55 protein-coding genes, 1 tRNA gene and 1 rRNA gene (1 of these 57 running past the window's edge) are annotated in these 56,663 nt (G+C 61.4%); 39 read left to right on the top strand and 18 right to left on the bottom strand.

Annotated elements, in window-relative coordinates:
- From P3T20_RS04645 to P3T20_RS04620, 6 genes are all read right to left on the bottom strand, one after another.
- Positions 1-924, bottom strand: partial view of a glycosyltransferase family 4 protein gene (locus P3T20_RS04645; protein ID WP_074265327.1) — the 5' portion only. It extends 108 nt beyond the left edge of the window; only the first 924 of its 1,032 coding nucleotides appear in the window; its start codon is at positions 922-924; its stop codon lies beyond the left edge, outside the window.
- Positions 925-980: 56 nt separating this feature from the next.
- On the bottom strand, positions 981-1,925 hold the full coding sequence (locus P3T20_RS04640; protein WP_429286222.1) for a UDP-2,3-diacylglucosamine diphosphatase: 945 nt from the start codon (positions 1,923-1,925) through the stop codon (positions 981-983).
- Between the two features lie 78 nt (positions 1,926-2,003).
- Positions 2,004-2,534, bottom strand: coding sequence for an RDD family protein (locus P3T20_RS04635; RefSeq protein WP_429286661.1), 531 nt, complete (start codon positions 2,532-2,534; stop codon positions 2,004-2,006).
- A gap of 66 nt (positions 2,535-2,600) precedes the next feature.
- On the bottom strand, positions 2,601-3,371 hold the full coding sequence (locus tag P3T20_RS04630; RefSeq protein ID WP_074265325.1) for a DUF3106 domain-containing protein: 771 nt from the start codon (positions 3,369-3,371) through the stop codon (positions 2,601-2,603).
- A gap of 16 nt (positions 3,372-3,387) precedes the next feature.
- Positions 3,388-3,822: a DUF3619 family protein gene (locus P3T20_RS04625; RefSeq protein WP_074265324.1), complete on the bottom strand. Its 435-nt coding sequence runs from the start codon at positions 3,820-3,822 to the stop codon at positions 3,388-3,390.
- The gene (locus P3T20_RS04620) at positions 3,819-4,382 is read right to left on the bottom strand and encodes an RNA polymerase sigma factor (protein WP_074265323.1); all 564 of its coding nucleotides are present in this window, start codon (positions 4,380-4,382) and stop codon (positions 3,819-3,821) included. The genes P3T20_RS04625 and P3T20_RS04620 overlap by 4 nt, the downstream gene beginning before the upstream one ends.
- Positions 4,383-4,735: 353 nt before the next feature.
- On the opposite strand from P3T20_RS04620, the gene P3T20_RS04615 reads away from it, so the two are divergent.
- From P3T20_RS04615 to P3T20_RS04590, 6 genes are all read left to right on the top strand, one after another.
- Positions 4,736-6,502: an acetolactate synthase 3 catalytic subunit gene (locus P3T20_RS04615; RefSeq protein WP_074265322.1), complete on the top strand. Its 1,767-nt coding sequence runs from the start codon at positions 4,736-4,738 to the stop codon at positions 6,500-6,502.
- A 114-nt stretch (positions 6,503-6,616) separates the two neighbouring features.
- Positions 6,617-7,108 (top strand): acetolactate synthase small subunit, encoded by a 492-nt coding sequence (ilvN, locus tag P3T20_RS04610; RefSeq protein ID WP_074265321.1) that lies wholly within the window; start codon positions 6,617-6,619, stop codon positions 7,106-7,108.
- A gap of 111 nt (positions 7,109-7,219) precedes the next feature.
- The gene (gene ilvC / locus P3T20_RS04605) at positions 7,220-8,236 is read left to right on the top strand and encodes a ketol-acid reductoisomerase (protein WP_074265320.1); all 1,017 of its coding nucleotides are present in this window, start codon (positions 7,220-7,222) and stop codon (positions 8,234-8,236) included.
- 131 nt (positions 8,237-8,367) lie between these two features.
- On the top strand, positions 8,368-9,012 hold the full coding sequence (locus P3T20_RS04600) for a phosphatidylserine decarboxylase (protein ID WP_074265319.1): 645 nt from the start codon (positions 8,368-8,370) through the stop codon (positions 9,010-9,012).
- 24 nt (positions 9,013-9,036) lie between these two features.
- The gene (pssA, locus tag P3T20_RS04595; protein WP_074265318.1) at positions 9,037-9,906 is read left to right on the top strand and encodes a CDP-diacylglycerol--serine O-phosphatidyltransferase; all 870 of its coding nucleotides are present in this window, start codon (positions 9,037-9,039) and stop codon (positions 9,904-9,906) included.
- A 434-nt stretch (positions 9,907-10,340) separates the two neighbouring features.
- Positions 10,341-11,894, top strand: coding sequence for a 2-isopropylmalate synthase (locus tag P3T20_RS04590; RefSeq protein ID WP_074265317.1), 1,554 nt, complete (start codon positions 10,341-10,343; stop codon positions 11,892-11,894).
- Between the two features lie 119 nt (positions 11,895-12,013).
- Here the strand turns inward: P3T20_RS04590 and P3T20_RS04585 are convergent, their stop codons facing one another.
- Complete coding sequence (locus P3T20_RS04585) at positions 12,014-12,574, bottom strand: hypothetical protein (protein ID WP_174567516.1); 561 nt, start codon at positions 12,572-12,574, stop codon at positions 12,014-12,016.
- A 204-nt stretch (positions 12,575-12,778) separates the two neighbouring features.
- Between P3T20_RS04585 and P3T20_RS04580 the strand changes: the two genes are divergently transcribed.
- The 28 genes from P3T20_RS04580 to P3T20_RS04445 all read left to right on the top strand — a co-directional run bounded on the left by P3T20_RS04580 (position 12,779) and on the right by P3T20_RS04445 (position 40,003).
- Positions 12,779-14,086, top strand: coding sequence for a branched-chain amino acid ABC transporter substrate-binding protein (locus tag P3T20_RS04580; protein WP_429286221.1), 1,308 nt, complete (start codon positions 12,779-12,781; stop codon positions 14,084-14,086).
- A gap of 215 nt (positions 14,087-14,301) precedes the next feature.
- The gene (gene rpsO / locus P3T20_RS04575; RefSeq protein WP_074265315.1) at positions 14,302-14,574 is read left to right on the top strand and encodes a 30S ribosomal protein S15; all 273 of its coding nucleotides are present in this window, start codon (positions 14,302-14,304) and stop codon (positions 14,572-14,574) included.
- A gap of 320 nt (positions 14,575-14,894) precedes the next feature.
- On the top strand, positions 14,895-17,042 hold the full coding sequence (pnp, locus tag P3T20_RS04570) for a polyribonucleotide nucleotidyltransferase (protein WP_429286220.1): 2,148 nt from the start codon (positions 14,895-14,897) through the stop codon (positions 17,040-17,042).
- 127 nt (positions 17,043-17,169) lie between these two features.
- The gene (locus tag P3T20_RS04565) at positions 17,170-18,180 is read left to right on the top strand and encodes an NAD(P)H-quinone oxidoreductase (protein ID WP_429286219.1); all 1,011 of its coding nucleotides are present in this window, start codon (positions 17,170-17,172) and stop codon (positions 18,178-18,180) included.
- A gap of 182 nt (positions 18,181-18,362) precedes the next feature.
- On the top strand, positions 18,363-19,142 hold the full coding sequence (tpiA, locus tag P3T20_RS04560; protein WP_074265313.1) for a triose-phosphate isomerase: 780 nt from the start codon (positions 18,363-18,365) through the stop codon (positions 19,140-19,142).
- An 81-nt stretch (positions 19,143-19,223) separates the two neighbouring features.
- A complete protein-coding gene (gene secG / locus P3T20_RS04555) occupies positions 19,224-19,601 on the top strand; it encodes a preprotein translocase subunit SecG (protein WP_074265312.1) in 378 nt (125 codons plus the stop codon).
- Positions 19,602-19,714: 113 nt separating this feature from the next.
- Positions 19,715-19,799: transfer RNA gene (locus P3T20_RS04550), tRNA-Leu, on the top strand.
- 160 nt (positions 19,800-19,959) lie between these two features.
- Positions 19,960-20,319, top strand: coding sequence for an NADH-quinone oxidoreductase subunit A (locus P3T20_RS04545; RefSeq protein ID WP_074265311.1), 360 nt, complete (start codon positions 19,960-19,962; stop codon positions 20,317-20,319).
- Between the two features lie 63 nt (positions 20,320-20,382).
- Entirely contained in the window at positions 20,383-20,862 is a 480-nt protein-coding gene (locus P3T20_RS04540; RefSeq protein ID WP_006052903.1) for a NuoB/complex I 20 kDa subunit family protein, read from the top strand.
- 19 nt (positions 20,863-20,881) lie between these two features.
- On the top strand, positions 20,882-21,484 hold the full coding sequence (locus P3T20_RS04535) for an NADH-quinone oxidoreductase subunit C (RefSeq protein ID WP_429286218.1): 603 nt from the start codon (positions 20,882-20,884) through the stop codon (positions 21,482-21,484).
- A gap of 9 nt (positions 21,485-21,493) precedes the next feature.
- The gene (locus P3T20_RS04530) at positions 21,494-22,747 is read left to right on the top strand and encodes an NADH-quinone oxidoreductase subunit D (RefSeq protein WP_074265309.1); all 1,254 of its coding nucleotides are present in this window, start codon (positions 21,494-21,496) and stop codon (positions 22,745-22,747) included.
- A 134-nt stretch (positions 22,748-22,881) separates the two neighbouring features.
- The gene (nuoE, locus tag P3T20_RS04525; RefSeq protein ID WP_429286217.1) at positions 22,882-23,367 is read left to right on the top strand and encodes an NADH-quinone oxidoreductase subunit NuoE; all 486 of its coding nucleotides are present in this window, start codon (positions 22,882-22,884) and stop codon (positions 23,365-23,367) included.
- A complete protein-coding gene (nuoF, locus tag P3T20_RS04520) occupies positions 23,364-24,692 on the top strand; it encodes an NADH-quinone oxidoreductase subunit NuoF (RefSeq protein WP_074265307.1) in 1,329 nt (442 codons plus the stop codon). Before nuoE ends, nuoF begins: the two co-directional genes overlap by 4 nt.
- A 97-nt stretch (positions 24,693-24,789) precedes the next feature.
- Complete coding sequence (gene nuoG / locus P3T20_RS04515) at positions 24,790-27,123, top strand: NADH-quinone oxidoreductase subunit NuoG (RefSeq protein WP_429286216.1); 2,334 nt, start codon at positions 24,790-24,792, stop codon at positions 27,121-27,123.
- On the top strand, positions 27,124-28,182 hold the full coding sequence (gene nuoH / locus P3T20_RS04510) for an NADH-quinone oxidoreductase subunit NuoH (protein ID WP_074265305.1): 1,059 nt from the start codon (positions 27,124-27,126) through the stop codon (positions 28,180-28,182).
- A gap of 15 nt (positions 28,183-28,197) precedes the next feature.
- The gene (gene nuoI / locus P3T20_RS04505; protein WP_012401389.1) at positions 28,198-28,686 is read left to right on the top strand and encodes an NADH-quinone oxidoreductase subunit NuoI; all 489 of its coding nucleotides are present in this window, start codon (positions 28,198-28,200) and stop codon (positions 28,684-28,686) included.
- A gap of 140 nt (positions 28,687-28,826) precedes the next feature.
- Positions 28,827-29,534, top strand: coding sequence for an NADH-quinone oxidoreductase subunit J (locus tag P3T20_RS04500; RefSeq protein ID WP_429286215.1), 708 nt, complete (start codon positions 28,827-28,829; stop codon positions 29,532-29,534).
- 20 nt (positions 29,535-29,554) lie between these two features.
- On the top strand, positions 29,555-29,860 hold the full coding sequence (nuoK, locus tag P3T20_RS04495) for an NADH-quinone oxidoreductase subunit NuoK (RefSeq protein WP_013339863.1): 306 nt from the start codon (positions 29,555-29,557) through the stop codon (positions 29,858-29,860).
- An 18-nt stretch (positions 29,861-29,878) separates the two neighbouring features.
- Positions 29,879-31,966, top strand: a complete 2,088-nt coding sequence (gene nuoL, locus P3T20_RS04490; RefSeq protein WP_429286214.1) for an NADH-quinone oxidoreductase subunit L — start codon at positions 29,879-29,881, stop codon at positions 31,964-31,966.
- Positions 31,967-31,990: 24 nt separating this feature from the next.
- Positions 31,991-33,481, top strand: a complete 1,491-nt coding sequence (locus P3T20_RS04485) for an NADH-quinone oxidoreductase subunit M (RefSeq protein WP_429286213.1) — start codon at positions 31,991-31,993, stop codon at positions 33,479-33,481.
- 25 nt (positions 33,482-33,506) lie between these two features.
- Positions 33,507-34,979 (top strand): NADH-quinone oxidoreductase subunit NuoN, encoded by a 1,473-nt coding sequence (gene nuoN / locus P3T20_RS04480; protein ID WP_074265301.1) that lies wholly within the window; start codon positions 33,507-33,509, stop codon positions 34,977-34,979.
- Positions 34,979-35,275 (top strand): DUF2818 family protein, encoded by a 297-nt coding sequence (locus P3T20_RS04475; protein WP_074265300.1) that lies wholly within the window; start codon positions 34,979-34,981, stop codon positions 35,273-35,275. The genes nuoN and P3T20_RS04475 overlap by 1 nt, the downstream gene beginning before the upstream one ends.
- A gap of 41 nt (positions 35,276-35,316) precedes the next feature.
- Positions 35,317-35,907, top strand: a complete 591-nt coding sequence (locus tag P3T20_RS04470; protein WP_429286212.1) for an NUDIX domain-containing protein — start codon at positions 35,317-35,319, stop codon at positions 35,905-35,907.
- 328 nt (positions 35,908-36,235) lie between these two features.
- The gene (locus P3T20_RS04465; protein WP_074265298.1) at positions 36,236-36,664 is read left to right on the top strand and encodes a DUF1178 family protein; all 429 of its coding nucleotides are present in this window, start codon (positions 36,236-36,238) and stop codon (positions 36,662-36,664) included.
- Positions 36,665-36,713: 49 nt separating this feature from the next.
- The gene (locus P3T20_RS04460; protein WP_429286211.1) at positions 36,714-37,910 is read left to right on the top strand and encodes an acyl-CoA dehydrogenase family protein; all 1,197 of its coding nucleotides are present in this window, start codon (positions 36,714-36,716) and stop codon (positions 37,908-37,910) included.
- A gap of 10 nt (positions 37,911-37,920) precedes the next feature.
- Positions 37,921-39,048, top strand: a complete 1,128-nt coding sequence (locus tag P3T20_RS04455) for an acyl-CoA dehydrogenase family protein (protein ID WP_429286210.1) — start codon at positions 37,921-37,923, stop codon at positions 39,046-39,048.
- Positions 39,049-39,083: 35 nt separating this feature from the next.
- Positions 39,084-39,542 carry a MaoC family dehydratase gene (locus P3T20_RS04450; protein WP_429286209.1) on the top strand — a complete coding sequence of 153 codons (459 nt, stop codon included), beginning with the start codon at positions 39,084-39,086 and terminating at the stop codon, positions 39,540-39,542.
- Positions 39,539-40,003: a MaoC family dehydratase gene (locus P3T20_RS04445; protein WP_429286208.1), complete on the top strand. Its 465-nt coding sequence runs from the start codon at positions 39,539-39,541 to the stop codon at positions 40,001-40,003. Before P3T20_RS04450 ends, P3T20_RS04445 begins: the two co-directional genes overlap by 4 nt.
- A 159-nt stretch (positions 40,004-40,162) precedes the next feature.
- On the opposite strand, the gene P3T20_RS04440 is transcribed toward P3T20_RS04445, so the two are convergent.
- Genes P3T20_RS04440 through P3T20_RS04420 form a run of 5 tightly spaced genes read right to left on the bottom strand, consistent with a single transcriptional unit; the run spans position 40,163 to position 45,709 of the window.
- Positions 40,163-41,422 (bottom strand): acyl-CoA dehydrogenase family protein, encoded by a 1,260-nt coding sequence (locus P3T20_RS04440; RefSeq protein WP_074265293.1) that lies wholly within the window; start codon positions 41,420-41,422, stop codon positions 40,163-40,165.
- Positions 41,423-41,452: 30 nt separating this feature from the next.
- Complete coding sequence (locus P3T20_RS04435) at positions 41,453-42,559, bottom strand: phosphotransferase (RefSeq protein ID WP_429286207.1); 1,107 nt, start codon at positions 42,557-42,559, stop codon at positions 41,453-41,455.
- 23 nt (positions 42,560-42,582) lie between these two features.
- Positions 42,583-43,302, bottom strand: a complete 720-nt coding sequence (locus P3T20_RS04430) for a histidine phosphatase family protein (RefSeq protein ID WP_074265291.1) — start codon at positions 43,300-43,302, stop codon at positions 42,583-42,585.
- A 44-nt stretch (positions 43,303-43,346) separates the two neighbouring features.
- Positions 43,347-44,135, bottom strand: coding sequence for an oxepin-CoA hydrolase, alternative type (locus P3T20_RS04425; protein WP_429286206.1), 789 nt, complete (start codon positions 44,133-44,135; stop codon positions 43,347-43,349).
- Positions 44,132-45,709, bottom strand: a complete 1,578-nt coding sequence (locus P3T20_RS04420; protein WP_429286205.1) for a 3-hydroxyacyl-CoA dehydrogenase — start codon at positions 45,707-45,709, stop codon at positions 44,132-44,134. The genes P3T20_RS04425 and P3T20_RS04420 overlap by 4 nt, the downstream gene beginning before the upstream one ends.
- A 126-nt stretch (positions 45,710-45,835) precedes the next feature.
- Here P3T20_RS04420 and P3T20_RS04415 point away from each other — a divergent pair, with 126 nt between their 5' ends.
- Positions 45,836-46,483 carry a glutathione S-transferase gene (locus tag P3T20_RS04415; protein ID WP_429286204.1) on the top strand — a complete coding sequence of 216 codons (648 nt, stop codon included), beginning with the start codon at positions 45,836-45,838 and terminating at the stop codon, positions 46,481-46,483.
- Positions 46,484-46,595: 112 nt separating this feature from the next.
- Here P3T20_RS04415 and P3T20_RS04410 read toward each other — a convergent pair whose 3' ends face one another.
- On the bottom strand, positions 46,596-47,768 hold the full coding sequence (locus P3T20_RS04410) for a pyridoxal phosphate-dependent aminotransferase (protein WP_429286203.1): 1,173 nt from the start codon (positions 47,766-47,768) through the stop codon (positions 46,596-46,598).
- 77 nt (positions 47,769-47,845) lie between these two features.
- Positions 47,846-48,358 (bottom strand): putative toxin-antitoxin system toxin component, PIN family, encoded by a 513-nt coding sequence (locus P3T20_RS04405; protein ID WP_429286202.1) that lies wholly within the window; start codon positions 48,356-48,358, stop codon positions 47,846-47,848.
- Between the two features lie 56 nt (positions 48,359-48,414).
- Here P3T20_RS04405 and yaaA point away from each other — a divergent pair, with 56 nt between their 5' ends.
- Together yaaA and P3T20_RS04395 are read left to right on the top strand one after the other, a co-directional pair.
- Positions 48,415-49,197 (top strand): peroxide stress protein YaaA, encoded by a 783-nt coding sequence (gene yaaA, locus P3T20_RS04400; protein WP_074265285.1) that lies wholly within the window; start codon positions 48,415-48,417, stop codon positions 49,195-49,197.
- 101 nt (positions 49,198-49,298) lie between these two features.
- Complete coding sequence (locus P3T20_RS04395) at positions 49,299-50,453, top strand: M14 family metallopeptidase (protein WP_429286201.1); 1,155 nt, start codon at positions 49,299-49,301, stop codon at positions 50,451-50,453.
- An 82-nt stretch (positions 50,454-50,535) separates the two neighbouring features.
- Here P3T20_RS04395 and P3T20_RS04390 read toward each other — a convergent pair whose 3' ends face one another.
- From P3T20_RS04390 to P3T20_RS04375, 4 genes are all read right to left on the bottom strand, one after another.
- Positions 50,536-51,108 carry a BspC domain-containing protein gene (locus tag P3T20_RS04390; RefSeq protein WP_074265283.1) on the bottom strand — a complete coding sequence of 191 codons (573 nt, stop codon included), beginning with the start codon at positions 51,106-51,108 and terminating at the stop codon, positions 50,536-50,538.
- 230 nt (positions 51,109-51,338) lie between these two features.
- The gene (locus tag P3T20_RS04385) at positions 51,339-52,013 is read right to left on the bottom strand and encodes an energy-coupling factor ABC transporter permease (RefSeq protein ID WP_074265282.1); all 675 of its coding nucleotides are present in this window, start codon (positions 52,011-52,013) and stop codon (positions 51,339-51,341) included.
- Between the two features lie 115 nt (positions 52,014-52,128).
- Entirely contained in the window at positions 52,129-52,986 is an 858-nt protein-coding gene (locus tag P3T20_RS04380) for a LuxR C-terminal-related transcriptional regulator (RefSeq protein ID WP_074266144.1), read from the bottom strand.
- A 273-nt stretch (positions 52,987-53,259) separates the two neighbouring features.
- Complete coding sequence (locus P3T20_RS04375; RefSeq protein ID WP_074265281.1) at positions 53,260-54,474, bottom strand: DUF2863 family protein; 1,215 nt, start codon at positions 54,472-54,474, stop codon at positions 53,260-53,262.
- A gap of 288 nt (positions 54,475-54,762) precedes the next feature.
- On the opposite strand from P3T20_RS04375, the gene P3T20_RS04370 reads away from it, so the two are divergent.
- Positions 54,763-55,878 (top strand): AI-2E family transporter, encoded by a 1,116-nt coding sequence (locus tag P3T20_RS04370; protein WP_074265280.1) that lies wholly within the window; start codon positions 54,763-54,765, stop codon positions 55,876-55,878.
- A gap of 485 nt (positions 55,879-56,363) precedes the next feature.
- Positions 56,364-56,663: ribosomal RNA gene (locus P3T20_RS04365) — 16S ribosomal RNA — on the top strand; the annotation flags it as partial.

Genomic DNA, 56,663 nt, shown 5'->3' with positions numbered 1-56,663 from the left:
AGCATGATTGCGGTCGATTTTCAGCGCTTCGAGGCAGGCCTCGCGCAGATCTTCGTTCATCGCGCCGGCGCCGCCGTCGCCAAGCACGTCGATCGGGCCGGTGACCGGGTAAGCGGCGACCGGCGTGCCGCAGGCGAGCGCTTCGAGCAGCACGAGGCCGAACGTATCGGTGCGGCTCGGGAACACGAACACGTCAGCCGCGGCGTACACCTTGGCGAGTTCCGCCTGGGTCAGCACGCCCAGATAGTTCACCGTCGGATAGCGCGACTTCAGTTCGGCGAGCGCCGGGCCTTCGCCGGCCACCCACTTCGAACCCGGCAGATCGAGCTTGAGAAACGCTTCGACGTTCTTCTCGACGGCTACGCGGCCGACGTACAGAAAGATCGGCCGTGCCGTATTGAGCACCTTCGAATCCATCTGATGAAAGATGTCGAGGTCGACACCGCGCGTCCACAGCACCACGTTCGTGAAGCCGAATTTTTCGAGGTCGGTCTTGACGACCGGCGTCGGCGCCATCACGGCCAGCGACGCCTTGTGGAACCAGTGCAGGAACTTGTAGGTTGCGGCGAGCGGAATGCCGAAACGGGCCTGCACGTATTCGGGAAAGCGCGTGTGATACGCCGTCGTGAAGGGCAGCTTATGCTTGATCGCGTAAGCTCGCGCGGCCATGCCGAGCGGGCCTTCGGTGGCGATGTGCAGTGCGTCCGGGGCGAAACCGTCGATGCGTTCGTGGAGCTTGCGCTTCGGGAACAGCGAGAGGCGGATTTCAGGGTAAGTCGGACACGGGATCGTCTTGAATTCGAGCGGCGTCAACAGGTCGACACGGTGGCCAAGCGCGGTGAGTTCGCGGGTCGTGTTCTTCAGCGTGCGTACCACGCCGTTGACCTGCGGCTCCCATGCATCGGTGACGATCATGATCTTCATCGGTTTTGGCCCAGTAGAAGTTAAAAGTGATGACGCGAGGGACTGCTAATTGGCCACTAGGCGGTCGCGCGGGCCTTTTGCGGACGCACTTCCGGCGCACGCATCACGGTCCAGTAGATCACCTTGAGTTCACCTTCGAAGGTCTCGACGAGCGCCGACAGGCTTTCGACCCAGTCACCGTCGTTGCAATACAGCACGCCGTCGATATCGCGAATCTCCGCCTTGTGGATGTGTCCGCAGACCACGCCGTCGCAACCGCGGCGACGCGCTTCATCGGTCATCACACGTTCGAACGAGGAGATGAAATTCACCGCGTTCTTCACCTGATGCTTGAGGTACTGCGACAGCGACCAGTACTGGAAGCCGAGACGGCTGCGGATCCGGTTGAACCAGCGGTTCAGCACGAGGATCACCGTGTAGAGCGTGTCGCCGAGGTAGGCGAGCCACTTCGCATGCTGGATCACGCCGTCGAACAGGTCGCCATGAACGATCCACAGGCGCTTGCCGACGAGCGTGGTGTGAAACGCTTCGCCGCGCACATGGATGTCGCCGAACGCGAGGTCGCAGAACTGGCGCGCGGCTTCGTCGTGATTGCCGGGGATGTAGACGACCTGGGTGCCTTTACGGGCTTTACGCAGGATTTTCTGCACGACGTCGTTGTGCGCCTGCGGCCAGTACCAGCCTTTTTTCAACTGCCAGCCGTCGATGATGTCGCCGACCAGGTACAGGTACTCCGAGTCGTTGTGACGCAGAAAGTCGAGCAGATACGACGCCTGGCAACCACTCGAACCCAGATGGATATCGGACAGCCAGATCGTGCGGTAGCGGTGCGGCTCCTCATGGTCATCGTCCTGATGGCCAGGTTGCGGTTCCGAGGAGAGCGGTGGCAGTGGGATCGGCAGGCCGTCACCGAAGGAGGCAGAGTCCGGCCGGAAAGCGACGGGGTCGACGCTCGGGCCAGTCTGGCGGAACAAGGAAGTCGCGGACGTTTTGGGGTCCATGGCTCACGCGTCGAGTTGCAGTGCCCGTATTGCGCCATCCGCGTGTGACTGTGCCGTGACAGTCACGAGAACTTCTTATTACGCGGAAGGCGCGGCGGCAACGACGATGCGTGTTCCGGCGAGCCGGTCGTGCAGAAACTGGCGGCTCGCGCCGAGGCGCCCAGTGGCGGCCCATAGGACGAACCAGACTGCGGCAATCATCAGCGTGTGCGGCAGCGAGAGGCCGAGCAGGGGATGCAGCGCAAGCGGGGGCAGAAACCACAGCCAGGCCAGCAGATAGCGCAGGACGGCCCGTGGCGCGGACAGCGGCGAGCCGTTGGCGGCGACTACGCGCAGCCGCCAGGTTTTCATGGGTAGGGTTTGTCCGCTGTGGGTCCAAAACCACACAAAGTACAGACCGACCACGAAACCGATCCATGCGGCCATGATGTTGTGATGGGTCAGGCCGTTGCGTTGCTGCGTCAATGTGCTGAAAAGATATCCGGCGATGAACACCACACCGAACAGGATGACGCCCTCATAGAGCATCGTTGCGAGCCGGCGCCGCACCGACGGCGTGGCCGGTAACGGAGCCGCGGGCGGTAGGGTCGTGGCAAGCGGATCGGACACGTTGGGCGCGGTGGGCACGTTCATATGTGGGAGACAGGAGCCGAGGCCGGATCGGGCGCGCCGTGCTCAGGAGCCGCCGTTGTAAATCGACGGTGTTTCGCGTGGCATGATCGGCGCCGGAGTCGGCGCGGGCACCGGCGGGACAAGGCTGCCGGAGGGCGGCAGCGCAGGCGCGACCGGCAGTGCGCCGCCGGTCGCCGACGCGCTGGCCGTGGCCACGACACCGCTCGCGGCCCGTTCGCGGCCGTTGACGAGGCGTTCGATGTCTTTTAGCTCACTTTTGCCGGTGGGCGGAGCGCTCACGACCGTTGGCCGCCGCTTGCGCTCGCTCGCCGCGAGCCGCTCTTTCTGCTCTTCAGGTAACTGCTGATACGCCTTCCAGGCCTTCTGGCGGGCTTCCCGCGGCAGTTCCTTCGAAACCTGATAGTTTTCCCGCGCGACGCGACGCTGGTCCGGCGTCAGGCGGACCCATTCGGTCATGCGGTCGTGCAAGCCTTTTTGTTGTTCAGGCGTCAACTTCGAGTAACGTGAGGCGATCTTGATCCATTTTCGCTTACGTTCGACGCTGAAGGTATCCCACACGTCGGCAAATGGCGCCAGGGCGACGTGCTCGGCATCGGAGAGACGCGACCATGACAGCGGGCTGCTGTTGCTGGCCAGTCCCGGAATTTCAACGCCCAATGCCGGGGTAGCAGGCTTGGCGGGCGAACCGCCAGCAGCCGTCGGCGCCGCAACAGTCGAGGCGCTCGGGTAGAAGCGCGGATAAGTGGCGGCAAATGACACGAGGGCCGCAATGGCACACCCGAAAACAACGGCGAGGCCGCGCTTGTAACTCACCCGAAGAGTCTCCCGCTTAGTGCGCGCGCGACAGATACGCGTTGAAGCCGTGATCGAGGTATGCGTTGAGCGGCAGATCGTCACTCAGCATTGCGGCGTCAATATCGGCGAGTTCAGCGGTGCGTTGCTGGTCTTCCCAGTAGGCGATCGCCACGAGGCTGACCACGAGCGCCGCCAGCGGCCAGGCAAGCGCGAAGCGGCGCAGCGGCGAACGGCGGCGGTGCGGGGCTTCGGCCTGCGGCATGCCGGACAGCGCACCGGCAGCGCCGGCGAAGGCGGGCACGAACACGGGCGCGCTCACTGGCTCGGGCTTCTTGCGGGCGAGCGCAGCGCGGCGCGCCACGGCGAGCCGGTCAACGGCGGCGGGGGAAATACTGGCGGCGTTTTCGTCGAGCGCGCGGCGTACTTGCCGCGCGAATTCGAGTTCTTTTGTATCGAGAGAGGAGCTCATAGCGTGATTCCTTTGGCCTTGAGCGCTTGTGCCAGCGTATGCGTGGCTCGCGAACAGTGTGTTTTTACACTGCCCTCGGAGCAGCCCATCGCAGCAGCAGTCTCGGCGACATCCATATCTTCCCAATAACGCATGAGAAACGCCTCCCGTTGACGTGCCGGTAATTTTTGGATCTCGTCGTCAATCAACTGTAAGACTTGTTCGCGCTCGAGCTTCTGTTCATTGCTCTCGGCGCCGACGGAGCCCTCTTGTGCTTCGAATGTCTCCAGCGGGTCGAATTCGTCATCCTCGGAGTTCCCGAGCGACGAGAAGAGACTGACCCAAGTATTGCGCACTTTCTGCCGACGAAAAAAGTCGTGCATCGCATTCTGCAGAATACGCTGAAACAGCAGCGGAAGTTCAGCTGCTGGTCGGTCGCCGTATTTTTCGGCGAGCTTGATCATCGCGTCTTGCACGATGTCGAGCGAGGCGTCGTCGTCCCGCACGGCGTAGACCGTCTGCTTGAACGCGCGCCTTTCGACGCCCGCCAGAAAATCGGCGAGTTCCTTGTCTGATGCCATCCGTTGGGGGTCGGCGCAGCGAGCGTGCGCGTAATCGATCGAAATTGTCGTAAAACTGGCGGATGCTAACAAACTTTCGCCCCGCTGGGGAAAAACACGAAGCCCTATCGATGCCTGCGACAGCCTTTTGTCCTGTTTTGACCATCCTGGGACGGATGGCGCGGAAATATTTTCTTGACCATCTCGCCGTCAGCAGATATCTTCGACGGTTCGCAACATAAGTGACTTGTCTCATTTGAGGTGTGGCCCAAGAAGCTCACCTGTCAAAGTGGACGCGCCGCTTGAACCCGAGCCACAAGCCCGGCAGAGAGCACCCGATCAATTTTTTGCCGAAAATTCGAAAGGTGATTGTGATGAATATGCCCAGCGCGGAATTCTCCACGTCGGATACGACTCCCCATCGCGAAACTGACTCCTCGATTGGCGCCACCGTGCTCATGCGCGCATTGGCCGACGAAGACGTCGAGTTTGTCTGGGGCTATCCTGGCGGCTCGGTACTCTACATCTACGACGAGCTGTACAAGCAGGACAAATTCCAGCACATCCTCGTGCGCCACGAACAAGCCGCTGTCCATGCCGCAGACGCGTATTCGCGTTCCACGGGCAAGGTCGGCGTGTGTCTCGTGACCTCTGGCCCCGGCGTCACCAATGCGGTGACCGGCATCGCGACCGCCTACATGGATTCGATTCCTCTGGTGGTGATCAGCGGCCAGGTGCCTACAGCCGCCATCGGCCAGGATGCGTTCCAGGAGTGCGATACGGTCGGCATCACGCGTCCGTGCGTGAAGCACAACTTCCTCGTGAAGGACGTGCGCGATCTCGCCGCCGTCGTCAAGAAAGCGTTCTACATTGCCCGTACCGGCCGGCCCGGCCCGGTGCTGATCGACATTCCTAAAGACGTGTCGAAAGCGCCTTGCCAGTACGAACCGCTGAAGAGCGTTTCGCTGCGCTCGTATAACCCGGTGACGAAGGGCCACTCGGGCCAGATCCGCAAGGCCGTGTCCTTGCTGCTCGGCGCGAAGCGTCCGTATATCTACACCGGTGGCGGCATCATCCTGGCGGATGCGTCGCGTGAACTGAACCAGTTCGCCGATCTGCTCGGCTACCCTGTCACCAACACGTTGATGGGTCTGGGCGGCTATCGCGCGAGCGACAGGAAATTCCTCGGCATGCTCGGCATGCACGGTACCTACGAAGCCAACATGGCCATGCAGAACTGCGACGTTCTGATCGCCATTGGTGCGCGCTTCGACGACCGTGTGATCGGCGACCCGGCGCATTTTTCGTCGGTGCCGCGCAAGATCATCCATATCGACATCGATCCTTCCTCCATCTCCAAACGCGTCAAGGTCGACATTCCGATCGTGGGCGACGTCAAGGAAGTGCTGAAGGAACTGATCGAGCAGTTGCAGACGGCCGAGCATGGCCCGGACACCGCGGCGCTCGCCTCCTGGTGGAAGGACATCGAAGCCTGGCGCGCCAAAGACTGTCTGAAGTTCGACCGCAAGAGCGACATCATCAAGCCGCAGTACGTGGTGGAAAAGGCGTATGAACTCACCGACGGCAATGCCTTCGTGTGTTCGGACGTCGGCCAGCACCAGATGTGGGCGGCACAGTTCTATCGCTTCAACAAGCCGCGCCGCTGGATCAATTCCGGTGGTCTCGGCACGATGGGCTTCGGCCTGCCGGCTGCGATGGGCGTGAAGATGGCGCATCCGGACGACGACGTGCTCTGTATCACGGGCGAAGGCTCGATCCAGATGTGCATCCAGGAACTCTCGACCTGCAAGCAGTACGAAACGCCGATCAAGATCATTTCGCTGAACAACCGCTATCTGGGCATGGTGCGCCAGTGGCAGCAGATCGAATACAGCAAGCGCTATTCGCATTCGTACATGGATGCGCTGCCGGATTTCGTGAAGCTCGCCGAAGCATACGGCCATGTCGGCATGCGGATTGAGAGGACAGCGGATGTCGAGCCAGCGCTGAAGGAAGCGCTGCGCCTGAAGGATCGCACCGTGTTTCTCGACTTCCAGACCGATCCGACCGAAAACGTCTGGCCGATGGTTCAGGCCGGCAAGGGCATCACTGAGATGCTGCTCGGGGCGGAAGATCTATAACGACGGTTCTGTAGCGCCGGCTTCTTTCTGCGCGCCTCCACAAAAGGCGAGGGCGAACGAAGCGGCGCGAACCGGCTCGCATACGTCGACAAAACATCTGGAAGAAGCGAAATCATGAGACATATTATTTCCGTCCTGCTGGAAAACGAACCGGGCGCGCTCTCGCGCGTGGTCGGCCTCTTTTCCGCACGCGGGTACAACATTGAAACCTTGACGGTGGCCCCGACCGAAGACCATTCGCTGTCGCGCATGACCATCGTTTCCATTGGCTCGGATGACGTGATCGAACAGATCACGAAGCATTTGAACCGCCTGATCGAGGTGGTGAAAGTGGTCGACCTGACCGAGGGCGCCCATATCGAGCGCGAGCTGATGTTGATCAAGGTAAGGGCGGTCGGCAAGGAACGTGAAGAGATGAAACGGATGTCGGATATTTTCCGCGGCCGCATCATCGACGTCACCGAAAAGACCTATACGATCGAACTGACGGGCGCGAGCAACAAGCTCGATGCCTTCATTGAAGGGCTCGACGCCACCGCGATTCTCGAAACGGTCCGCACGGGCAGCTCGGGGATCGGTCGCGGCGAACGCATTCTGAAGGTTTGACGCCGGCTTGTATCGATCGAGGCCGGGCAGTGCCTGCACCCACCCGGCCATGCAATACATTCGCACTATTTGAATTTCACCGATTTCACTGAATTTAGCCAAGGAACAGACATGAAAGTTTTCTACGACAAAGACGCTGACCTTTCCCTCATCAAGGGCAAGCAAGTCACCATCATCGGCTACGGCTCGCAAGGCCATGCTCACGCGCTGAACCTGAAGGAAAGCGGCGTGAAGATCACGGTCGGTCTGCGCAAGGGCGGCGCATCGTGGAGCAAGGCGGAGAACGCCGGCCTGCAGGTCAAGGAAGTGGCGGAAGCCGTGAAGGGCGCAGACGTCGTCATGATGCTGCTGCCGGACGAGCAGATCGCCGAAGTCTATGCCAAGGAAGTGCACGCCAACATCAAGGAAGGCGCAGCGCTGGCCTTCGCACACGGCTTTAACGTGCATTACGGCCAGGTGATCCCGCGTGCGGATCTGGACGTCATCATGATCGCGCCGAAGGCTCCGGGCCACACGGTGCGCAGCACCTACTCGCAAGGTGGCGGCGTGCCCCACCTGATCGCGGTTGCGCAGAACAAGTCGGGCGCAGCACGTGACATCGCGCTGTCGTACGCAGCAGCGAACGGCGGCGGCCGTGCCGGCGTCATCGAAACGAACTTCCGCGAAGAAACCGAAACCGACCTGTTCGGCGAACAGGCGGTTCTGTGCGGCGGTACGGTCGACCTGATCAAGGCTGGCTTCGAAACGCTGGTGGAAGCGGGCTACGCGCCGGAAATGGCGTACTTCGAATGCCTGCACGAACTGAAGCTGATCGTCGACCTGATCTATGAAGGCGGCATCGCCAACATGAACTACTCGATCTCGAACAACGCCGAATACGGCGAGTACGTGACGGGTCCGAAGATCGTGACGGCTGAAACGAAGAAGGCCATGAAGCAGGTGCTGACCGACATTCAGACGGGCGAGTACGCCAAGAGCTTCATCATCGAAAACAAGGCTGGCGCACCGACGCTGCAATCGCGCCGCCGTCTGACGGCTGAACACCAGATCGAAACGGTCGGTGCAAAGCTGCGTTCGATGATGCCGTGGATCGCCGCGAACAAGCTGGTCGACCAGTCGAAGAACTAAGCTAGCTGTCGTTCCTGACCGGCGCGGCGCTTTTACGAAAGGCGCCGGTCATGCAAAAAGCCGCCCAAGGGTGCTGAACCCTGGGCGGCTTTTGCTATCCTACGGTTTTACAAAAATACAGAAGCCAATCCATGAATTACCCTCATCCGATCATCGCGCGCGAAGGCTGGCCATTTATTGCCATCGCGGCCGTCGTTGCGTTGTTGATCCAAGCCTTCGCGGGATTCGGCTTTGCCTGGCTGTTCTGGCTGCTGCTCATCTTCGTCGTGCAGTTCTTCCGCGATCCGGCTCGTCCTATCCCCACGCAACCCAATGCCGTGCTGTGCCCGGCTGACGGACGCATCGTTGCAGTCGAAACGACGCACGATCCGTATGCGAACCGTGAAGCGCTGAAAATCAGCGTGTTCATGAACGTGTTCAATGTGCACTCGCAACGCTCCCCGGTGGACGGTGCGATTTCGAAGGTCGAATATTTCCCGGGCGCCTACCTGAATGCCGCGGTGGACAAGGCTTCGACCGAAAACGAACGCAACGCGCTGGTAATCGAAACGGCCAGCGGCCATACCGTGACCTCGGTGCAGATCGCGGGTCTCATCGCTCGCCGTATTCTTTGCTATGTGCGCTCCGGCGAGCCGCTCACGCGCGGTCAACGTTACGGGTTTATCCGCTTCGGCTCGCGTGTCGACGTGTATCTGCCGGTGGGCAGCCGTCCGCGGGTGTCGATTGGCGAGAAGGTTTCGGCATCGTCGACCATTCTTGCCGAACTCGAACTATAAAGCGGCACAAGGGAGGTTTTTCCGATGGCCGCATTCAAGCGTCGTCCCCGTAACACGGCTGCACCGCAGCCGCGGCCGTTCCGCCGTAACAAGCCGATGGTGCAGGACGCAGTGCCGATCGACAGCCGCCGCGCAGCGCGCCAGCAGTTTCTGAGAAAGCGCGGCATTTACCTGCTGCCTAATGCGTTCACCACCGCGGCGCTGTTCTGCGGCTTCTTCGCAGTCGTGCAGGCCATGAACGTGCGCTTCGAAGTCGCCGCGATTGCGATTTTCGTCGCCATGGTGCTCGACGGCATGGACGGCCGCGTCGCACGGATGACGCATACGCAAAGCGCCTTCGGCGAACAGTTCGATAGCCTCTCGGACATGGTGTCGTTCGGCGTCGCGCCGGCGCTCGTCATGTACGAATGGGTGCTGAAGGACCTGGGGCGCTGGGGTTGGCTCGCGGCGTTCGTCTACTGCTCGGGCGCAGCGCTGCGTCTGGCGCGGTTCAACACCAACATCGGCGTGGTCGACAAACGCTTCTTCCAGGGCATGCCGAGCCCAGCAGCGGCGGCGCTGATCGCGGGTTTCGTGTGGCTCGCCACCGATAACCGCGTGCCCGTCAAGCTGGTCTGGCTGCCGTGGGTCGCCTTCGTGCTAACCATCTATGCCGGCGTGACGATGGTGTCGAACGCGCCGTTCTACAGCGGCAAGGCGCTCGACGTGAGGCACCGTGTGCCGTTCGGCGTGATCCTGCTGGTGGTGATGGCCTTCGTGCTGGTGTCGTCCGACCCGCCGCTGATGCTGTTTGGACTGTTTGTGCTGTATGGCCTGTCGGGTTATGTGTTCTGGGGCTACCAGGCGTTGCGGGGCAGGGCCAATCCGGCTCGCTCGGTGCAGCGCGAGCGCTGACAGAACTCCGACACTTGCGCTGACGTGCCAAGTGAGCGCGGCTTGGTTGCAAGCCTGCGCCCGGTTCAGCGCGGTGCTTTCTGCGTCCTGTTACGATCGAAACGGTGGCCTTCCGGCTGCCGTTTTTCTTTGGCGGACACGCTGTGCGGCAGACGCCCCGCCAGGCGCGGACGCCGCCGCAGCATCAGGTTCCGAGCCAATTGCACGATTTTCCGAATGCCGCTATAGTCTACGGATGGTTACCCCACAGTTCTCCTTCCAGTCTCTTCAAGCCGGTGCGCTTCTATGCGTGCTAGCGCTAGCGCGTCTACCGCGCTGATCGTTTTCGCCCTCCGTCTGCCTCGTTCGTTGTTTGGCGTCGCCTGCGGTGGCGCAAACACCCGAATTTCGTTTTCCGACTCCCTATTTGACCGAATCCTCCCAGGAGACCCGAGATGGCAGACAAACTGATCATTTTCGACACGACGTTGCGCGATGGCGAGCAATCGCCCGGTGCGTCGATGACGAAGGAAGAAAAAATCCGCATCGCCAAGCAGTTGGAGCGCATGAAGGTGGACGTCATCGAAGCCGGCTTTGCGGCCAGCTCGAACGGCGACTTCGATGCGATCCAGACGATCGCTTCGATGATCAAGGACAGCACGGTCTGCTCGCTCGCCCGCGCCAACGACAAGGATATTCAGCGCGCTGCCGATGCGCTGAAACCCGCCGATCACTTCCGCATCCACACGTTCATTGCAACGTCGCCGCTGCATATGGAAAAGAAGCTGCGCATGACGCCTGACCAGGTGTTCGAGCAGGCAAAGCTGGCGGTGCGTTTTGCGCGCAAGTTCACCAATGACGTGGAATTCTCGCCGGAAGACGGCAGCCGCTCGGACATGGATTTCCTGTGCCGGGTGCTGGAAGCAGTGATTGCAGAAGGCGCCACCACGATCAATATCGCGGATACGGTGGGTTACGGCGTGCCGGAACTGTACGGCCAGCTCGTCAAGACGCTGCGCGAACGGATTCCGAATTCGGACAAGGCGGTGTTCTCCGTGCATTGTCATAACGACCTCGGCATGGCCGTGGCGAATTCGCTGGCGGGTGTTCAGATTGGCGGCGCGCGTCAGGTGGAATGCACGATCAACGGTCTCGGCGAGCGCGCGGGCAACACCTCGCTCGAAGAAATCGTGATGGCCGTGAAGACCCGCAAGGATTATTTCGGCCTCGAACTCGGCATCGACACGACGCAGATCGTGCCGGCCTCGAAGCTGGTGTCGCAGATTACCGGTTTCGTGGTGCAGCCGAACAAGGCTGTGGTTGGTGCGAATGCATTTGCGCACGCGTCGGGCATCCACCAGGACGGCGTGCTGAAGGCGCGCGACACCTACGAAATCATGCGTGCCGAAGATGTGGGCTGGAGCGCGAACAAGATCGTGCTCGGCAAGCTCTCGGGCCGCAATGCGTTCAAGCAGCGTCTGCAGGAACTGGGCGTTTCGCTGGAGAGCGAAGGCGAGTTGAATACGGCATTCGCGCGTTTCAAGGAACTCGCCGATCGCAAGTCGGAGATTTTCGACGAAGACATTATCTCGATCGTCACCGAAGAATCGGCCGAGGCGCAGCAGAAAGAGCACTACCAGTTCCTGTCGCTGTCGCAGCATTCGGAAACGGGCGAGCAGCCGCATGCGCGTATCGTGTTCACTGTCGAAGGCAAGGAAGTGACCGGCGAAGCGCGCGGCAACGGCCCCGTGGACGCCACGCTCAACGCGATCGAAACGGAAGTCGGCAGCGGCTCCGAGCTATTGCTGTATTCGGTGAACGCGATTACGACCGGTACCCAGGCGCAAGGCGAAGTGACCGTGCGACTGTCGAAGAGCGGACGCATCGTGAACGGCGTGGGCACCGATCCGGATATCGTCGCGGCATCTGCGAAAGCCTATATCTCGGCGCTCAACAAACTGTATTCGAACGTCGACAAGCTCAATCCGCAGCGTTCGGAAGGCGTGTAAGGCCGGCGGCGCGACCCGCACCACGGCTCACAAAAAAGGCCCTCGCCGCACAATGGCGAGGGCCTTGTTGCATCTGGCTTGTGGTTCAGGCTTTAGGCTTCTGTGCGTGAGCCACGTGCTCAGAAGAAACTGCGGCGATCCGGATCGTGCAGCGGATCAGGCGATTTCTGCGTGGTCCTCAAGATGCCCTGATCGTCGAAATAGAAGCTGTACATCATGTACCAGACGTTGTCTTCCAGGTAGCGATAGGTCCAGACCTCGCGTTTCATCAGCGGGTAGTACGACGTTTCTTCCGGACGACCGAAATTCACCAGCACGTCGCTCTTGGTCCACTTGCCGATGTCGGCCTTGTAGAACTCGTTGGGCTGCAGGACCTGGCGCACGCTGACGATCTTGCCGGAGCCGTCGATATCCGCGGCGGTGGTAGTTTCACCCATCGGCTGGGTGGGCCACATCAGACGTTTGCCGCCGTTGGGCAGGTCGTAGACTTCGCGCGGTGGGCCGAGCTTGGCGACGATGGTGGATTCGTCCGCTCCCTGCTGGAATTGCTGCCACGGCTGCACGCAGCCCGCGAGCAGCAGCGCGCCGAGGCTGGCGAGCGCCGCGCGCCGCAGATGCCCGTGCCGCTGCCGTGCCGACCCGATGGTCGAGGCAAACGCGGATGTGAGGCGGGTAAGCATGAATTCCTCCGATAGCATTGGATGGCGGTTTTTATTCTCGATACGCAATATTTTGACACGCCCGCAGTTCCTCGACGTATCAAGGCGGTGAAGCCGCACTGCAGTTATCCCTGCAGTTATCCCGTTAACGAGCGGCCGCACTTGCTTATTCCACGCCGTGCGCCCTATGATCCGCGCTTCGGACGATTCAGAGGAGCGCTGCGCATGACGGCGAAGTGGGGGCGCGTCGCAGCGGCGGCGCTGGCGGCGGTAGTGATGACAGCGGCGCAGGCGGCCGTGCAGGTTGCCAATGCGCCGGGGGCACAGTCGAGCCCGGCGCCGGGCGGCACGCCGATCCAGCTCGCGCTGATCGAAGGGATGTCCGGTCCGTTCGCGAACGCCGGGGCGGCGGTCGAGCGCAATCTGCGCTTCGGCGTCGAAACGGTGAATGCGCATGGCGGCGTCAAACTGGCCGACGGCGCGCATCCGCTCGAACTCGTCGTGCTGGACAGCAAGGGCAGTCCCGAGGAGGCGCTGCTGCAGCTGCGCGCGGCCGCGGACCGCCATATCGGCTATATCCTGCAGGGCAACAGTTCGGCGGTGGCGGCGGCGCTGATCGGCGCGATCGACAAGCAGAACAGCCGCGAGCCCGGCAACCGTGAGCTGTTTCTCAACTACTCCGCCGACGATCCCGCGCTAACCAACGCGGCTTGCAGTTTCTGGCACTTCCGTTTCGACGCGCACGCGGGTATGCGCATGGATGCGCTCGCCGATGTGATTCAGCGCGACCCGTCGGTCAAGAAGGTCTACCTGCTGAACCAGGACTACAGTTTTGGCCACGATGTCAGCGCGCTCGCCCGTTCATCGCTGGCGGCGAGACGCCCGGATATTGCGATTGTCGGCGACGAATTTCACCCGATTGGCCGCGTGAAGGATTTTGCGCCGTATATCTCCAAGATCCGCGCCAGCGGGGCCGATGCGGTTGTGACGGGTAACTGGGGCAACGATCTGACGCTGCTCGTCAAAGCGGCCCGCGAGCAGGGTCTCGATACCAAGTTCTATACCTTCTACGGCAACAGCCTCGGTGCGCCGGCCGCGCTCGGCGACGCTGGCGTCAAGCGCGTGATCGCGGTGGCCGACTGGCACCCGAACGCGGGCGGTGACGCCTCAGATGCCTGGTACAAGGCCTTCCGCGCCCGCTACCCGGCCGCGCAGGACGACTACCCGGTGTTACGCATGGAACTGCTGGTCGAAATCCTCGCCGCGGCCATGAATAAAGCCGGCAGCGCACAGCCTGAGAAGGTCGCGAAGGCTCTGGAGGGGATGAAGTTCGATAACGGCTTCCACCCGTCGTGGATGCGCGCCGACGATCATCAAATGATCCAGCCCCTTTACGTGATGGAAATGGACAAGGCCGGCACGCCCGGCGTGCGCTTTGACAACGAGGGTTCGGGTTATGGCTTTCGCACGGTGCTGGCGCTGCCGCCCGAGCGCACCGTCCCACCGACCACCTGCCGGATGACGCGGCCATAGGCAGGCCGTTGAGCGCGTGCCTGAACTGGCACCCGCACAACCGGTCCGCCGCTGGCCTGGATCCGGCCAGGATCCGGCAAGCCCGCGGCCAGAATTTCGCCCATAAGACCGGGCTGGCGGCCTGTACAGGCTGTGCTACAATACGCCCCTCGTTGTAAGCCACGGCACGGCCTTTCTTCCGTGACCGCCTGTTTAGTTCTCAAGGAAAATTTGATATGACCGCAGTTGAAACAAGCAAGAAGTCCGAAGTCGTTGCGCAATTTGCACGCGCTGCTAACGACACCGGCTCCCCCGAAGTTCAGGTCGCTCTGCTGACCACCCGTATCAACGAACTGACCGTTCACTTCAAGGCTCACACGAAAGATCACCACAGCCGCCGCGGTCTGCTGCGCATGGTGAGCCGTCGTCGTAAGCTGCTCGACTACCTGAAGGGTAAGGACGCGGACCGTTACCGCGCACTGATCGAGAAGCTGGGTCTGCGTAAGTAATTGGGCGCGCAGTAAGGCGCTCTCAGCAAGATGCCTGTGTCAGTTTCACTGATACAGGCATTTTGTTTTTGAACGGTGCGCTTCATGTGAGGTGCACCGGTGGTTGTCCGCGGTAGCGTGACGGTTCATGCGGCGGGCAACACTCAACACAGCCGGGCTTCAGGGTAGAGCTTTGTGTCATTCCAGCGGTTCGCGCACGTACTCCGCGTAGGGCGTGGTTCTCTGGAATGGCATAAATAACACTCCTCTTCCCATGTAGCGCCGGTCCTTGCGTTGCCGCGCCGCTTCTGGTCCGCGCGGCATAACGATGGAGTGAAAAAATGACTATGTTCAATAAAATCGTCAAAGAATTTAAGTGGGGGCAACATAATGTTCGCCTCGAAACGGGCGAAATCGCTCGTCAGGCTAGCGGTGCTGTGATTGTCGATGTCGAAGATACCGTTGTGCTCGCAACCGTAGTCGGCGCCAAGACCGCCAAGCCGGGTCAGGACTTCTTCCCCCTGACCGTCGATTACCTCGAAAAGACCTACGCCGCCGGCAAGATCCCGGGTGGCTTTTTCCGTCGTGAAGGCCGTCCTTCGGAAGGCGAAACGCTGATTTCGCGCCTGATCGACCGTCCGCTGCGCCCGCTGTTCCCGGAAGGCTTCTACAACGAAGTTCAGGTCGTGATCCACGTCCTGTCGCTGAACCCGGAAATCCCCGCTGACATCCCCGCGCTGATCGGCGCGTCGGCGGCGCTCGCTGTGTCTGGCCTGCCGTTCAACGGCCCGGTCGGCGCTGCACGCGTGGCCTACATCAACAACGAATACGTGTTGAACCCGACGCGTCCGCAAATGAAGGAATCGGCGCTTGATCTGGTGGTCGCCGGTACGGAACGCGCGGTGCTGATGGTGGAATCGGAAGCGCAGCAACTGAGCGAAGAAGTGATGCTCGGCGCTGTCGTGTTCGGCCATGAGCAAATGCAGATCGCGATCGACGCGATCCATGAACTGGTCCGCGAAGGCGGCAAGCCGGAGTGGGATTGGCAACCGGCCGCGAAGAACGAGCCGCTGATTGCTCGCGTGGCGGAACTGGCGCAAGCCGATCTGCTCGCCGCGTATCAGATCCGCGACAAGCAGGCGCGTTCGACCAAGCTGAAGGAAGTTTACGCAGCGACGTCGGCCAGGCTGGAAGAAGACGCTGCAGCAAGCGGCACGGTTGCAGCCGACAAGGCTACGGTCGGCAACGTGCTGTTCGACATCGAAGCGAAGATCGTCCGTTCGCAGATCCTGAACGGCGAGCCGCGTATCGACGGCCGCGACACGCGTACCGTGCGTCCGATCGAGATCCGCACCGGCGTGCTGCCGCGTACGCACGGCTCGGCGCTGTTCACGCGTGGTGAAACCCAGGCACTCGTGGTGGCAACGCTCGGCACGAAGGGCGACGAGCAGAACATCGACGCGCTCGAAGGCGAATACCGCGAACGCTTCATGCTCCACTACAACATGCCTCCGTTCGCGACCGGCGAAACGGGCCGCGTCGGTTCGCCGAAGCGCCGTGAAATCGGTCACGGCCGTCTGGCCAAGCGTGCGCTGGCTGCATGCCTGCCGAGCGCCGACGAATTCGGCTACTCGATTCGCGTGGTATCGGAAATCACCGAATCGAACGGTTCGTCGTCGATGGCTTCGGTGTGCGGCGGCTGCCTCGCACTGATGGACGCCGGCGTGCCGATGAAGGCGCACGTTGCCGGCATCGCCATGGGCCTGATCCTCGAAGACAACAAGTTTGCTGTCCTCTCCGACATCCTCGGCGACGAAGATCACCTCGGCGACATGGACTTCAAGGTGGCGGGTACCGAAAACGGCGTAACCGCGCTGCAGATGGACATCAAGATTCAGGGCATCACCAAGGAAATCATGCAGGTCGCCCTCGCGCAAGCGAAGGAAGGCCGTCTGCATATCCTCGGCAAGATGACCTCGGCTGTGTCGGGCGCGAACACGCAACTGTCGGAATTCGCACCGCGCATGATCACCATCAAGATCAATCCGGAAAAGATCCGCGACGTGATCGGCAAGGGTGGTTCGGTGATCCGCGCGTTGACCGAAGAAACCGGCACGACGATCGATATTTCGGACGACGGCATCGTCACCATCGCCAGCACCAGCAGCGAAGGCATGGCCGAAGCGAAGAAGCGTATCGAGAACATCACGCTGGAAGTCGAAGTGGGTCAGGTCTACGAAGGCACCGTGCTCAAGCTGCTCGATTTCGGCGCGATCGTGAACATCCTGCCGGGCAAGGATGGTCTGCTGCACATCTCCGAGATCGCCAACGAGCGCATCAAGGACATCAACGACTATCTGAAAGACGGCCAGCAGGTGAAGGTCAAGGTCATCCAGACGGACGAGAAGGGCCGCGTGCGCCTTTCGGCCAAGGCGTTGCTGAACGACGCCGGGTCGGGTGCACCGCAAGGCGAACCGACTCCGCAGTAGTGCAGTAAGGTAGTGGACGGCCGGCAGCGTGAATGCGCGCCGGCCGTTTTTCATGCAGGGTGGATCGCATTGCAAACTGGGCTAAGGTCGGGTTTGCAGTCCAATCCAAACCTTGGAGGTGACGCAGATGAAAGCGATCGAAATTACCGAATTCGGCGCGCCGGACGTCTTGAAGCTCGCCGAGCGGCCCACGCCGCAACCGAAAGCGGGTGAGGTGCTGATCAAGGTCGCGGCCTCGGGCGTAAATCGTCCGGACGTGTTCCAGCGCAAGGGCGGTTATGCGCCGCCGCCGGGGGCGTCGGACCTGCCGGGGTTGGAAGTGGCGGGCGAAATTGTCGGCGGGACGCTCGACGAAAAGCACAATCCGTTCGGTCTGAAGATTGGCGATCGCGTGTGTGCGTTGCTGGCTGGCGGTGGTTACGCCGAATATGCCGCCGCGCCGCTCGCTCAATGTCTGCCGGCGCCCAAGGGGCTCTCGGATATCGAAGCGGCGTCGCTGCCGGAAACCTTCTTTACCGTTTGGAGCAATGTGTTCGAACGCGGGCATCTGGGCGCGGGCGAGGGCGGAGCGAACGAAACGTTGCTGGTGCAGGGCGGTTCGAGCGGCATTGGCGTGACGGCCATCCAGATCGCGCATGCGTTGGGTTTTCGCGTGTTCGCCACCGCGGGGTCCGATGACAAGTGCCGTGCCTGCGAGCAGCTCGGTGCCGAGCGTGGCATCAACTATAAAACTGAGGATTTCGTCGAAGTCCTCAAGTCGCTGACGAACGACCGCGGCGTGGATGTGATCCTCGACATGGTTGCCGGCAGTTACGTGCCGCGCGAACTGACGGCGTTGGCCGACGGCGGGCGGATCGTGTTGATCGCGACACTGGGTGGCGCGAAAGCGGAGCTGAATTTGCCCGAGATCATGCGCCGCCGCCTGACGGTGACCGGTTCGACGCTGCGTCCGCGTCCGGTGGAGTTCAAGGCGAAGATCGCGGCCCAGCTGAAGGAAAAGGTGTGGCCCCACATCGAGGATGGCCACATCAAGCCCGTGATCTACAAGGTGTTTCCGGCCGCGCAGGCCGCCGAGGCACACGCGTTGATGGAAAGCAGCACGCATGTCGGCAAGATCATGCTGGATTGGACTGCCTGAGCGGTGGCCGAGGCCGTTGGCTGAGCATGAGAAGGGCGGTTTGCGGGCGCGCAGTTTGACCCGATCCGCCTGCTCACAGTAAAATTGCGTGTTTTGCGTGCGCCGCGTGATTCCGACGCGGCGGGCAACAAGGTGCAAACCGGGTCCGCCGCTGCAGCAAGACGAAACGACTAGACGAGACGATGTCGAAACAACGAGCGAAGCTGGTAGTCGGTAACTGGAAGATGCACGGGCGGCTCGCCGAGAACGCGGTTCTGCTCGAAGCTGTCGCGCGAGGCGCCGGAGAACTGCCGGAGAGCGTGCGGGTTGGCGTGTGTGTGCCGGGCCTGTATCTCGCCCAGGCGCAGGCGCTGCTGGACGGTAGTCGCGTCGTGTGGGGCGTGCAGGACGTTTCTGCCTTCACGCAGGGTGCCTACACTGGTGAAGTGGCTGCGCCGATGGCCGTGGATTTCGCTGCGTCGCTGGCGATCGTCGGGCATTCGGAGCGTCGGGCCTATCATCGCGAAAGTTCGGAGCTGGTGGCTGTCAAAGCACAGCGTGTGCTCGAAGCCGGTTTGACCCCTATCGTCTGCGTTGGCGAAACGCTCGAAGAGCGCAACGCGGGCAAGACCGAGCAGGTGGTCGGCACGCAACTGGATGCGGTGCTGGCGAAGTTGTCGCCGCAAGAGGCGGCGCGTATCGTCGTTGCGTACGAGCCTGTCTGGGCGATCGGTAGCGGCAAGAGCGCCACGGCGCAGCAGGCGCAGGACGTTCACGCATTTCTGCGTGCGCGTCTCGTAGCGAAAAGTGCCGCGGCTGCTGATGTACCACTGTTGTATGGCGGTAGCGTGAAGCCAGGCAATGCGGAAGAGTTGTTCCGTCAGCCGGATATCGACGGTGGCCTGATTGGTGGCGCGTCGTTGAAGGACCAGGATTTCCTGGCAATCTGCAAGGCGGCCGGCGCGGTGAGCGTCACGCAATAAGCAGGTTGCCCGGGTGCAGTAGACCCATTGAGTGCGGCGCACCTTGTGCCGCGCGATTAAATAAAGACTCAGGTGAGTGTGATGCTGGTTTTGAAAACATTGATTATCGTCGTTCAGTTGATGTCGGCGCTTGGGGTCATTGGCCTCGTGTTGCTGCAGCACGGTAAGGGCGCCGATATGGGTGCCGCTTTCGGCAGCGGCGCGTCGGGCAGTCTGTTCGGCGCGACGGGTTCGGCGAACTTTCTGTCGCGTACCACGGCAGTGCTCGCAGCGATCTTTTTTGTCAGCACTTTGGCGCTGACGTATCTCGGCTCGTATCACGCCAAGCCTTCTGCAGGCTTGCTCGGCGCGGTAGCGACCGCTCCGGTTGCAGCGTCGTCAGCAGCTGCTCCGGCTGGTTCGTCGGCTGCTCTTCCGGCCGCTCCGTCGTCGGCTCCGGGCCAGGATGTGCCGAAATAAATTTTCGGCAAAAGTGCCTGTGGTGCGTTGAACAAACTGTTTAAACCAGTTACAATTCAAGTCTTGAAGCGATTCGCGGGTTTTATTGGTTTATTTCCCGGATTGCATACAGTGCCGACGTGGTGAAATTGGTAGACACGCTATCTTGAGGGGGTAGTGGCGAAAGCTGTGCGAGTTCGAGTCTCGCCGTCGGCACCAATGTTATCTTAATGCCAGCCGCTTGCTTCGCTTCGGCTGGCATTGTCGCTTCTGGCTTGGTGTTTGCGTTAAGCTTGCAACGTCAAGCACGCCGAAGTGATTTCGTGCTGGGTGTTTGTCTCCCCCAGCTGCACTCAGAACCAACCGATTGAGGACAGTCTTGAACCTCGCAGCCTATTACCCCGTCTTGTTGTTCCTCCTGGTGGGCACTGGTTTAGGCGTAGCACTGGTCAGTATTGGCAAGATCCTCGGTCCCAACAGGCCCGATACCGAGAAGAACGCACCATACGAGTGCGGCTTCGAAGCATTCGAAGATGCGCGCATGAAATTTGATGTGCGCTACTATCTCGTCGCCATTCTCTTCATCATTTTCGACCTTGAAACCGCGTTCCTGTTTCCGTGGGGTGTAGCCCTGCGCGACATCGGCTGGCCCGGCTTCATGGCAATGATGATTTTCCTGCTCGAGTTCCTGCTGGGCTTCGCCTACATCTGGAAGAAGGGCGGTCTTGACTGGGAATGATGGATTAATCGCCGGTTTGCGTGGGCGGCCAAGGCTAGCCGCCCCGTCTGGAGTGGAAAGCACATGAGTATCGAAGGGGTCTTGAAGGAAGGGTTTGTCACCACCACGGCTGACAAGCTGATCAACTGGACGCGCACCGGCTCGTTGTGGCCGATGACGTTCGGTCTTGCGTGTTGCGCGGTCGAGATGATGCATGCGGGTGCTGCCCGTTATGACCTCGACCGTTTCGGCGTCGTGTTTCGTCCGAGTCCGCGTCAGTCGGACGTGATGATCGTCGCCGGCACGCTGTGCAACAAGATGGCGCCCGCTCTGCGCAAGGTCTACGATCAGATGGCCGAGCCGCGCTGGGTGATCTCCATGGGCTCGTGCGCGAACGGCGGCGGCTACTACCACTATTCGTATTCGGTGGTGCGTGGCTGTGACCGGATCGTGCCGGTCGACGTCTATGTGCCGGGTTGTCCGCCGACCGCGGAAGCGTTGGTCTACGGCGTGATCCAGCTACAAGCGAAGATCCGCCGTACCAACACCATCGCACGTCAATAAGGCCAGAGCTCCCCACAATATGGCAAGCAAACTCGAGACCCTGAAAGCGAACCTCGAGGCGGCCTTTAGCGGCCGCCTGCTGAGCGTCACCGAAGCGATCGGCGAGCTCACGATTGTCGTGAGTGCCAAAGAATATCAAGATATAGCGACGCGTCTCCGCGACGATTCGTCGCTGCGCTTCGAGCAACTGGTCGACCTGTGTGGCGTCGACTACCAGACCTACGGCGACGGTGCGTACGACGGTCCGCGTTTCGCGGCGGTGCTGCATTTGTTGTCGGTGACGAACAACTGGCGTCTGCGCGTGCGCGTGTTCGCGCAGGACGACGATGTGCCGCTGATCCCGTCCGTGGTCGATATCTGGAGTTCGGCCAACTGGTACGAGCGTGAAGCGTTCGACCTGTACGGTATCGTCTTCGAAGGTCACCCGGACCTGCGCCGTATCCTGACCGACTATGGTTTCATCGGTCACCCGTTCCGCAAGGATTTCCCGATTTCCGGCTACGTCGAAATGCGTTACGACCCGGAAGAGAAGCGCGTCGTCTATCAGCCTGTGACGATCGAGCCGCGGGAAATCACGCCGCGCGTGATCCGCGAGGATCGCTATGGCGGTCTGAAACACTAAGAGAACGCCATGGCAGAGATCAAAAACTACACGCTCAACTTCGGCCCGCAGCACCCGGCCGCGCACGGTGTGCTGCGCCTCGTGCTCGAACTCGACGGCGAAGTGATCCAGCGCGCCGACCCGCACATCGGCCTTCTGCACCGCGCCACTGAAAAGCTCGCGGAAACCAAGACGTTCATCCAGTCCGTGCCGTACATGGACCGTCTCGACTACGTGTCGATGATGGTCAACGAGCACGGCTACGTGATGGCGATCGAAAAACTGCTGGGCATCGACGTGCCCGTGCGTGCAAAGTACATCCGCGTGCTGTTCGACGAAATCACACGCGTGCTGAACCACCTGATGTGGATTGGCTCGCACGCGCTCGACGTTGGCGCGATGGCCGTGTTTCTGTACGCGTTCCGCGAACGCGAAGACCTGATGGACGTGTATGAAGCGGTGTCCGGCGCCCGGATGCACGCGGCGTACTACCGTCCGGGCGGCGTGTACCGTGATCTGCCGGAAGCCATGCCGCAGTACAAGGCATCGAAGATTCGCAATGCGAAGGCTTTGTCGAAGATGAACGAGACCCGCCAGGGTTCGTTGCTCGACTTCATCGACGACTTCTTTACCCGTTTCCCGCATTGTGTCGACGAATACGAAACGCTGCTCACCGACAACCGGATCTGGAAGCAACGTCTGGTCGGTATTGGCGTGGTCAGCCCGGAACGTGCTCTGCAACTGGGCATGACGGGTGCCATGCTGCGCGGTTCGGGTATCGAGTGGGATTTGCGCAAGAAGCAACCGTATGAAGTCTATGACAAGCTGGACTTCGACATCCCGGTTGGCGTGAACGGCGATTGTTACGACCGCTACCTGGTACGCGTCGAAGAAATGCGTCAATCAACTCGAATCGCGAAACAGTGCATTGAATGGTTGCGGAAGAATCCGGGCCCCGTAATGATCGACAATCACAAGATTGCGCCGCCGTCGCGCGTCGGCATGAAGTCGAACATGGAAGAGCTGATTCACCATTTCAAGCTCTTCACGGAAGGCTTCCATGTACCCGAAGGCGAAGCGTATGCCGCGGTCGAACATCCGAAGGGCGAGTTCGGCATCTATCTGATCTCGGATGGCGCGAACAAGCCGTATCGCCTGAAGATTCGCGCGCCGGGTTATGCGCATTTGTCCGCGCTCGACGAAATGGCGCGCGGTCACATGATCGCCGACGCCGTGACGATCATCGGCACGCAAGACATCGTGTTTGGCGAAATCGATCGTTAAGAGCGATTTTCATCGTGGCGTGTGCGTCGAAGTTGCAGCAGGCGCACGTCAAGCAAAGGAACGCCGGGTCTGTCGCAACAGGTAGCACGCGACAGGTTTTCGTTCGGTAGGAATTGAAAGAGTCGTGTCTGAAAATGATCTCAGCTGAAGGCCTGAAAGAAATCGATCGCGCGTTGACGAAGTATCCCGCCGATCAGAAACAGTCCGCCGTGATGTCAGCGTTGGCCGTCGCTCAGGAAGAGCATGGCTGGCTGTCGCCCGAACTCATGCAGTTCGTCGCGGACTATCTTGGCATGCCGGCGGTCGCCGTGCAGGAGGTTGCGACCTTCTACACGATGTACGAGACGTCGCCGGTCGGCAAGCACAAGATCACGCTCTGCACGAACCTGCCGTGCCAGCTCGGTCCGGATGGCGGCTCGGAAAGTGCCGCCGAATATCTGAAGCAGAAACTCGGCATCGACTTCGGCGAAACCACGGCAGACGGCAAGTTCACCTTGAAAGAAGGCGAGTGCATGGGCTCGTGCGGCGATGCACCGGTGATGCTGGTGAACAACCATCGCATGTGCAGCTTTATGAGCCGCGCGAAGATCGATCAGCTGCTCGAGGAGCTCTCGAAATGACGTCTCTCCACGATCGTCACATCAAACCGCTGATTCTCGCTGGCCTGAACGGCGACAACTGGCATCTCGAAGACTATGTGTCGCGCGGCGGTTACGTCCAGTTGCGCCGTATTCTGGAAGAGAAGATTCCGCCCGAGCAGGTGATTGCCGAAGTCAAGGCGTCGGGTCTGCGCGGTCGCGGCGGTGCTGGGTTTCCGACTGGCCTGAAGTGGAGCTTCATGCCGCGTCAGTTTCCGGGGCAGAAGTACCTCGTCTGCAATTCGGACGAAGGCGAACCGGGCACGTTCAAGGATCGTGACATCCTGCGCTGGAACCCGCATGCGCTGATCGAAGGCATGGCCATCGGTGCGTACGCGATGGGCATCACGGTGGGCTACAACTATATCCACGGTGAAATCTTCGCTGAGTATCGACGCTTCGAAGAAGCGCTGGAAGAAGCGCGCCGCGCCGGTTACCTCGGCGACAACATCATGGGCTCGGGCTTCTCGTTCCAGTTGCACGCGCACCACGGTTACGGCGCGTATATCTGCGGCGAAGAAACTGCGCTGCTCGAGTCGCTGGAAGGCAAGAAAGGTCAGCCGCGCTTCAAGCCGCCGTTCCCGGCGAGCTTCGGCGTGTACGGCAAGCCGACCACGATCAACAACACCGAAACGTTCGCCGCCGTGCCGTTTCTGTTGACTGTCGGTCCGCAGACTTACCTGGAACTCGGCAAGCCGAATAACGGCGGAACCAAGATTTTCTCGGTGTCGGGCGACGTCGAGCTGCCGGGCAATTACGAAGTGCCGCTCGGCACGCCGTTCGCGAAGCTGCTGGAACTCGCCGGCGGCATGCGTGGCGGCAAGAAGATCAAGGCCGTGATTCCGGGCGGCTCATCCGCACCGGTTATCCCGGGCGAGATGATGATGAATACCGACATGGACTATGACTCGATCGCCAAGGCGGGGTCGATGCTCGGTTCAGGCGCGGTCATCGTGATGGACGAGACCCGCTGCATGGTCCGTTCGCTGCTGCGTCTGTCGTACTTCTATTACGAAGAGTCCTGCGGTCAGTGCACGCCGTGCCGCGAAGGTACGGGCTGGCTGTATCGCGTCGTGCATCGTATCGAGCACGGCCTTGGCCGCCAGGAAGATCTGGATCTGCTGAACTCAGTGGCTGAAAACATCATGGGCCGCACGATTTGCGCGCTCGGCGATGCAGCGGCCATGCCGGTGCGCGGCATGCTCAAGCACTACTGGGACGAATTCGAATATCACGTCGCCCACAAGCATTGCCTCGTGGACGGTCATGCCGGCGCAGCAACGGCTTCGGAAACGGTGGCCGCCTAAGGCGGGTCACCGGAAGCGTCAACCGCGGGGTTCATCGCCAAGTGGCGGTGAACGGGCGAACGATTGAGCGGTAACAGGTTAAGGAAGATTGACCATCATGGTTGAACTTGAAATAGACGGCAAGAAGGTAGAGGTGCCTGAAGGCAGCATGGTCATCCAGGCTGCGCATAAGGTCGACACGTACATTCCTCACTTCTGCTATCACAAGAAGCTGTCGATTGCGGCCAACTGCCGGATGTGTCTGGTCGATGTCGAGAAGATGCCGAAGGCCGTGCCTGCATGCGCCACGCCGGTGTCGGCGGGCATGATCGTGCGCACGAAGTCCGACAAGGCCGTGAAGGGTCAGCAAGCTGTGATGGAATTCCTGCTGATCAACCATCCGCTCGATTGCCCGATCTGCGACCAGGGCGGCGAATGCCAGTTGCAGGATCTGGCGGTGGGCTACGGCAAGTCCGCCTCGCGCTACAGCGAAGAAAAGCGCGTGGTGTTTCACAAGAACGTCGGCCCGCTGATCTCGATGGAAGAAATGACGCGTTGCATTCACTGCACGCGTTGTGTCCGCTTCGGCCAGGAAGTGGCCGGCGTGATGGAACTGGGCATGCTGGGCCGCGGTGAGCACTCGGAAATCACCTCGTTCGTCGGCAAGACGGTCGACTCCGAACTGTCGGGCAACATGATCGATCTGTGCCCGGTTGGCGCACTCACCAGCAAGCCGTTCCGCTACAGCGCCCGTACGTGGGAACTGTCGCGCCGCAAGTCGGTGAGCCCGCACGATTCCGTCGGCGCGAACCTCGTGGTGCAGGTCAAGAATAACCGCGTGATGCGCGTGCTGCCGTTCGAGAACGAAGCCATCAACGAATGCTGGATCTCGGACAAGGACCGTTTCTCGTACGAAGGCCTGAACAGCCCGGAACGTCTCACGCAGCCGATGCTCAAGCAAGGCGGCAAGTGGGTCGAGACCGACTGGCAGACCGCGCTCGAGTACGTTGTCAAGGGTCTGAAGGGCATCAAGGACGACCACGGCGCAGAAGCGCTCGCTGCACTGGCTAGCCCGCACAGCACTGTCGAAGAACTGTTCCTCCTCAAGCAACTCGCGCAAGCGGTCGGCACGCCTAACGTCGACTTCCGCCTGCGTCAGTCGGATTTCTCCGCGCCTGTGAATGGCACGCCGTGGCTCGGCACGAAGATCGCCGATCTGTCGAACGTCGACGCGGCGATCGTCATCGGCTCGGATCTGCGTCGCGATCACCCGCTGTTTGCTGCGCGTCTGCGCCAGGCCGCCAAGAACGGTGCGGCGCTGACGCTCGTGCAAGCCACGAACGACGATGCGCTGATTCCGCAAGCCCAACGCGTGGTGGCTGCACCGTCCGCATGGCTCGATGAAATCGCCGGCATCGCTGCCGCGGTTTCGGAAGCACGCGGCGTCGCGCTGCCGGAAGCGTTCTCGGGCACGCAAGCGAACGATGCGCACAAGCAGGTTGCAACGTCGCTCGCAGCGGGCGAGTTGCGTCTCGTGCTGCTCGGCAACGGCGCGGTCCGTCATCCGGACTTCGCCCGTATCCACGCCGCGGCGCAATGGATTGCAGATACCACCGGCGCCAAGCTCGGCTTCCTCACGGAAGCGGCCAACACGGTTGGCGCTCACCTCGTCGGCGCGCTGCCGGGCGCGGGTGGCCTTAACGCTCGCGAAGTGTTCGAACAGCCGCGCAAGGGTTACGTGCTGCTCAACGTCGAACCGGAGTTCGACACGGTCAATCCGGCGCAGGCACTGGCCGCGCTGAACCAGGCTGAAATGGTCGTCGTGCTTTCGCCGTTCCAGACCGGCGCCGAATACGCCGACGTGCTGCTGCCGATCTCCCCGTTCACGGAAACGGCCGGTACGTTCGTCAGCGCTGAAGGCACGGTACAAAGCTTCAACGGCGTAGTGCGCCCGCTTGGCGACACGCGTCCGGCATGGAAGGTGTTGCGCGTGCTGGGCAGCCTGCTCGGCGTGCCGGGTTTCGAATTTGACACATCGGAAGAAGTACGCGCAGCGGCACTCGGCGACGCCGATCTGAGCGCGCGCCTGTCGAACAAGACGGGTGTTGCGATCGCACGCGGTGCAGCGCCGAAGGCGGCTGAAGGCGCCTTTGAACGCATCGCCGATGTGCCGATCTACCACGCCGATCCGCTGGTGCGTCGTGCGGAATCGCTGCATCTGACGGCAGCCGCACGCGCGGCGAACTCGGTCGGTTTGCCGGCTGCGCTGTTCGACAAGCTGGGTTTGAAAGACGGCGACGCAGTGCGCGTACGCCAGGGTGAGCACTCGGTGCAATTACCGGCCGTGCGCGATGCAAATCTTGCGGAGACAGTCGTCCGCGTATCGGCGGCCACGCCTGCCGGTGCAGCGCTGGGCAGCCTGTTCGGTGAACTGCTGGTGGAGAAGGCGTAAATGTTCGAATCGATCAACTCGGGCGGCACTCAACTTCTCGGTGCGGCATGGCCCACGGTGTGGGCACTGGTGCGCATCCTGGTGGTAGCCGTCGTGATCCTGCTGTGCGTGGCTTACCTGATCCTCTGGGAACGTAAGCTGATCGGCTGGATGCACGTGCGTCTCGGTCCGAACCGCGTGGGCCCGGCAGGTTTGCTGCAGCCGATCGCCGACGTGCTGAAACTGCTGCTCAAAGAAGTGATTCAGCCGGCCCAGGCGAGCCGCTGGACTTATCTGATCGCGCCGATCATGGTGGTGGTGCCGGCCTTCGCGGTCTGGGCGGTGATTCCGTTCCAGGCGGGCGCGGTGCTCGGCGACATCAACGCGGGTCTGCTGTATGCGATGGCGATTTCGTCGATCGGCGTGTACGGCGTGATTCTCGCCGGCTGGGCGTCGAACTCGAAGTACGCATTCCTCGGTGCGATGCGCGCCGCGGCGCAGATGGTCTCGTACGAAATCTCGATGGGCTTCGCGCTCGTCGTCGTGCTGATGACTTCGGGCAGCCTGAACCTGTCGGACATCGTCGGGTCGCAGGAGCGCGGTATGTTCGCGAGCTATGGCCTGAACTTCCTGTCGTGGAACTGGTTGCCGTTGCTGCCGATGTTCGTCGTCTACTTCATCTCGGGCATCGCCGAAACGAACCGCCACCCGTTCGACGTGGTGGAAGGGGAGTCGGAAATCGTCGCAGGCCACATGATCGATTACTCGGGGATGGCGTTCGCGCTGTTCTTCCTCGCCGAGTACATCAACATGATCGTGATCTCGGCGCTCGCATCGACCCTGTTCCTGGGCGGCTGGAGTGCCCCGTTCGGCTTCCTGTCGTTTATTCCGGGCATTTTCTGGCTGGTCCTGAAAGTGTTCTTGCTGTTGTCGGTATTCATCTGGGCACGCGCCACGTTCCCGCGCTACCGTTATGACCAGATCATGCGTCTGGGCTGGAAAGTGTTCATTCCGGTCTGCGTGGTGTGGCTGATCGTAGTCGGCTTCTGGATCATGTCGCCGTTGAATATCTGGAAATAAAGGGCGGATGAACCTATGACCGCAATCCAAAACTTCTTCAAGACCTTCTTCCTCACGGAATTGCTCAAAGGTCTCGCGCTGACCGGACGTTATACGTTCCAGCGCAAGATCACGGTGCAGTTCCCGGAAGAGAAGACCCCGATTTCGCCGCGTTTTCGCGGTCTGCACGCACTGCGCCGTTATGAGAACGGCGAAGAGCGCTGCATCGCCTGCAAGCTCTGTGAAGCGGTGTGCCCGGCGCTCGCCATCACGATCGAATCGGAAACGCGCGCGGACAACACCCGTCGTACGACGCGTTACGACATCGACCTGACCAAGTGCATCTTCTGCGGTTTCTGTGAAGAAAGCTGCCCGGTCGATTCGATCGTCGAAACGCACATTCTCGAGTATCACGGCGAGAAGCGCGGTGACCTGTATTTCACGAAGGACATGTTGCTGGCCGTGGGCGACCGCTACGAAGCGGAGATCGCGGCAAACAAGGCAGCAGATGCGCCGTATCGTTGATTGACTGAAACGCTTTTGTTTGACGTATCACGTTGTACCGGCCTGCAGTCAGGCCGTAGGCTGCTGCTTGACCGCTGTAGCGTGGCGCGCTTGTGCCAAAGAACAACGCCTGACGATGGCCTAACGATGAACCGGTAATCATGGAATTCACGACCGTACTGTTCTACATCTTCGCTCTGCTCCTGGTGGTGTCCGGGCTGAAGGTGATCACCTCGCGCAACCCGGTGGCGTCCGCGCTGTTCCTGGTGCTCGCGTTCTTCAACGCGGCGGCCATCTGGATGCTTCTGCAGGCAGAGTTTCTCGCGATCCTGCTGGTGCTCGTGTATGTCGGCGCGGTGATGGTGCTGTTCCTGTTCGTGGTGATGATGCTGGACATCAACCTCGACGTGCTGCGCCGCGACTTCAAACGCTTCGTGCCGGTGGCGACTGTCGTGGGGGCGATCATCGTGATCGAAACCGCGCTGATCCTGTGGCACGGCTTTGGCGCCACGGTCACGCCGCTGCGCGATACGACGGTCGCGGCTGGCAGCGCAATGGCTGACTGGTCGAATACGCGCCTGATCGGTAAAGTCATCTACACCGACTACATCTTCGCGTTCGAAGTCGCCGGTCTGGTACTGCTGGTGGCGATTATCGCCGCGATCGCACTGACCACGCGTCACGCGAAGGACAGCAAGCGCCAGCGCGTGAGCGATCAGGTCAAGGTGCGGGCGCAAGACCGCGTGCGGGTGGTGAAGATGCCGTCGGAAAAGACCGCAGCCACTATCGCAGCAGAAGACGCGGCAGCCGCTGCGGCCGCCGCAGCCACGGCTGCTGCAACGGCCACGGCCGCAGCCAAGAATAGCTGAGAGGAGACAGGAGAAAAATTATGCTGACCCTTGCTCATTACCTGGTGCTCGGCGCGATCCTGTTTGCGATCAGCGTCGTAGGCATCTTCCTGAACCGCCGCAACGTCATCATTATCCTGATGGCGATCGAGCTGATGCTGCTGGCGGTGAACACCAATTTCGTCGCGTTTTCGCATTACCTCGGCGACGTCCATGGCCAGATCTTCGTCTTCTTCGTGCTGACGGTTGCAGCGGCTGAAGCGGCGATCGGGCTGGCGATTCTGGTGACCCTGTTCCGTAGTCTCGACACGATCAATGTCGAGGATCTCGATCAGCTCAAAGGTTAATCTCGAGGCAAGACTGTTATGTCAACCACACTCAACGAAAACCTGTTGCTGGCGGTACCGCTTGCACCGCTGGCCGGCTCTCTGATTGCCGGGCTGTTCGGCAAGGCGGTGGGGCGCGCAGGGGCCCACACGGTCACGATCCTCGGTGTTGCGATCGCCTTCGTGCTTTCGGCCATCGTCTTCTTCGACGTAATGAACGGCGCGAGCTTCAACGCGACGATCTACGAGTGGATGTCGGTCGGCAAGCTGAAGTTCGAAGTCGGTTTCCTCGTCGATTCGCTCACGGCGATGATGATGTGTGTCGTGACCTTCGTGTCGCTGATGGTGCACATCTACACGATCGGCTACATGGCCGACGACGACGGCTACCAGCGCTTCTTCTCGTACATCGCGCTGTTCACGTTCTCGATGCTGATGCTCGTGATGAGCAACAACCTGCTGCAGCTGTTCTTCGGCTGGGAAGCGGTGGGTCTGGTGTCGTACCTGCTGATCGGCTTCTACTACACGCGTGAAAGCGCGATCTACGCGAACATGAAAGCGTTTATCGTGAACCGCGTGGGCGACTTCGGTTTTCTGTTGGGCATTGGCCTGCTGCTGGCGTTTGGCGGCTCGCTGAACTACGGCGACATCTTCGCGAAGAGCCATGAGCTCGCGTCGCTGACGTTCCCGGGCACCAGCTGGGGCCTGTTGACGGTTGCCTGTATTTGCCTCTTCATCGGCGCAATGGGTAAGTCGGCACAGTTCCCGCTGCACGTCTGGCTGCCGGATTCGATGGAAGGCCCGACGCCGATCTCCGCACTGATTCACGCGGCAACCATGGTGACGGCCGGTATCTTCATGGTCACGCGCATGTCGCCGCTGTTCGAACTGTCGGATACGGCGTTGTCGTTCGTGACGGTCATCGGCGCGATTACTGCGCTGTTCATGGGCTTCCTCGGGATTGTCCAGAACGACATCAAGCGTGTGGTGGCTTACTCCACGCTGTCGCAGCTCGGTTACATGACGGTGGCGCTGGGTGTCTCGGCTTATCCGGTCGCCATGTTCCATCTGATGACGCACGCGTTCTTCAAGGCGCTGCTGTTCCTCGGCGCGGGTTCGGTGATCATCGGCATGCACCACGATCAGGACATGCGCAACATGGGCGGCCTGCGCAAGTACATGCCGATCACGTGGATCACGTCGCTGATCGGTTCGCTGGCGCTGATCGGCACGCCGTTCTTCTCGGGCTTCTACTCGAAAGACTCGATCATCGACGCAGTGAAGCTGTCGCATCTGCCTGGTTCGGGTTTCGCGTACTTCGCGGTGGTGGCGAGCGTGTTCGTCACGGCGCTGTACTCGTTCCGTATGTACTTCCTGGTGTTCCACGGTGAAGAGCGCTTCCGCAAGCCGAAGCATCCGGATTCGCCGATGGGTATCGAAGCCGCCGCTCACGCTGCGCACGGTCATGACGACCATGGCCACGGCCACGATGCGCACGGGCACGGCCACGACGATCACGGCCACGCGCACGAGCCGCATGAAAGCCCGTGGGTGGTATGGGTGCCGCTGGTGCTGCTGGCCATTCCGTCGGTCATCATCGGTGCGATCGCGGTCGGCCCGCTCCTGTTCGGCGATTTCTTCGCGCACGGCGTGGTGTTCGACAAGGTCATCTACATCGGCGCGAACCATCCCGCGGTGTCCGAGATGGCGGAAGAGTTCCAGGGCTGGGTGCTGATGGGCCTGCACTCGGTGTCGGGGCTGCCGGTCTGGCTGGCGCTCGCGGGTGTGGTCGTGTCGTGGTTCCTGTACCTGAAGCGTCCGGATCTGCCGCCGGTTATCCGCCGCGCCTTTGGCCCGATCTATACGCTGCTTGATAACAAGTACTACCTCGACAAGATTAACGAAGTCGTGTTTGCACGCGGCGCCGTGGCGATCGGCCGGGGCCTTTGGAAAGAAGGCGACGTGGTGGTCATCGACGGTATCGTCAATGGCAGCGCGCGCTTTATCGGCTGGTTTGCCGGAGTGATCCGCTTCCTCCAGTCGGGCTACATCTACCATTACGCGTTTGCCATGATCATCGGCATGCTGGGGCTCCTGACCCTGTTTGTAACGCTTGGCGGCAAATAAGAGAAGGCGAGGGGACACCACACAATGCACACGTATCCGATTTTAAGTATCGCGATCTGGTTGCCGATCCTGTTCGGCCTCCTGGTCCTTGCTATCGGCTCTGACAAGAATCCTGGTCCGGCGCGCTGGCTCGCGCTGGTTGGTTCGGTTCTCAGCTTCATCGTCACGATTCCGCTGTTCACCAGCTTCGATTCGAGCACGGCGGATCTGCAGTTCGTTGAAAATGTGCATTGGATCGAGCGCTTCAACATTACCTATCACCTTGGGGTGGACGGCATCTCGATGTGGTTCGTGGTGTTGACCGCGTTGATCACAGTGATCGTCGTGATTGCCGGGTGGCAGGTCATTACGAAGAACGTGGGCCAGTATTTCGCCTCGTTCCTGATCTTGTCCGGCATCATGGTCGGCGTGTTCAGCGCAGCGGACGGGATGCTGTTTTACGTGTTCTTCGAAGCAACGCTGATCCCGATGTACATCATCATCGGCGTGTGGGGTGGACCGAACCGGGTGTATGCGGCGTTCAAGTTCTTCCTGTACACGCTGATGGGTTCGCTGCTGATGCTGGTCGCGCTGCTCTATCTGTACACGCAGACGGGCACCTTCGATCTGGCGACGTGGCAGACCACGAAGATCGCCATGACGCCGCAGATATTGCTGTTCATAGCGTTCTTCCTTGCCTTCGCAGTGAAGGTGCCGATGTGGCCGGTCCACACGTGGTTGCCTGACGCCCACGTGGAAGCGCCGACAGGCGGCTCGGTCGTGCTGGCGGCGATCATGCTGAAGCTGGGCGCGTACGGTTTCCTGCGCTTCTCGCTGCCGGTCACGCCGGACGCAAGCCACTTCCTGGCGCCAGTCGTCATCACGCTGTCGCTGATTGCGGTTATCTACATTGGTCTGGTTGCGATGGTGCAGGCGGACATGAAGAAGCTGGTTGCGTATTCGTCGATTGCGCACATGGGCTTCGTTACGCTCGGCTTTTTCATCTTCAATCAGCTCGGTGCGGAAGGCGCGATCGTGCAGATGATCTCGCACGGTTTCGTCTCGGGCGCGATGTTCCTGTGTATCGGTGTGCTGTATGACCGCTTGCACTCGCGCCAGATTGCCGATTACGGCGGTGTCGTCAACGTGATGCCGAAGTTCGCGGCGCTGGTGATGCTGTTTTCGATGGCCAATTGCGGCCTGCCGGGCACTTCCGGGTTCGTCGGCGAGTTTATGGTGATTCTGGCTGCGGTCCAGTACAACTTCTGGATTGCAGGCGGCGCCGCAGTCACGCTGATTCTCGGCGCGGCCTACACGCTTTGGATGTACAAGCGCGTGTATTTTGGCGCGGTGGCCAACGACCACGTGAAGAAGCTGCTCGATATCAACAATCGCGAGTTTTTCATGCTGATCGTGCTGGCCGTATTGACGCTGTTCATGGGCCTGTATCCGAAGCCCTTTACCGATGTGATGCACGTATCCGTGGAAAACCTCCTCTCCCACGTTGCGCAGTCGAAACTGCCGTTGCCACAGTAACGCAGAGCGGAGGAATTTAAACACCATGCAAAACGCACCTATGACTGCCCTGTTGCCCGACGGCCTGTTGATGCTCGCCGTAGTTCTCGCGTGGCTCAACGACACGTTCTTCGGCCAGGCGGCGCGACGGACCACATACTTCATCGCCCTGTTCTCGACGTTGATAGCGGGCATCTGGTTCGGCGTGAACGCTTTCGACCCGCACGTGTATTACTTCTTCGGGCACATGTACGTGGTCGACGCCTTCGGCAGCGTGATGAAGGCGGTGGTGTCGCTCGGTTACACGGTGTCGATCATCTACTCGCGCAGGTATCTTGAAGACCGCGAACTGTACCGCGGCGACTTCTTCCTGCTGGGCATGTTCTCGCTGCTCGGCCAGCTGGTAATGATCTCGGGCAATAACTTCCTGACGCTGTACCTCGGTCTGGAACTGATGTCGCTGTCGCTGTATGCGGTGATCGCGCTGCGCCGCGATGCTGCGCAGTCGAACGAAGCGGCGATGAAGTACTACGTGCTGGGTGCACTGGCATCCGGTTTCCTGCTGTATGGCATCTCGATGCTGTATGGCGCAACCGGTTCGCTGGACATCAACGAAGTGTTCAAGGCCGTGGCTTCGGGCCGTATCAACGACGTGGTGCTGCTGTTCGGCGTGATCTTCGTGGTGGCCGGCGTGGCGTTCAAGATGGGCGCGGTGCCGTTCCACATGTGGGTGCCTGACGTGTATCAGGGCGCACCGACCGCCATGACGCTGCTGACGGGCGGAGGCCCGAAGGTGGCCGCCTTCGCGTGGGGCCTGCGCTTCCTCGTGATGGGTCTGCTGCCGCTGGCGGTCGACTGGCAGGAAATGCTGGTGATCCTCGCGGCGCTGTCGCTGATCGTGGGGAATATCACCGGTATCGTTCAGCGCAACATCAAGCGGATGCTCGCCTACTCGGCCATCTCGAACATGGGCTTCGTGCTGCTGGGCCTGCTGGCTGGTGTGGTGGACGGCAAGACGAGCGGGGCGGCAAGCGCATACGGCTCGGCGATGTTCTATAGCATTGTCTACCTGGTGACGACGCTCGGCACATTCGGCATCGTCATGCTGCTGGCGCGCCGCGACTTCGAAGCCGAGACGCTCGACGACTTCAAGGGTCTCAATCAGCGCAGTCCGGTGTTCGCGTTCGTGATGATGATCATGATGTTCTCGCTCGCGGGTGTTCCGCCGGCAGTCGGCTTCTACGCAAAGCTTGCCGTGCTGCAAGCGACGATGAACGCCGGTCTGACGTGGCTCGCCGTGCTGGCCGTGATCACCTCGCTGTTTGGCGCGTTCTACTACCTGCGTATCGTCAAGCTGATGTACTTCGACGATCCGCTCGACACCACGCCGATCCAGGCCGATACCTGCAACCGCGCGTTGCTGGCGCTTAACGGTTTGGCTGTGCTCGTGCTCGGCATCGTGCCGGATCCGCTGCTGAAGGTTTGCCTGCAAGCGATCACCCATACCCTGACGTTCTGATGTCGGCTGCTGGCTGGTTCATTGTGTTGTTGGCGCTCGCGGGCGCCAACCTGCCGTTCGTGAATCAACGCCTCTTCGCCTTCGTGCCGCTCAAGGCGGCAAGGAAGAGCGCCTGGCTGCGGATCGGCGAGCTGATCGTGCTTTATTTTGTCGTGGGCGCGTTCGGCTTTATGCTCGAAGCGCGGGCGGGTAACCGCTTCGAGCAGGGCTGGCAGTTCTACGCGATCACCTTCAGTCTGTTTCTGGTGTTTGCGTTTCCCGGCTTCACCTTCCAGTATCTCGTCAAACGGCGCTGACGGTATGAGCCGTCGCGCACCACGCTGTCCTGAGGTCGCACATGGCTGAACTTCCCGATCACGACGCTACGCTTACCGAGACCTGTCTTGAGAGCAAGACTCTCCATCAAGGTCCGTTCCTGACCCTCAAGTGCGACACTGTCCGTCTGCCCGACGGCAAGAGCGCGACTCGCGAGTACGTCAAACATCCGGGCGCCGTGATGGTGATCCCGCTGTTCGACGACGGCCGCGTGCTGATGGAATGCCAGTATCGCTATCCGATCGGCAAGGTGATGCACGAGTATCCGGCTGGCAAACTGGATCCGAGCGAAGGCTCGCTCGCTTGCGCGAAGCGTGAGCTGCAGGAAGAGACTGGCTACACGGCGCGCGAATACGTCTACCTGGCGCGCATCCATCCGATCATTTCGTACTCGACCGAATTTATCGATATCTTCCTCGCACGCGGCCTGACTTCCGGCGATCGCAAACTCGACGAGGGAGAGTTCCTCGAACTCTTCACGGCGACGGTGCCTGAGGTGTTGGAGTGGGTGCGGACCGGCAAGATCACCGACGTCAAGACGATTATCGGCACGTTCTGGCTGGAGAAGGTGTTGTCGGGCACGTGGGTTTCGCCGGAGCCTGAACCTGAATGACCGGCGATTACATGGGTTGACCGCGTGCGGCCGCTTCGAGCGGCGCGGCGCGAGGCGAGCACCCACGAGTCACGAGATCAAATAAACGGCAGCCCACAAGGCTGCCGTTGTTGTTGGTAGCCCCGTTAGCAGACCCGCTGGCAGCCCCGTTTTATGGCGTGTCGGCGGGCATTGGCGCAAAGCGTTAGAATCGCGCACGCACACTCGATTGCTCCCGGGCACGGAAATGTGTCAAAGCCGAGTGCCGAAGTCGCCCAAGCAAAATTTACGAACGACCGTTCACAAATTTCTATTTTGCGCTAAACTCATACGCAAGCCCTGATTCCACATGAAGGTCCTCGATCTACAGTGCCCGCATGGCCATCGGTTTGAAGGCTGGTTTGCCTCCGCCGAAGACTTTGAGTCGCAGTTGTCCCGCAAGCTTGTCGAATGTCCTATTTGCGGCGCGACCGAAGTGAGCCGTTTGCCGTCGGCGCCCCGGCTGAATCTGTCGGGTGCGAGCGCGGCGGCGCAAGCCCCTGCGGGCACGGAAGAGCAGCAGGCGCGTGTAATGCGCGCGCTGCGCGAGGTACTGGAAAAGACTGAGAACGTGGGTGACCGCTTCGCCGAGGAAGCACGGCGCATTCACTACAACGAAGCGCCTGCACGCAGCATTCGCGGTGTTACGACACCGGAAGATGCAAAAGCCCTGGTTGAAGAAGGCATTGAAGTGATGTCGCTGCCGATCCCGGCCGCTCTGAAGGAACCGTTGCAATAGCGCAGCGGCTCCCTGGCGGTGGGACAGCCGCGGCCAGGAGACACTGCGCATGAATCTGGATTATTCCCCCGCTGACGACGCGTTCCGCGCCGACATCCGCGCCTGGCTCGAAGCGAATTTGCCTCACGAGCTAAGCGACAAAGTACTCAATCACAAGCGTCTGAATCGCGAAGACTTCGCGAACTGGCACAAGCTGCTCGGCACGCGCGGCTGGTCGGTGATCGCCTGGCCGACCGAATACGGCGGCCCGGGGTGGAATGCTACACAACGGCACATCTGGGACGAAGAGTGCGCCCGTATCGGCGCGCCCTCGGTGTTGCCGTTCGGTGTGTCGATGGTCGCGCCCGTTTTGATGAAATACGGCAGCGAGGCGCAAAAGCGTCACTACTTGCCACGGATTCTGGACGGCTCGGACTGGTGGTGCCAAGGCTACTCGGAACCCGGTTCGGGCTCGGACCTCGCTTCGCTGCGCACGCGCGCCGAGCGGGTTGGCGATCACTACGTCGTGAACGGTCAGAAGACGTGGACCACGCTCGGCCAGCACGCCGACATGATGTTTTGCCTCGTGCGTACCGACAGCGGCGCGAAAAAGCAGGAGGGCATCTCGTTCCTGCTGATCGATATGAAGACGCCGGGCATCACGGTGCGCCCGATCATCACGCTCGACGAAGATCATGAAGTCAACGAAGTGTTCTTCGAAGACGTGAAGGTGCCGGTCGAGAATCTGGTCGGCGACGAAAATCGCGGTTGGACCTACGCTAAATATCTGCTGGGCCATGAGCGTACGGGGATTGCGCGCGTCGGTCAGTCGAAGCGCGAACTTGTGTTCCTGAAGCGCCTCGCGCTCGACCAGAAGAAGAACGGCAAGCCGCTTCTGCTCGACCCGGTGTTCGCCGCAAAAGTCGCGAGCCTGGAAATCGAATTGATGGCGCTTGAAGTCACGGTGCAACGCGTCGTTGCCAATGAAGCAGGCGGGCGCGGGCCGGGACCGGAAGCGTCGATGCTGAAGATCAAGGGCACTGAGGTCCAGCAGGGCCTCACCGAGCTGATGTTTGAAGCCATCGGCCCGCTGGCCGCGCCGTTCGACGTGTCGTTCCTCGAAGGCGAGCGCGCCCACAGCATTGCCGGCGACGATGACGCCGCGCCGCTGGCCGCGTACTACTTCAACTTCCGCAAGACGTCGATCTACGGCGGCTCGAACGAAATTCAAAAGAACATCATCGCGCAGATGATTCTCGGACTCTGAGGAGCGGCGCATGGACTTCAATTTTACCGACGAACAACAGCAATTCGCCGATGCACTGCGCCGTTACCTCGACAAGAACTACGGCTTCGAAGCGCGTCAGGCTATTGTTTATTCGGACGCGGGCGCATCGGATACGCATTGGGCGGCGTTCACGGAACTTGGCTTGACGGCATTGCCGGTGCCGGAAGAACAGGGCGGCTTCAATGGCAGTCCTGTCGATATGCTGGTCGTGATGCAGGAGCTGGGCCGCGCCCTGGTGGTCGAGCCGTATTGGGCGACGGCCGTGGGCATCGAGGCATTGCGCGTTGCAGGTTCGGCGCAGGGCGAAGATGCCTCGCTGCTCGAACGCGCGGCGCAAGGTGAGATCAAGCTCGCGGTCGCCTTTCACGAGCCGCATGCCCGCTACGATCTGTTCGCCGTCGATACCACGGCGACGCAGCAAGGCGAGCATTACGCGCTGAGTGGCAAGAAATCGGTCGTGCTGCATGGCGCTCAGGCGGATCACTGGATCGTGCCTGCACGCCTGAGCGGCGAGATCGCTCTGTTCGTGGTCGCACGCGAGGCAGCCGGTACTCAGGTCACGGATTACCGCACCATCGACGGGCAACGCGCTGCTTCGTTGTCGTTCGAAAGCACGGCCGCGCGTCGCCTCAGTGGTCAGCATGCCGGAGCCGCGGCGCTCGAGCAGATCGCCGACTACGGCACCGTGCTGTTGTGCGCGGAAGCGGTGGGCGCGCTCGATGCGCTAAACCGCGCCACGGTTGAATACACGAAAACGCGTCAGCAGTTCGGCCAGCCAATCGCACGTTTTCAGGCCTTGCAGCACCGCATGGTCGAGATGCTGATTCACGCGGAGCAGGCGCGCTCGGTGACCTATCTGGCGGCGGGACGTTACGCCAGCACCGATGCCGATGAACGGCGCCGCGCCGTCTCGGCAGCGAAGGTTCGGGTGGGGCAGGCGGCGCGTTTCGTCGGCCAGCAGGCGGTGCAGTTGCACGGCGGCATGGGTGTGACGAACGAAGTGGCGGCGGCCCATCTGTTCAAGCGCCTCGCGATTATCGAAACCACGCTGGGCGACGTCGACCATCATCTTGCGCGGTTCGCCGCGCTACCCGGTTTTGCCACCGCCGAAGTTTGAGGGGGTTGGCCGGTCCTAACGAGTGAGGTGTCACCATGGGATTGAGTTTCGAAGATATGGAAGTCGGTAACGTCATCGAATGCGGCGAACACACGTTCACGCGTGAGGAGATCGTGGAGTTTGCCGAAAAGTTCGATCCGCAGCCGTTTCACATCGACGACGATGCGGCTGCCGCGTCGCCCTTCGGCGGATTGATCGCAAGCGGCTGGCATACCTGCTCGGTGATGATGGGATTGCTGGTGCGCAACGCGTTTGCCGGGTCCACGTCGATGGGCTCGCCCGGCATCGATGAAATCCGTTGGCTCAAGCCGGTGCGCGTCGGCGACACGATCCGCATGACGAATCTGGTTCTGGACAAACGTGTTTCGTCGAGCAAGCCGGACCGCGGCCTCGTCTCCACCGAATGGCAGGGTATCAACCAGCACGGCGAGACGGTGATCACCGTTCGCTCGAAGGGGCTGTTCGGCTTGCGTCATCCGGGAGCGGCCGCATGAAGCGAGATTCGGTAGGACTCGACGCGCAGGCGCTGCGCTCGCTAGTGGGTGGCGAGCCGCTCGTCAGCGAATGGCTGACGGTCGATCAGGCAAGCGTGAACGGCTTTGCCACAGCCACGGGCGATCACCAATGGATTCACGTCGATCCTGAGCGGGCGCGGCGCGAATCTCCGTTCGGCGGGCCGATTGCGCATGGCTTTCTGACCTTGTCGCTGATCCCTGCTTTGCTTCAAAAGACCGTCGTGCTCAAGCAGCGCATGGGCGTCAACTATGGTCTTAACCGCGTGCGTTTCACTGCGCCGGTGCCTGTCGACTCGCAGGTGCGCGGGTGTTTTTCCGTAGCAAGCGTGGACGACGTGGATGACGCCGGAGTGCAGGTCGTGTGGAACGTGACACTGGAGCGCCAGGGCAATGAACGGCCGGTGTGCGTGGCGGAATTCATCACACGGCATTACTTCTAGCGCTGGCTGACGAGTGACGGCTTTTAGCGGCACGCAACGAGCCGTCGAGGTGTGATGTGTGCGTATGGCGGCGTCGTAGCGCCGCCTGCGCGTTACAGAAGACGAAAGGGCGTGAGCGGCTCTATGCCGCTCACGCCCTCTCCAAATCTCCGCATCAAATCACGAACGCGTGATCGGCATCTCCACGCGCGACGCAGCGTCGACATCCATATGACGTGCCAGTTCGAGCTTCGCGATGGCGTTGCGATGCACTTCATCTGGACCGTCGGCAAAGCGCAGCGTACGCGCTGAAGTGTAGGCATAGGCGAGCGGGAAGTCGTCGCTGAGTCCGCCCGCGCCGTGCGCCTGAATGGCCCAGTCGATCACCTGGCACGCCATATTCGGCGCCACGACCTTGATCATGGCGATCTCGCCACGCGCGCCCTTGTTGCCGACCGTGTCCATCATATATGCGGTCTTGAGCGTCAGCAGCCGCGCCTGTTCGATCATGCAGCGAGCCTCGGCGATGCGCTCCTGCGTGACGCCTTGCGCCGCGACCGGCTTGCCGAACGCGACGCGCTGCAGCGAGCGCTTCGCCATCAACTCGAGCGCGCGTTCCGCAAGGCCAATGAGCCGCATACAGTGGTGGATACGTCCCGGTCCGAGCCGCCCTTGCGCGATCTCGAAGCCGCGTCCTTCGCCGAGCAGCATGTTCGACGCCGGAACGCGCACGTTCTCAAGCGTGATCTCCATGTGGCCATGCGGCGCATCGTCATAGCCGAACACCGTCAACGGACGATGCACCGTGACGCCGGTTGCGTCGGCAGGAACGAGGATCATCGATTGTTGCTGATGGCGCGGCGCTTCGGGATCCGTCTTGCCCATCACGATATACACCTTGCAGCGCGGATCTCCCGCGCCCGACGACCACCATTTGTGACCGTTGATCACATAATCGTCGCCATCGCGCGTGATGCTCGTCTGGATATTGGTGGCATCGGACGATGCCACTTCTGGTTCCGTCATCAGGAACGCTGAGCGGATCTGACCTTGCAACAGCGGTTCGAGCCACTGGCGCTTGTTGTCCGGGCTGCCGTAGCGCTCGATGGTTTCCATGTTGCCAGTGTCGGGCGCGTTGCAATTGAACACCTCCGGCGCCCAGGGCACGCGACCCATAATCTCGCATAGCGGCGCGTATTCGAGGTTGGTCAGACCCGCGCCGCGTTCCGAGTTGGGCAGGAACAGATTCCACAAACCGGCGTCGCGTGCTTTTTGCTTCAGTTGTTCGATCAGTTCGGTCGGCAACCAGGCGTTGCCGTTGGCGCGGTTGCGTCCAATTTCCTCAGCAAAGGCCCGTTCGTTCGGGTAAATGTGTTCGTCGAAGAAGGCGAGCAGTTTCTCGCGCAGTGCCTGAACCTTCGGGGTGTAATCGAAATTCATGTAAGACCTCGCGGATGACGGGGGTTTCGGTTAGCGCACTTTCTGTGCGTAGCGCCAGGCGAGCTCCGCCATGGGCTTTGCGCGCCGGCCTGCGTCGAGCGCTTGCGCGCTCGCCGCGGTGCCGTCGACGACGCGTTTCATAATGCCTTGCAGGATCGCGGCAATCCGGAACATGTTGTAGGCCAGATAGAAACTCCAGTCGCCGTGAATCTCGAAGCCGGTACGCTCGCAATAGCGTTGCACGTACTGCGCTTCGTCGGGGATGCCAAGCGCGGCCCAGTCGAGCCCCGCGATGCCGCGGAACTGCGCTGGGTCGACGTGCCATGCCATGCAGTGATAGGCGAAATCGGCGAGCGGGTCGCCGAGCGTCGACAGTTCCCAGTCGAGCACGGCGAGCACACGCGGCTCGTGCGGATGGAAGATCAGATTGTCGAGCCGGTAGTCGCCATGCACGATCGAGACGCGCGCACCGGTCTCCTCCGGCATATGCTGCGGCAGCCATTCGATCAGGCGTGTCATGGCTTCGATCGGCTCGGTTTCGGAGGCGATGTATTGCTTGCTCCAGCGGCCGATCTGTCGTGCGAAGTAGTTGCCGGGCTTGCCGTAATCGGCGAGCCCGATTGCGGCGACATCGACGCTATGCAATGCCGAGATCACGCGGTTCATCTCGTCGTAGATGGCGCTGCGCTCAGCGGGTGTCATGCCTGGTAGCGACTGATCCCACAGCACGCGACCTTCGACGAACTCCATCACATAGAACGCTCGGCCGATCACGCTTTCGTCCTCGCACAGCGCGAGCATCTGCGCGACCGGCACGTCGGTGCCGGCGAGCGCATGCATGACGCGGTACTCGCGTTCCACCGCGTGCGCGGACGGCAGCAGTTTCGCCGAGGGCCCGGGTTTCGCGCGCATGACGTAGGTGCGCGACGGCGTGATCAGCTTGAAGGTGGGATTCGACTGGCCGCCGGCGAACTGTTCGACCGTCAACGGCGCGGCGAAGCCGTCGACATGCTGCGCGAGCCATGCAGCGAGCGCGTCGTTGTCGAAGCGTTGCCGCTCGTTGACTGGACGCGTTCCCTCGAATGCTGAGTAATCGGACTTGTGTTCAGGTTCGCCCGTCTTCGTGGCTTCGCCCATTGTCTCCTCCAGTAGAGTGTTCGCTACGCTTCGCGCCTGTATTGGATGAACTGGGCGTAGAGCATTTCCATGGTCGTATTCCGCACGTCGCGATGCAGCGGCGATGGCGGCGAGTAGTTGAGCATGCGCACCACCCAGTCGCGCGGCGTGGCGCCGACGTCCAGTGCATTGATGCAGCCGGTGGCTTGCGACAGATGGCCGAAGAACGTGCGGCCGCCCGCGGTGATGGCGTGCGACAGGATGGCGCGATTGACGCCGCCGTGCAGGACCAGCAGCACGGTGTCCCACGAGGTGTCGTCGCGCAGTGCCGCAACTGCCGGCAGCACGCGGTCGAACAGTTCACCGATCGTCTCGCCACCCAGAAAACGCGTGCTCTCGGGGACAACGCCGTCGAACACGCCGAGGAATGCGGCTTCGATATCGGCCGCCGGAATGTTGCTCAGCCTGTCGCCGCGAATTTCCTGCAGTGCGGGCTCGATTTCGAGTTCGATGTGCTGATGAGTTTCGGCGAGCACGCGTTGAGCGGTTTCGATGGTGCGCGGCAAGCCGCTGACGATCACCCGGTCGAAGCGAATCTGTTGCGCGGCGAAGGCATGGCCAGCCGCGCTGGCCTGGTCGCGACCGCTCGCATTCAACGGCACCGTTTCAGGATCGATCGCGCGGCCGGTGGCGTCGAAGTACGTCACGTCGCCGTGACGCATCAGGTAAATGCGGCGCCGCTTCGGCAGTTGATAATCAGGCATGACGGGCTCGCTGGTTCACTGGCTTATCCGCGGGGTCAGGGGGCTCATTTGTACTTCGGGGCGCGCTTTTCGAGGAACGCGGTGATGCCTTCGAGCGCGTCGCCGTGGTGCAGCGAAGCGACGAAGTTGTCGCGTTCGGCTATCAGATGTTCGGCGAGGGGTTGCGCACCCGCGGCAGCGATCAGCGTCTTGATGCGCGCCGTGGCATTGGGCGAAACCTTGCCGAGATCCTCGGCCCAGGCGATGGCGGCATCGCGCACCGCGCCGGGCTTGGCGATCCGGTTGACCACGCCGAGTTCGTGCAGGCGTGCCGCGCCAATCGGCTTTCCTTCAAGCAGGACTTCGGTCGCGAGCTGGCGGGGCAGGGCCTGCGCGAGGAACCATGAACCGCCGCCATCCGGTGTAAGACCGACTCGCGCGTAGGACATCACGAATTTGGCATCGTCGGCGGCGACGAGCAGATCGCAGGCGAGCGCGAGCGAGAAGCCGGCGCCGGCTGCTGCACCCTCGACCGCTGCGATCACCGGCTTCGACGAAGCGCGCAGCGCGCCAATCCATTCGCCCAGCATGTCGATGCTTTGCGCCTGCGCAGAAGGGTCTTTCGAGCGATTTTCGAGCAGCCGGTTCAGATTGCCGCCGGCGCAAAAGAACTGATCGGCACCGGTCAGGACCACGGCGCGCACGGAGGGGTCACGCTCGGCGCTATCGAGCGCTTCGATGCCCGCGGCGTACATGTCGGGATGCAACGCGTTACGTGCTCCGGGGTTGGAGAGCGTCAGGACGAGCGTCGATTCGCTTTCGGCCGGTCGCGAGGTCAGCAGTTCGGCGCTCATGACTGGTTCTCCGCTTTGACAGGGTTGGCTGCATCAGATGCGTCGGCTGCATCGCCTTGCGTCAGCGAGAGGCCGAGTTGCGCACGCCGCGCGAGCCATGGCGACGGACGGTAGCGCGGATCACCCAGCGCGCTGAACATATTGCGCAGAATCGTGAGGATGGTTTTCGCGCCGAGTGCGTCGCCAAGCGCGAGCGGGCCACGCGGATAGCCCAGTCCGAGCGTCACGGCGAGGTCGATGTCTTCGGGCGTGGCGATCTGCTTTTGCGCAATCTCGCAGCCGATATTGACGATCGTCGCCACCACGCGTTGCGCGACGAAACCGGTCGAATCGCGAATCACGGTGACGGGGACACCGTCTGCAGCGAGCAATGCATGCGCTGTATCGCGCGCGGCGCGCGTTGTTGCCGGCGTGGTCATCAACGTGCGGCGTTGTGCGGCGACGAGCGGGAATAGCGCGTCTACGGCGACGACGCGGCTTGCGTCCAGACCTTCTTCGACTGCGGCCGTGGTCGCGTCGTAACCAAACGGCGTGACGACGATAAGCGAGTCTGCAGCAGGCGCGTCGCCTTCATCGAGCGTCACGCCGGCCTTCGCTACGAGTTCCAGCACCGCCTTACGTGCTTCGGGGTGACGCTTGCTGACCCACACGCGTTTAGGCAATTGCGTCGGCGCGGGCGTTTCGGCGGGCACCTGCTGCTTGCCGTCGTCGTAGCGATAAAAACCTTCGCCGGTCTTGCGGCCGATCAGGCCACCCGCGAGTCGAGTGCCGGTGATCGGAGATGGCGTGAAACGCGGCTCTTCATAGAACTGGTGATATATAGACTCCATCACCGGATGCGAGACGTCGAGCGCAGTCAGATCGAGCAGTTCGAACGGTCCGAGGCGGAAGCCCGCCTGCTCGCGCATGATGCGATCGATCTCGACGAAGCCCGCGACGCCTTCGCCCGCCACCCGCAGGCCTTCGGTATTCATCCCGCGGCCGGCGTGATTAACGATGAAGCCCGGCATATCCTTCGCGCGCACCGGCGTGTGGCCCATGCGGCGCGCGAGGCCCATCAGCGCATCGCCGGCTGCGGGATCGCTGCGCAGGCCGTCGATCACTTCGACGACTTTCATCAGCGGCACCGGGTTGAAGAAGTGATAGCCGACCACGCGCGACGGGTCGGTGCAGCCGGCGGCAATCGCGGTGATCGACAGTGACGACGTATTCGATGCCAGCACACAGCGGCCGCTGACGACGGTTTCGAGTTCGCGAAAGAGCGTGCGCTTGACGTCGAGTTTTTCGACGATCGCTTCGACCACCAGATCGCAATCCGCCAGATCGCCGATGGTTTGCGCACCGGAGACGTTGGCAAGAGCCGCTGCCGAGCGCGCTTCGTCGAGCTTGCCCTTAGCGGTGAGCTTGGCGAAGGTGTCGGCGAGATAATCGAGCGCCGCGCTCACGGCGGCCGGGTTGGTGTCGTACAGACGCACCTTCAGGTCTGCGAGGGCGGCGATCTGCGCGATGCCGCGCCCCATTGCGCCGGTTCCAACAATGCCGATAGTCTCGATGGCGTAATTGCGAGAGGTCATTGGGTTGCTCGACTCCATGGTTATTTTAGAATAGCACGCTCGTGCAATTTACTGGATGATTGATTCACAGGCCGCTAGCGCAATTCCATTGAGCGGCTTAGACCACCTGTCAGACGGAGACACCCGATGATCAAACTGTGCGGCTTTGCACTGTCCAACTACTACAACAAAGTCAAATTCGTGCTGCTTGAACACGAGATTCCATTCGAGGAAAGCTTCGTGATGACGAGCCAGGACGAGTCGCTGCTGGTGCATTCGCCGCTCGGCAAGGTGCCGTTTATCCAGACCGAGCAGGGCGATCTGTGCGAGTCGCAGGCCATCATCGAGTATCTGCACGCGTGCTTTCCCGAGAAAGGAATTTTCTCCGCGGACCCGTGGGAAGCGGCGAAAGAGCGCGAACTGATTACGTTCATCGACCTGCATCTGGAACTCGTGGCGCGCGATCTCTACAAGGAGGCCTTCTTCGGCGGCACGTTGACCGACGCGACCAAAGGGCGCGTGGAAAAGCGGCTGGCGCGTCACGTTGCCGGGTTCAAGCGGCTCGCGACGTTCGCGCCGTTCCTGCGCGGGAAAAAATGCAGTGTGGCCGATGCCGTGGGCTTTGTGAATCTGCCGCTTGTCGGCATGGCAACGAAGAATATCTACGGACGCGACTTTCTGCTCGAAGCCGGTATCGACTGGAAGGCCTATGTGAAGGCCATCGGCGAACGGCCGGCGGCGCAACGCGTGACGGCGGATCGCAAGGCTTATATCGCGGCAACTACGAAGCAGTGAGCGGCCCGAAGCGCGATCTGCGTGCATCGGCGGCAGCGGCGCGCATGCGCGCGCCGCAACCCCATGCGATGGCGAAGAACGCGGGTTCGTTCGCAGCATCGCGGGCGTCATGCTAGAGACGCGCCAGCCGCTCGAGCGCGGTAGCGAGCGTGCTTTCCTGCTTCGCGAAGCAGAAGCGTACGACGCCCGATTCATGCGACTCGTGATAGAACGCCGACACCGGAATGGCCGCGACACCAATCTCGCTGGTTAGCCATTGTGCGAACTCGGCTTCGGGCAGATCGCTGATCGCCGAATAGTCGACGCACTGGAAGTAGGTACCGGTGCAGGGCAGCAGCTTGAAGCGTGAGTTCGCGAGGCCGGCGCGGAAGAAATCGCGTTTCTTCTGATAGAAAGCCGGCAGGTCCAGATACGGCGCCGGGTCGCGCATGTATTCGGCGAGGCCGACCTGCATTGGCGTGTTGACGGTGAATACATTGAACTGGTGGACCTTGCGGAATTCAGCGGTCAGCGCTGCTGGCGCGGCTACGTAGCCGACTTTCCAGCCCGTCACGTGATAGGTCTTGCCGAAGCTCGACACCACGAAGCTGCGTTGCGCGAGCTCCGGATAGCGCGAAACACTCTCGTGCGGCGCGCCGTCATACACCATGTGCTCGTAGACCTCGTCGGAGAGGATCAGCACGTTGGTGCCGCGTACGATTTCTTCGAGCTTGAGCATGTCTTCGGCACGCCAGACCGTACCGGTCGGATTGTGCGGCGTGTTGATCAACAGGAGCCGCGTTTTTGGCGTGATCGCGGCGGCGAGCTTGTCGAACGGGATCTTGTACTCGGGCGCGTCCAGCGTCACGAATACCGGCTTGCCGCCGGCGAGTTCGATGGACGGCAGGTAGCTGTCATAGGTCGGCTCGACCACGATCACTTCGTCGCCGGGATGCACTGCGCACAGAATCGCGGTCAGCAACGCCTGGGTGGCGCCCGCCGTGACGGTGATCTCGGTGTTCGCGTCGTAGCGGCGCCCGTACAGGTTGGCGAGCTTGTCGGAGATGGCCTGGCGCAGCGGTGCGGCGCCTGCCATCGGCGGGTACTGGTTGTGCCCGTCGCGCATGGCTTTGGCCACCGCGTCGACGATACGCGGATCGCAATCGAAGTCCGGAAAACCCTGACCGAGGTTGACGGCCCCTTTTTCCGTGGCGAGCGCGCTCATCACGGTAAAAATCGTGGTGCCGACGCTTGGCAGACGGGACGGAAACGACGGAATCATCGGCGTGTCGTGCGGTGAATTCATGGCGCTGTCGGTGTTTATGCGGTGGTTTTGAAGACGGGCGAACTTCGATTGTAGGGAATTGGGGCGCGCCGCGTGCGTCAGGCCGGCGCGGGCTCGTCGGCCTGCAGCGCGCAGGCGGCGACGAACGGCGCCGGCTGGGCGATCTGGAAACCGAAGTCGCGGGCGATGCGGCGCGCGAGTTTCAGCACCGCGCGGTCCTTCGACACCAGCCAGTCGGCTTTTGCGGCATGGGCGAGTTCGAGGAACTTCTGGTCGTCGCGGTCTTTGCACTTTGGCAGCGGGCGCGGGGTTTCAGCGGGCGTGGCAGTCTGTGCGGGTTCCGGTTCGGGCGCTACCTTGACGAGTTGCGTCAGGCGCGTCACGGTGGCGAGGGCGGCCGCCTTGTCGATCTCGCGCTTCGCGAACTGCGGGTAGTCGAGCACGTAAGTGAGTTCGGCCAGGCAGCGGGCGTCGATCAACGCTTCGAGCGCGCCGCTCTCGAGGGCGGCGCGGATAGGGCGCGTATGCGGATCGTCGAACACGAGGATGTCGATCCAGACATTCGAATCGAGGACCACGCGCAGGGCGGGTGCGGCAGGGGAGGCGGGCATTCGTTACAATCTGGCTTTCGTCATTAACGCCAGGCACGGCGTGCCTGCAAGCCTCTATGATAATCGTTCTGTCGCCGGCGAAATCGCTCGACTACGAAACCCCTCCGCACGTCAAAAAGCATACGATCCCCGATTTTGTCGATGACGCTGCCGAATTGATCGGCGGGTTGCGTCATCTGTCGCCGCAACAGATCTCCACGCTGATGAGCATTTCCGATCCGCTGGCCCAGCTCAACTTCCAGCGCTATGCCGAATGGTCGCCGAAGTTCGACACCCGCAATGCCAAGCAGGCGGTGCTCGCGTTCAACGGTGACGTCTACGAAGGATTCGACGCGAAGACGTTGTCGTCAGCGGATCTGGACTTTGCACAAAAGCACGTACGCGTGTTGTCTGGGCTTTATGGGCTGCTGCGGCCGCTCGATCTGCTGCAGCCTTACCGGCTCGAGATGGGGACGCGCTTTGTCAACGCGCGCGGCAAAGATCTGTACGCGTTCTGGGGCGAGCGCATTACGCAGGCCCTGAATGCGCAACTGAAGAAGAACGCGCGCGCGGCACGGGTGCTGGTCAACTGCGCTTCGGGCGAGTACTTCAAGTCGGTCAAGCCGAAGCTGCTCGAAGCGCCGGTGATCACGCCGGTGTTCGAAGACTGGAAGGGCGGCCGCTTCAAGATCATCAGCTTTCATGCGAAGCGCGCCCGCGGCCTGATGGCGCGCTACGCGGTCGAGAACCGTCTCGACGCGCCGGAGCAACTGAAGGGCTTCGATGCCGAGGGTTATACGTTCGACGCCGACGCATCGAACGATTCGACTTACGTATTCCGCCGCCGTATTGCCGAATGAGACCGGGCGAGCCTCCAGGTGAGCGGCCCGATGAGCGCTCATACTGAGCAGGAACGCGGACCGCACCGACTGCAACGGGTACATCACCCGGGAAAAAGATCATGACACTTTCTATTACTAGCAACTTCGACGCAGGCGCGATCGAAGTTCTGTCCTGCGAGCAGGCCGGCAACATCCGTCTGCGCGTGAGGCCCGACAGCCGCGCCGACTTCGCGCAGTGGTTCTACTTCCGCTTGTCCGGGGCGCAAGGCGAGCGCTGCGTGATGACCTTCGAGAATGCCGCCGACTGCGCCTTCCCCGAAGGCTGGCGCAACTATCAGGCGGCGGCGAGCTACGACCGCGTGAACTGGTTCCGCGTGCCGACCTCGTACGACGGCCGCGTGCTGACGATCGACCACACGCCCGACTTCGACCGTATCTACTACGCGTACTTCGAGCCGTATGGCGAAGAGCGTCATTCGGAGTTTCTCGGCGCCGTGCAACAGATGCCGCAGGCGACGTTGACCGAACTGGGCGTGACGGTCGAAGGCCGGCCGATGTCCTTGCTCACACTCGGCACGCCGCAAACCGGTGATGTGCCGAAAAAGAAAATCTGGATCATCGCGCGTCAGCATCCTGGCGAAACGATGGCCGAATGGTTCGTCGAAGGTATGGTCAAGCGCCTCGCCGGCTGGGGCGATTGGGCGGGCGACCCGGTCGCGCGCAAGCTCTACGACCATGCGGTGTTTTACATCGTGCCGAACATGAATCCGGATGGCAGCGTGCATGGAAATCTGCGGACCAATGCGGCCGGCGCGAATCTGAACCGGGAGTGGATGGAGCCCGATGCGGCCCGCAGCCCTGAAGTGCTGGTGGTGCGCGACGCCATTCATGCGACCGGTTGCGATCTGTTCTTCGACATTCATGGCGATGAAGCGCTGCCGTATGTGTTCGTGGCGGGTTCAGAGATGTTGCCGGGCTTCACCGAGCGGCAGGGACAGGAGCAGAAGGCTTTTATCGAGGCGTTCAAGCACGCGAGTCCGGACTTCCAGGACAAGTACGGCTACGCGGCGAGCAAGTATCGTGAAGATGCGCTGAAGCTGGCGTCGAAGTACATCGGCAAGGAGTTCGGTTGCCTGTCGCTGACGCTGGAGATGCCGTTCAAGGACAACGCGAATCTGCCGGATGAGCGAGTGGGCTGGAATGGCGAGCGCAGTGCGTCCTTGGGCGCCGCGATGCTGCAGGCAATCTTGCGGCACGTGGAGACGTTTGCTTAGGGCGGTTGCTGGAAGCGCGCTTACCTAAGCGCTAGCGCGCCATTGCGTCTGGTTCGCCGCAGCTTTCCTGCTGCGGCACTTGCTAGTGGTGGCTTTTCTTCGAACTCTTGCCGGACGATTTCTTCGTCGACTTGCCGCCCGTCGAGTGCTTGCCCTTACCGCCTTTGTGTTTGCCGGATGACGGCTCGGCGCGCGGTTTAGGCATGGGCACTGGATCGTTCCAGCTAAACGCGAGCATCTGGCTGCCCAGATAACCGCAGCGGAATTTCAGGTCGGAGGGGTCGCCACCGCCATCGTTGCGTACGCCGAGTCCTTCGACGGTGACGATGCTGTCGACCTTGACATGCTGCTTACCTTCGTCGAACGAATCGTTCCACGGCGTGACCGCGGAATGAGCGCTATCGAAGGAGCTTGGCGGGAATTCGACGTGATCGAAAACGGTCGAGGTGCTGGCGACAAAACTGCCATGCGCTGCACAGTCGGCCACGAGCGGGTCGGCGTGCATATCATTGACGAATTTCTGGACGAGTTCGTTGTGCTGTTCGAGTTGGTCGGCGAATGCGGGAGCGATGCACATGAGCGAGAGACTTGCTGCATATGTCGCTAACCGGCCGGCCACCCGCAGCAATCGGCGCGGTACGTTGGTGCGATCCATCTAGTTCGGTAGGCGCTATTGAGACATCAGGCACGTAAGATGCCTGACGGCAGGGAGGAGTTCAATCCTGACACAAAATTTTTGACTTGTCGTGGTAGCCGTTCTCCAATCGTACTTGGGAGACGACGGATTATTACTGTCGATTGCCACCGGTAGCAGCAGATTGATGCTGATGCGGCGCGGGACCTTCTTCTTCGAAGAGATGCCGTGGCCCGGCGTGATGTTGCGCGTCAGATGCGCGGGCCGCCGAGCCGGTAGCGGCGTACGTCGTACGTGGTGACCCACGCAGGCCGATACACTGCGATCAACGCCGTGGACATGCCGGTGAACCATGCTTCGCCGGTCGCCAGCAGGAAGATGCTGAACGCGTAGCCGACCGGTATGACGGTCATCGAGCCGCCGGAGACCGCGATGTGGACGCCCACCGCGGCACTCGCGGTTAGAGCAACGGCAATAGCGGGCGAGACGAAGCCTTGCCCAAAGATGAACATGAACAGGTTGCGCGGCAGCCAGGCAATGCAAGCCCGTTGCAGCAACGCCGAGATACCGACCGGCAATGCACCGTAGACGATAAAAGTGAGCGCGATGCCTTGCCACGGTGCATCGAACACGACCGCCGCGAGCCCAGTGACCGCAGCCATGGCGATGAGTGCCAGTGCCCAGTCGAACAGCGTGACGACGAGCGTCGCGCCGAGCAGATGCATCACGGTGCCGTCGTCGAGCCATGCATTGCTCGCCCACAGTACCGAGACGGCAACGATGATCGCCAGCCAGACGTGTTGCAGGGTGCCGTCTTGTAGCCGTTTGAACGGATTTTTCCACAGCGCGAGCGCGAGCAGCAGCGCGGTGGCGACCCAGCCACCGACAGCGACCCATAGCGGAAGCGGTGTGTAGAGGAAACCCATACATCTCATATTACTCGTTGGACGGAAAAAGGTGTGAGCGGATTCCGTGCCAGCCGGGAGAAGACACGGCTTGCCTGGCTCAGATCAAACTTCTTAAGCGCCCTGCCGGTGGGCGTCAGGTCGATTCGTCGGGCTCGGGATCGCCAAATGGAACGACGGCTTCGGCGGCCATCGGCAGGGTGTCCGTGGTGTCGTTGGCCGGCAACGGGTAAGTGAACTGCGCCGGCCTGCGGCGGCGCAGCGGGACCACCCCGGGCTCGCCCATTACCGGCCGCGCAGGGCCGTTCTGGTCGCTGCGCAGCACTTCGAGTTGGGCGGATAGCCAGCCGTTGTAGAGCGCCACGGCGGCGGCCCGGTTGGGAGCGCCAAGCTGCTGGAAGATGCTGGACAGATGGATCTTGACGGTGCCTTCGCTGATACCGAGTGTGCGGGCGATCATCTTGTTGGTGCTGCCCATGTGCACGCAACGCATGATCTGCTCCTGGCGCGGCGACAGGCCGCTCGCCAGCCGGGTGCGCTTCGGCGGCGGCTTGATGTTGACGACCTCGGGTTCGCGAGGGCCGGGTTCCGCTTGCGGTGGTGGCGGCAGTGACAGTGCCCCGGCCGGGACATAGTGACCGCCGAGCAGCACGATCTCGAGCGCACGCACGATCAGGCGCGGGTCGGTGTCGCGCAGCACCACGCCAAGCACGCCTTTGTCCAGCAGGCTGCGCACACATCTGGGCGACGTATCGTGGGTCAGCACCGCGATTCTCAGGCCGGCGTGCTCCGCCAACACCCGGCGTACTTCGGCGACGGACATCCAGTCCTGCCAGTCGATCAGCAGCAGATCGGGCGGTTGCCGCCGCAACGCCCGGTCAGCCTGGCGCCAGTCCTGTGCTTCGTTAAAACGCGCCTGACGGTCGATTTGCCGCAACAGAGCCTTGAGCCCGTCACGTCGTTCCGCGTCGGAGTTGAGAACCAAGAATCGCATGCCATGCCTCCATATGAATCGTTCGTGGTGGCGCGATGCTCGCTTGCGGCAGAGGAAGCCGGTTGCATTGCGATGCGCCACCAGCGCCATGATGACAAATTCCTTGCTTCTTGACGGCCTGGCCAGAAGACATAGGATGATTGTCATGGCCGGTGCTGGTGTCCTGAAAAAAGCGAACGGCCCGATCAGCGCAAGCCGATCGGGCCGTTTCATTGTGGCAGGCGGTTTGGCCGCGCCAGCCTGGTGCCGCTTGCGCGGTCACCGTTGGTCGCGTCAGTGGAAATGCGGTTGCGCGGGTTCTGCGTCTTCCGGCATTTCGGCGTGTACGATTTCGCCGAGCGGGTCCGCGTAGAGCGGCACTCCGCAGTCGTCGCAATATTCAGGCTCGAAACGGCCCGCGTGACGCCGGATGTCCGTTACGCCGGTTTCCTTCAGCAGTGCGACGATTTCTTCGAGCGGGCCGTTGTCGGCCGCCGTTTCTTGCGGCTCCTCGTCGATGCCCGGCTCGCCGTTTTCACGGCCGTACAACGGCCACACGACGCCGTAGATCACATCATTGCTGCCGCGGCGGGTGAAGCCGACGCGATATTCGTCGATCCGACGCTCGCCGAAGCCCGCGACCACCGCTCGCAAATCGGCTGGCGCCGCGCTGATGGTGTCGAACAGATAGCGCACGGCGGTGCGCACGGTATGCGGACGCACGCGTTCGTCTGCGTCGCGGCAAGCCGAATAGTAGGCGTCCGGCAACAAACACTCGAATTCGCAACCCGGAAGCGCCAGCGACAGATTGGCACCCCCTTGCGTAGCCCATTGCTCGAGACATTGACCGCGCTCGATGCGGTTGCCGTGCTCCTCTTCCTGCCAGCGAAATACCGGCGCGCCGACGGGCGCCGCGACCACAGCCAGCAGAAAGCGCGGATCGGCCAGGATCGGCGAGGTCTCGGGCAGTTCGCCGAAATTGATTTTTACAGCGCCTGCGCCGAGCGCCGCTTGCGTGAGTTGCTGCGCGATGCGCCACGTTTCGACGTGATGGCGGGGCAACTGATCGATGCTGTACAGGAATGGCGCCAGGGCCACGCGTGTGCCGGCGGCAAGTACGTGCGCCTGCAGATGGGCGCGCAGCGCGTCCGCCGAGTCGTTCTTCAGCGGACCCGACGGGATGGCATAGCGGGTCCAGGCCAGCACCGGTGCGGCGATCAGCAACGCTTCGTAGGTTATGCCCTCGTGCTCGATGATGAACGATTCGCTATGCGTTTCCGCCATGTCGGCGAGCGCACCGTATGCATCCGGATGATTCTGCTGGAGATGGTCGAGCGCGGCGTCCAGCGTTGTCTGGTTGGCGTTGCGAACGATCTTGGTTAGCAGCGCATCGAGCTTCGCTTCCCAGAAGCGGTCTTCGGTGCGGCTGCCCGACGCGAATAGCGCGAGCGAAAGACCGACCAGCTTGTCGGCATCAGGGGGGAGACGTTTGGCGATTCGCGAGCGCATAAATCCAGGAATGGGGGCACAGAACCGTATATTCTAGTCTTTTCTGTGCCGTCCTATCATTTGTATGTCACCCGTGGCGGATCGCGCCGCGTGCAGCCCGGCGCAGGCGTGGTCGCGGAGGACTGGAGCAACCTGTCTTAGGCCATCCGGCGGGTTGACCGGGACGTCCTGGTTGACGCAAGGTAGAGGTCGTTAAGCGGTGGACTTCCATACCGACCGCCTTCGGCGTCGCGCCTATGAGTGTGCACCCGAGTGGCGTTGTGGTCTGACACAACGAGGGGATTCAAAGTGAAATCGGACCAACTGATCGAGCGGCTTGCCGCTGTGTTTGCATTGATCGTACTGGTAGGCGGTTCGTTACTTGTGCTGGCGCCATTCACGACTGCATTGCTGTGGGGCGCCATTCTTAGCTATAGCTCCTGGGGGTTGTACCGCAAGCTGACGGCGGTCGTCGGAGGTCGACGCAAGCTGTCGGCGTTACTGATTGTTCTCATTATCCTGGTGGTAGTTCTGGGTCCGTTCGTCTACGCGGGATTTGCTTTCGGCGCCCACGTACACGAGATCATCGCTCTGGTGCACAAGCTGTTCGACGACGGCTTGCCTGATCTGCCGGACTGGGTGGTGAGGATACCGCTGGTCGGTCCTAATATCGAGGCCTTCTGGGCGCATCTGACAAGCGGCAATTCCGAGTTGATTGCGCAGATGCGAACCCTTGCCGCGCCTGCGGGTAGATGGATTCTGGCTGCTGCGATTGCGGTGACGCATGGGTTGGGGCTGCTGGCGCTCAGTATTGTGCTGGCGTTCTTTTTCTACACCGGCGGTGAGGGTGCGGCAGCATGGTTGAACGCCGGCATGCGCCGCATTGCTGGCGAGCGGGCGGATTATCTGCTGGCGCTGGCGGGTAGCACGGTGCGAGGCGTTGTCTACGGCATTCTCGGTACGGCGCTGGTGCAGGGGGTACTAGCCGGATTCGGCTGCTGGATCGCCGGTGTGCCGGCGCCCGCGTTGCTTGGGTTGGCAACCTTCTTTCTGTCCGTCATTCCGGGCGGTCCGGTCATAGTCTGGTTGCCGGCCGCAATCTGGCTTTACCACGGTGGCGCGACCGGCTGGGCAATCTTTCTCGTTATCTGGGGAGTCGTCGCGGTGGGTATGTCGGACAACGTCATCAAGCCTATCCTGATTGGCAAGAGCAGCGATATGCCGTTGATTCTGGTGATGCTGGGGATTCTTGGTGGTGCGTTTGCGTTCGGCTTCCTGGGCGTGTTTATTGGGCCCACGTTGCTAGCCGTCGCATACACCGTGCTGCATGACTGGACGATCGGCTCTTCGACTGCACGCACCTTGGCTCCGAAGGCAGGGCCGGCAGCGATTGAGGAAGCGCAGCCGGTTCAAAAGGCCCCGTGAAATAAATTCCTGATAGCGCTTGCAAGCCATGTGCTGGGTCGCTAGAATCTCGTTCTTTCGCGCTTCGGACAGCGGAGCGCGGGGAGCGGGAGAGCCAGCAGTGGCAAGGCTTTCGGCGGGTTGGGCAGGTCAGGCTGGTGCAAAAAACCTGTTGACGACGTAGCGGAAGTTCTTCATAATCTCGTTTCTCTGCTGCTGATGCAGCGACGCAGAACGAAGCGGTACCGAAGGGTTGTGAGGGTGATGCAACGCGGTGCCGGTTTGGTGGTGAATGCGTAACCGATCTTTAAAAATTAACAGCCGATAAGTGTGGGCGCTTGATGGCGACGCGGCGGTGGGCCTTTCGGGGTTTGCCGCGAAAGCGAAAGTATCAAGTCTCACACAGTAATGAAAGGAAGGTTTTTTCATCGCAAGATGATTGAACAATTCGTCAGTACGTTGAGTGAGCGACCGGTTCTTGAGAACCGAAAACAGTAACAGGAATTGAACTGAAGAGTTTGATCCTGGCTCAGATTGAACGCTGGCGGCATGCCTTACACATGCAAGTCGAACGGCAGCACGGGAGCAATCCTGGTGGCGAGTGGCGAACGGGTGAGTAATACATCGGAACGTGTCCTGTAGTGGGGGATAGCCCGGCGAAAGCCGGATTAATACCGCATACGCTCTACGGAGGAAAGGGGGGGATCTTAGGACCTCTCGTTATAGGGGCGGCCGATGGCAGATTAGCTAGTTGGTGGGGTAAAGGCCTACCAAGGCGACGATCTGTAGCTGGTCTGAGAGGACGA

Origin of the sequence: Paraburkholderia sp. GAS206C (genome assembly GCF_050435645.1) — a bacterium.
GTDB lineage: Bacteria > Pseudomonadota > Gammaproteobacteria > Burkholderiales > Burkholderiaceae > Paraburkholderia > Paraburkholderia phenazinium_B.
Note: the sequence above shows the minus strand (reverse complement) of the source record. Positions and strands in the feature narration are given on the sequence as shown.

Coding starts and splice junctions, on each gene's coding strand:
- P3T20_RS04460 (WP_429286211.1), top strand. CDS start 36,714: ATGAATCTGGATTATTCCCCCGCTGACGACGCGTTCCGCGCCGACATC.
- P3T20_RS04410 (WP_429286203.1), bottom strand. CDS start 47,768: ATGAATTCACCGCACGACACGCCGATGATTCCGTCGTTTCCGTCCCGT.
- P3T20_RS04565 (WP_429286219.1), top strand. CDS start 17,170: ATGAAAGCGATCGAAATTACCGAATTCGGCGCGCCGGACGTCTTGAAG.
- P3T20_RS04500 (WP_429286215.1), top strand. CDS start 28,827: ATGGAATTCACGACCGTACTGTTCTACATCTTCGCTCTGCTCCTGGTG.
- P3T20_RS04640 (WP_429286222.1), bottom strand. CDS start 1,925: ATGGACCCCAAAACGTCCGCGACTTCCTTGTTCCGCCAGACTGGCCCG.
- nuoF (WP_074265307.1), top strand. CDS start 23,364: ATGACGTCTCTCCACGATCGTCACATCAAACCGCTGATTCTCGCTGGC.
- nuoG (WP_429286216.1), top strand. CDS start 24,790: ATGGTTGAACTTGAAATAGACGGCAAGAAGGTAGAGGTGCCTGAAGGC.
- pnp (WP_429286220.1), top strand. CDS start 14,895: ATGACTATGTTCAATAAAATCGTCAAAGAATTTAAGTGGGGGCAACAT.
- P3T20_RS04425 (WP_429286206.1), bottom strand. CDS start 44,135: ATGAGCGCCGAACTGCTGACCTCGCGACCGGCCGAAAGCGAATCGACG.
- P3T20_RS04470 (WP_429286212.1), top strand. CDS start 35,317: ATGGCTGAACTTCCCGATCACGACGCTACGCTTACCGAGACCTGTCTT.
- nuoI (WP_012401389.1), top strand. CDS start 28,198: ATGACCGCAATCCAAAACTTCTTCAAGACCTTCTTCCTCACGGAATTG.
- P3T20_RS04455 (WP_429286210.1), top strand. CDS start 37,921: ATGGACTTCAATTTTACCGACGAACAACAGCAATTCGCCGATGCACTG.
- P3T20_RS04445 (WP_429286208.1), top strand. CDS start 39,539: ATGAAGCGAGATTCGGTAGGACTCGACGCGCAGGCGCTGCGCTCGCTA.
- tpiA (WP_074265313.1), top strand. CDS start 18,363: ATGTCGAAACAACGAGCGAAGCTGGTAGTCGGTAACTGGAAGATGCAC.
- nuoK (WP_013339863.1), top strand. CDS start 29,555: ATGCTGACCCTTGCTCATTACCTGGTGCTCGGCGCGATCCTGTTTGCG.
- P3T20_RS04450 (WP_429286209.1), top strand. CDS start 39,084: ATGGGATTGAGTTTCGAAGATATGGAAGTCGGTAACGTCATCGAATGC.
- P3T20_RS04580 (WP_429286221.1), top strand. CDS start 12,779: ATGACGGCGAAGTGGGGGCGCGTCGCAGCGGCGGCGCTGGCGGCGGTA.
- P3T20_RS04435 (WP_429286207.1), bottom strand. CDS start 42,559: ATGGGCGAAGCCACGAAGACGGGCGAACCTGAACACAAGTCCGATTAC.
- ilvC (WP_074265320.1), top strand. CDS start 7,220: ATGAAAGTTTTCTACGACAAAGACGCTGACCTTTCCCTCATCAAGGGC.
- pssA (WP_074265318.1), top strand. CDS start 9,037: ATGGCCGCATTCAAGCGTCGTCCCCGTAACACGGCTGCACCGCAGCCG.
- nuoE (WP_429286217.1), top strand. CDS start 22,882: ATGATCTCAGCTGAAGGCCTGAAAGAAATCGATCGCGCGTTGACGAAG.
- P3T20_RS04390 (WP_074265283.1), bottom strand. CDS start 51,108: ATGGATCGCACCAACGTACCGCGCCGATTGCTGCGGGTGGCCGGCCGG.
- P3T20_RS04415 (WP_429286204.1), top strand. CDS start 45,836: ATGATCAAACTGTGCGGCTTTGCACTGTCCAACTACTACAACAAAGTC.
- P3T20_RS04395 (WP_429286201.1), top strand. CDS start 49,299: ATGACACTTTCTATTACTAGCAACTTCGACGCAGGCGCGATCGAAGTT.
- P3T20_RS04440 (WP_074265293.1), bottom strand. CDS start 41,422: ATGAATTTCGATTACACCCCGAAGGTTCAGGCACTGCGCGAGAAACTG.
- P3T20_RS04585 (WP_174567516.1), bottom strand. CDS start 12,574: ATGCTTACCCGCCTCACATCCGCGTTTGCCTCGACCATCGGGTCGGCA.
- P3T20_RS04600 (WP_074265319.1), top strand. CDS start 8,368: ATGAATTACCCTCATCCGATCATCGCGCGCGAAGGCTGGCCATTTATT.
- P3T20_RS04540 (WP_006052903.1), top strand. CDS start 20,383: ATGAGTATCGAAGGGGTCTTGAAGGAAGGGTTTGTCACCACCACGGCT.
- P3T20_RS04625 (WP_074265324.1), bottom strand. CDS start 3,822: ATGAGCTCCTCTCTCGATACAAAAGAACTCGAATTCGCGCGGCAAGTA.
- P3T20_RS04475 (WP_074265300.1), top strand. CDS start 34,979: ATGTCGGCTGCTGGCTGGTTCATTGTGTTGTTGGCGCTCGCGGGCGCC.
- P3T20_RS04620 (WP_074265323.1), bottom strand. CDS start 4,382: ATGGCATCAGACAAGGAACTCGCCGATTTTCTGGCGGGCGTCGAAAGG.
- nuoN (WP_074265301.1), top strand. CDS start 33,507: ATGCAAAACGCACCTATGACTGCCCTGTTGCCCGACGGCCTGTTGATG.
- P3T20_RS04535 (WP_429286218.1), top strand. CDS start 20,882: ATGGCAAGCAAACTCGAGACCCTGAAAGCGAACCTCGAGGCGGCCTTT.
- P3T20_RS04615 (WP_074265322.1), top strand. CDS start 4,736: ATGAATATGCCCAGCGCGGAATTCTCCACGTCGGATACGACTCCCCAT.
- P3T20_RS04530 (WP_074265309.1), top strand. CDS start 21,494: ATGGCAGAGATCAAAAACTACACGCTCAACTTCGGCCCGCAGCACCCG.
- ilvN (WP_074265321.1), top strand. CDS start 6,617: ATGAGACATATTATTTCCGTCCTGCTGGAAAACGAACCGGGCGCGCTC.
- P3T20_RS04465 (WP_074265298.1), top strand. CDS start 36,236: ATGAAGGTCCTCGATCTACAGTGCCCGCATGGCCATCGGTTTGAAGGC.
- P3T20_RS04485 (WP_429286213.1), top strand. CDS start 31,991: ATGCACACGTATCCGATTTTAAGTATCGCGATCTGGTTGCCGATCCTG.
- P3T20_RS04375 (WP_074265281.1), bottom strand. CDS start 54,474: ATGCGCTCGCGAATCGCCAAACGTCTCCCCCCTGATGCCGACAAGCTG.
- rpsO (WP_074265315.1), top strand. CDS start 14,302: ATGACCGCAGTTGAAACAAGCAAGAAGTCCGAAGTCGTTGCGCAATTT.
- P3T20_RS04590 (WP_074265317.1), top strand. CDS start 10,341: ATGGCAGACAAACTGATCATTTTCGACACGACGTTGCGCGATGGCGAG.
- P3T20_RS04380 (WP_074266144.1), bottom strand. CDS start 52,986: ATGCGATTCTTGGTTCTCAACTCCGACGCGGAACGACGTGACGGGCTC.
- P3T20_RS04405 (WP_429286202.1), bottom strand. CDS start 48,358: ATGCCCGCCTCCCCTGCCGCACCCGCCCTGCGCGTGGTCCTCGATTCG.
- P3T20_RS04385 (WP_074265282.1), bottom strand. CDS start 52,013: ATGGGTTTCCTCTACACACCGCTTCCGCTATGGGTCGCTGTCGGTGGC.
- yaaA (WP_074265285.1), top strand. CDS start 48,415: ATGATAATCGTTCTGTCGCCGGCGAAATCGCTCGACTACGAAACCCCT.
- P3T20_RS04430 (WP_074265291.1), bottom strand. CDS start 43,302: ATGCCTGATTATCAACTGCCGAAGCGGCGCCGCATTTACCTGATGCGT.
- P3T20_RS04420 (WP_429286205.1), bottom strand. CDS start 45,709: ATGACCTCTCGCAATTACGCCATCGAGACTATCGGCATTGTTGGAACC.
- nuoL (WP_429286214.1), top strand. CDS start 29,879: ATGTCAACCACACTCAACGAAAACCTGTTGCTGGCGGTACCGCTTGCA.
- nuoH (WP_074265305.1), top strand. CDS start 27,124: ATGTTCGAATCGATCAACTCGGGCGGCACTCAACTTCTCGGTGCGGCA.
- secG (WP_074265312.1), top strand. CDS start 19,224: ATGCTGGTTTTGAAAACATTGATTATCGTCGTTCAGTTGATGTCGGCG.